This window comes from Brevibacillus sp. GCM10020057, from assembly GCF_042683565.1.
In the GTDB taxonomy this organism is placed as follows: domain Bacteria; phylum Bacillota; class Bacilli; order Brevibacillales; family Brevibacillaceae; genus Brevibacillus.
Window position 1 is genome coordinate 285077 of the sequence record NZ_JBHUJW010000023.1, and the last position, 48263, is coordinate 333339.

The window sequence follows — 48263 nt, forward strand, 5'->3', positions numbered from 1 at the left end:
GCGGCCCGCGCGGCCTGCACGATCTCGGTCTCGCTCGCCCCGGCGCGGCCGTAGGCGATGTTTTCCCGGATCGTGCCATTGAACAGCCACGTATCCTGCAGGACCATCCCGAACTGGCTGCGCAGCTCTTCGCGCGGCATGCTGCGGATGTCCCTGCCGTCGATCGTGATCCGTCCCTCGCCGATTTCGTAAAACCGCATGAGCAGGTTGACCAGCGTCGTCTTCCCGGCCCCTGTCGGCCCGACGATGGCGACCGTCATGCCCGGAGCGACGTCGATGTTCATGTTCCGGATCAGCGGCTCGCCTTCCTTGTAGCCAAAGGACACATACTCAAACGTCACATGCCCCCTCCACTCACCAGCCCTCTTCTCCGCAGCCTCTCCTGCTTCTTCCTCCTGCTCGTCGAGAATTTCAAAAATCCGCTCCGCAGACACCAGCGTAGACTGGATGATGTTGGCAATGTTGGCCATTTGCGTGATCGGGTGGGAAAACTGCTGGGCGTACTGGATAAAAGCCTGGACGTCCCCGATTGTAATGCTCCCCAGCGTGACGAGCACGCCGCCGACTACACAGATCAGCACGTAGCCGATATTGCCGACGAACATCATGAGCGGCATCATGATCCCCGAGATGAACTGGGCCTTCCAGCCAGACTCGTACAGCTTTCCGTTGATTTGCTCGAACTTTTCAATCGCCTGCTTCTCGCGCCCGAATGCCTTGACGATCTTGTGTCCCGTGTACATTTCCTCCACGTGTCCGTTCAGCGCCCCGAGCGCCTGCTGCTGTCCCTTGAAATGCGGCATCGAGCGGGAAGCGATCTGCTTGATGACCACAAAGCTAAGCGGGATCGTCAGAAGTACGATCAGCGTCATGAGCGGGCTGATCGTCAGCATCATGACGATGACGCCGATCAGCGTAATCAGGGATGTAATCATTTGCGTCAAGCTTTGCTGCAGCGTGCCGCTGATCGTATCCACATCGTTGACCACCCGGCTCATGACTTCGCCGTGGGTGCGCCCGTCGAAGTATTTGAGCGGCAGTCTCGCCAGCTTTTCATTCACTTCCCGTCGCAGCGTGCAGACGATTTTTTGCGCCACTCCCGCCATCACGTATTGCTGGATGTAGGCAAACAGCGAGGAAAACAGGTACAGCCCGAGCAAGGTCAGGACGATCTGCCAAATGGCGGAAAAATCGAACGCCGCTCCCGGAATTCCTTTCAGCTTGCCCATAAAGCCTGCAAAAATGGTCGTCGTCGCATTCCCGAGCAATTTCGGGCTGACGATGGAAAAAACGGTGCTAAGCGCCGCCGTCAAAAAGACGACGGTCAGCTTCGCCTGATACGGCTTCAAGTAGCCGAGCAGGCGCCGCAGCGTTCCTTTGAAGTTTTTCGCCTTTTGTCCAGGCATGGTCAGCATCCCGTGACCGCCGAAGCCCATCGGCCTCTGTCCGCCATGTCCTGCGCCAGAAGTTCCGGGAGGTGTGCGCCGTTGATCGTTACTCATGCGATCTCCTCCTCTGTCAGCTGGGATTTCACGATTTCCTCATAGACGCGGCACGACGCCAGCAGCTGCTGATGCGTGCCGATTCCGGCGATTTCGCCTTCCTCCAGCACGATGATCTGGTCAGCGTCCATGACGGTATTCACCCGCTGCGCGACGATGATGACGGTCGCCTCCGCTGTTTCCGCCTTCAAGGCTGCCCGCAGCCTGGCGTCCGTCTTGAAATCGAGGGCAGAAAAGCTGTCGTCGAACACGTACACATCCGGCTTCCGGACGAGGGCTCGTGCGATGGACAGACGCTGCTTTTGTCCTCCCGACAGGTTCATGCCTCCTTGGGCGAGCACGGTCTGCATCCCGTCCTGCATCCTGTCGATGAAATCGGCCGCCTGCGCGACCTCTGCCGCATGCCTAATTTCCTCGTCTGTCGCGTCTTCCTTGCCGTACCGAAGATTTTCCTCGATCGTACCCGTAAAGAGCAGCGCCTTTTGCGGCACGAACCCGATTCGGGAACGAAGCTCATCCTGCGGCAGCTCCCGCACATCCGTATCGCCGATGCGCACGCTGCCGCTCTCCACGTCGTAAAAACGCGGGATCAGGCTGACGAGCGTCGACTTCCCTGCCCCCGTACCGCCGATGATCGCCGTCACTTGCCCAGGCTTCGCCGAAAAAGAGATCGAGGACAACGCAGGCTTCTCTGCGCCCGGATAGCGGAACGTCACCTGCTCAAACGTGACCTGTCCTCCCGCCGGTGCCCGCCCGCTCACCTTTCCGCTGTCGAGAATGACCGGCTCTGTCGCAAGCACTTCGTGGATGCGTGCCGCAGAGGCAGACGCGCGCGGCACCATGCTGAACATCATGGAAGCCATCATCAGCGAGAACAGAATGGACATCGCATATTGCAAAAACGCCATCAAATCGCCGACCTGCATATGTCCGGTGCTGATGCGCAAGCCCCCGAACCAGATGATCGCAATCGAGGTGATATTCATCATCAGCATCATCACCGGCATCATTCCGGCCATGATCCGGTTTGCCTTGATCGCCGTCGCCGTCACGTCCTCATTTGCTCGGTTGAACCGCTCCTGCTCGTGCTCCGTCCGGTTGAACGCACGCACGACGCGCATCCCCGTCAAATACTCGCGCAGCACCAGATTCAGCCGGTCGATCTTGATCTGCATCACTTTGAAATACGGAATGCCTTTGGAGCCAATGCCAAAGATCGCCAAGGCGAGAATGGGAACGGCCGCGATGATGACGAGCGACAGTTGGGCATCCTTGGACACAGCCATGATGATCCCGCCGATACACATCATCGGCGCCATGACCATCATCCGCAGCATCATGTTCAGCACTTGCGTCACTTGCGTAATATCGTTGGTCGTGCGCGTAATCAGCGAGGCCGTCCCCAGTTTGTCAAACTCCTGAAGTGAAAATTTTTCTATATGACTAAACACATTACTGCGCAGCCGCATGCCGAAGCCCGAAGCAGCTTTGGAAGACATGTAGCTCGCGGTCACCGACAGCACTGCGCCGACCGCTGACACCAGCAGCATCAGGCCGCCGATCCGCCAAATGTAGCCGGTATTTTCCTTGACGATGCCTTCGTTCACGATGTCGGACATCAACGTCGGCAAGTACAGGTTCGCAAGCGATTGCAGCAGCACAAATACCATGGTCAATACGACCATAGACCGGTAAGGCCGCAAGAACGGCATCAATTTCAGCAAAAGAATTCCCCTTTCGGTACGATTTTGCAAAGGTCGCTTCACTCACGGGCGAAGCATGGCGACGCACGAGTCCATCGCCGCCTTGATTTCCGGCGAAAGCAGCTTTTCCACTTCCTCCAGGCTTTTCCCTTTCCGCAGCAAGGCTTCCTTTCGCTTTCTCAGAAAGCCCATCCCGTGCATCATCGCGCCCCAGTATTGTTCTGTCAGCAGCTCCGGCGACATGCGCCGCACTTCTCCGGCTTCCATGCCTGCCCGCAGCTTCTCCACCACTACCTGCAAGTTGTTGTCTTGCCAGAGCAATGTCCGCAGCTCTTCCTGCGAGAACAGTTCATGCAGGTCATACCGCATCCGGAAAAAGAACAGCACATGCTCTGAGCTCTCGAACAGATTGTGGTACATGTCGGAGGCAAACTTCTCGCACAGCTCGACGGCCGTCCCCTCCTGGGCAAAATGCTTGCGGGTGTAGACGTTGGACAGGTGGAACATATGCATAAACAAATCCCGGAACAGCGTCCGCTTGTCTTTGTAGTAGTAATAAACCAGTCCTCGGGCCACTCCGGCGCGCTTCGCAACCTCCCCGATGTCTGCCGCGGCAAAGCCGTTTTCCACATAGACGCCAAGAGCACCTTTCATGATCGCTTCTTTGCGCCGCAGACGGATTTTTTCGTTCTGCTCTTTCGTGCGCGGCAAGGGTCTCCCCCCTTCTGCTTATATATTGACTTTTTTGTCAGTCAAAATATAATCCTGTCTGTGCCTTGTGTCAATAGGGGAATCATGCACGGTCAGCATTTTTGGAGAAAAAGGAGATTGTGATTGCGGAAGGCGTGTGGTAAGATGGCTCTACTATCATGACTGGAGTTGAAAGGGAACATGTAATTTTTTCTTGCTCACAAAGGAAAACAAAAAACGCGATATGTTTCGCCTGGCTTGTTTTATTCTTTGGCATGCAAGAAAGTTACGGGTCCTTTCACTCAAACCATATCCTCGCCCTGTCCCATTTGTATGTATGGGCTGGATTTGACGTATGCATTTGAGCTGCAAGAAAGTAACTTTCTTGTGGCTTTTCTATTTTGCATACGGGAGGATTGCCGCATGTCATTAATCCATGTAACGAACCTGAGCTTCGCCTACGAGTGCAGCTTTGAACCTGTTTTTGAAAATGTCAGCTTCCAGATCGACACTGATTGGAAGCTCGGTTTTACGGGCAGAAACGGGAGGGGCAAGACGACCTTTCTCAACCTGCTGCTCGGCAAATACGAATACAGCGGGAAAATTACTGCCTCGGTTCAATTTGAATATTTTCCGTTCGTCGTCGGCAGTCCGGAAAACCAGACGCTGGATGTCGTCGGCGATATTCTGGGAGACTTTGCGCAATGGGAGCTGATGCGCGAACTTTCCTTGCTGAAGGTGTCCGAGGATGTCCTGTATCGGCCTTTCTGCTCCTTGTCCAACGGCGAGCAGACTAAGGTGCTCCTCGCTGCCTTGTTCCTGAAGGAGAACAGCTTCCTGCTCATCGACGAGCCGACCAACCACCTCGACATGGCAGGGCGAAAGCTCGTCAGCGACTATCTGAAGTCCAAGCGCGGATTCATTCTCGTCTCTCACGACAGAGCTTTCCTCGACAACTGCGTCGATCACATCCTCTCGATCAACAAGACGAACATCGAGATTCAAAAAGGCAACTTCACCACCTGGTGGGAAAACAAGGAACGAAGCGACCAGTTTGAACTGGCGGAAAATGAAAAGCTGAAGAAGGACATCAAGCGGCTGGCGGACGCAGCGAAACGTACGAGCCATTGGTCCGATCAGGTGGAAAAGACGAAAAACGGCACCCGCAATTCCGGCTCCAAAGTAGACAAAGGCTACGTCGGGCACAAAGCCGCCAAAATGATGAAGCGCGCGAAATCTCTCGAACACCGTCAGCATGCTGCCATCGAGGAGAAGTCACATCTACTAAAAAACATCGAAAACCAGGACAGCCTGAAAATCTCGCAGCTCGCCTATCACAAAAGCCGGCTTGTCGAGCTTGAGCACCTCTCTCTTTCCTATGGAGAAAAAGCGGTATGCACCGACGTCAGCTTCACCATTGACCAAGGGGAGCGAATCGCTCTCTCGGGAAGAAACGGCTCCGGAAAGTCGAGCATTCTCAAGCTGATTTGCGGAGAGAATCTGCAATATACAGGTGTATTTCGGGCGGGGAGCCAACTGAAAATCTCCTACGTCTCCCAGGACACCTCCCATCTCTCCGGCAATTTGACCGACTTTGCCCGACGCTGCGGAATCGATGAAAGCCGGTTCAAGTCGATTTTGCGCAAGCTCGATTTTTCCCGTGCCCAGTTCGAGAAAGAAATATCCGCATACAGCGGCGGGCAAAAGAAGAAAGTGCTGATCGCCAAAAGCCTTTGCGAAAACGTTCACCTGCACATCTGGGATGAGCCGCTCAATTATATCGACGTCATTTCCCGCATGCAGATCGAGGAGTTGCTGCTCGAGCACTCCCCGACCATTCTGTTTGTGGAGCACGACCGCGAATTCGTCGACCGGATCGCGTCAAAGATCGTTCAGCTCTAGGCTGCCTGTCCGCTCTCACAAAAATGAACCTGGCCTCCAGCAATAAAAAACCCTCCCTTCCGACCATGGGAAGAAAAGGGAGGCTGGGTGGACCGGGTTCAAATCTCTAGTTCACCAAGTCGAACGAGTTCGACTACTGCCTGAGATCGACCTTTGACACCTAATTTTTGCATGACATTGCTAATGTGATTGCGTACAGTCTTTTCGCTGATGAAGAGTTGTCCGGCAATCTCTTTGGTTGTCTTATCCTGGACCAAGAGTTCAAATACTTCTCTTTCGCGATTCGTTAACAACGGCTTGGTTTGGTCGCTCCCCTTCAATCGTGCCACCCCTCCTTGTGGGCTCTACAGGAACAAGGTTGAGGGATTACAGAGTCACCTTATCCTATGTTGGGGGGTGGGTGATGGTGCCGGAATTTCAAGGATTTTAGGCTTTTGCCTTACATCCTATTCAAAATTTGGGCAATGGGTTCCGAACACCTACTTCTCTGCTGTCTCATTTTCGAGAACCTTGTTTCGAGCCGCAAGTACGTTCGTATTCCCTTCGATTGCATGTTCGGCAGGCGCAGTGAACACGTTGCACGCGAGGACGACGATGGCCGCCAGTTTTTCCAGATCTGCCGCGAGGGATGCGCGCGAAAAGGAATCTGACGTCGGAACCCAAGGCCAACACCGCCCCCGACACTGTAGTCTATTCACTTGACACCCGTACTGCTCCATGCTCAGCCGCTACTATTCAATCTTGTTTAACCCCCGCCACAGCAAAACAGCCCCGATCCGCAGTTGGATCAGGGCACGTGACTCAAATAAACGGTGTGCGGTGGTACGTCTGCTCGAATTTTTCCCGGAGACCTTTGGCCAGCAAGCTAAAGGAGCCGATCGCCCAGACAAACGCTGCCAAGGGCGTGAGATAAATCCAGGTATAGTTGCTGTAAACAAAGCTCCGGTACGAGCCGAGCAGCCCTGCCCATTCATGGGTGATAGAGTGGTACAAGACGGGGTCTGTCGTCATTTTCGTGCCGCCGACGAACAGGTCAAACATGCCAAGGAGTCCCATCAAAGTCATGATTGCCACCATCTCCGTCACCAGGATGATGACCAGCTGCTCCTTCAGATGCGGGACGATGTGCCGGAAAATGATTTGCTCGCGCCCGGCTCCCAGCGATGTCGCGGCCAGGACGTACTGCGTTTCCTTGATTTGCTGCGTCTTCTGCCGAATAGAGGACGCAACGCTCGGCGCCCCCAGTACAGCCACCACCCCGATGAAAAGCGTCACCAGCGTCGAAGTAGGCATCAGCGGGTTGATGCTCACACCCTTGAGCAAGAAGTAGACCGGAATGAAGATCGGCATGTAGCTCCAGGCGTTCTCGATCGCCAGCCACCATTGCTGCGGCTTGTCCTGTATCCCGATGTACAGTCCGATCACCGTGCCCGCCAGCAGGCGGACGAGTGCCGCCGCCAGCGTGACGTATACCGTATACGGAGCTCCGTACATTAGCAAGGTCAACATGTCGTAGCCCCATTTGTCCGTTCCGAATATATGTTCAGCAGACGGCGGCAGCGGCGGCGAAATGATGATCTTCTTGCCGCCGACGACTTCGTTTCGCAGCTTCTCCTGAAAATCCAGCTCGTACGGAGCCGCATAAGGCCCGATCAGGCCGACGAGGAGCAGGAGCAGCACCAGTACGGAACCGCTCCACAACGACCAATTGAATCGTTTTCGCATAGACAACCTCACTCGCAAGCGATTATTTATAGACGACCGCGCGTTCAAACAGGTATAGGATCGCGCGAATCAGCAGGTAGACGAGAATGGACAGCAGAATGATGCCGAGCAGGCCCATAACTGCCGCATTGAACTGATACGGACCGCTTTTGCTGAAGATGAATCGCGTCAGTCCGACCACATTGAGCAAATACTCGACGATGAACAGGTTGGCGACGGTAATCGCTATCGTCTTTTTCAGATCCGCCAGCAAATACGGCTTGATGTTCTTGTACACATGGTGGATGAGGACATGCCAGACGCCCATGCCTTTGGCCACAGCTGTCTTGATGTAATCTTCGCCGCCGATCTGATTGTACTTCAGACTGACGACTTTCATGAGAAAAATGGTAGGCCCGATCGCCAGCAAGATCATCGGAAACCAGCTGTTCTCCGCGTCGCTCGTCGGAGACAGCGTGATGATGCGGATATTGGTTGCCTTGTAAAACGCAATCGCTGCAAAAATTGACATAAAAATCAGAACAAAATCCGGAATCGTCGCGATCAGGTTCAACAGCTTCTGGAAGTGCTGCACGATGCGGAAGCGCTGCAAAAACAACCCGAAAACGAGACTCGCAGCCACAGCGATGAGCACGCTGGAAAACAGCAGTTCAAACGTACTTAGGGCAAAAGGAAAGATGTCCTCGGCGATGCTTCTTTCGTTTTCCCCCAAATAATAGGTCCCCAGCGAACCTTGGGCGATTTGCTGAATCAGGTACACCGTGCGCACCACCACATTTTCCGGGGCGAACACGATTTCTTCCTTTACCGTATACAACATGAATGGCCCGCCACACACGGCGACGACCAAAAAAAACATGCCCAGCAGTTGCTTCACATACGACAAGCCTGCATACCCCCTTGCTAGTTCCAACAATACACCATCTATTAAAATCCATCCAGACAATCAAAAATATTTTATGTTTTTTTATATTTCGGATTATTTACCAATAAAAAAAAGACGGCCTCTGCCGTCCTATCCAACTACTACCATTTGAATTTCCATGCGGCCCATGTCGTGCAGATCAAGCGGTGCCGAGAGCGCTGTACCGGTGATGCCTTGCATTTCGTCCTGCAGCAACACTGTCGGCGGCGTAATGTCGACAGCCACGCCCTTGTTGGACAAAATCGTGGTCGCATTCCCCGAGATCATATTGCTCAGTTCCGATATCGCACTTCTCCCCATTTCATCCATCTCATGCACGGGGAAGCCTCCCATCATGGCGGATACAATCCGCAGCGCCAACTGGTCCTGCAGGCCAAAATACACGCTTCCCTGCAACTGGCCCGTCATCCCGATCTGAATCCATGTATGGTTTTCCGGGCTCAACCATTCCCTTTCAGACATTTCGCCGCGAGAAATGTCTACATTGCAAACTTGCTGAATCACGGATGTTGCAGATTCGAGAAATGGATCTAAAAAGTCAAGGTCTTTCATTTGAGCAATCTTCCTTTCCCGGGCAATTAACTGTGTCTTAGCCTTATCATAATGTCGACTTTTGTCAGAAGCAAGAGGATTAGTAAAAACTTGCAGGAAAACAGTCACGAAAACAAGGGATACCGGGAAAAAGATCCTCGACTTTCGCCTCATTCCTGCATGTGAAAATAGATACACAAGTGCGCAAGTCCAGCACTTCGACTCCTACCTCGTGGCTGCTTAGCTGCCACATCGGCAGTTCAAGACGTTCAAAGGCAAAGACCGTATCGCCAAACGCCATGCACTCCCGGATGCAGCGCTCAGGGGGGTATGTCTCATCGGCTTCCAGCAAATGGATGGGCTCCAGACCAAACTGCTGCAGCAAATGCAAACGATCCAGCAGTTGCTCCTGTCGTTTGCTTCGGACCGTACGTCGGGGAGAGAGCAATGGGTACTCTTTCCACACATATTCCCATTTGATCCCGTGATAAAACATAAATTTTCCCTCCCAAAACACAAACGCCCGGAAGCAGCAGGATCGGTCGCTGCCTCCGGGTGCCGCTTTACCGTTTTTTCCCTTGCACGACAACCTCTGCTCGCGCTTCCCGTCCCAGCGCGTCTTTCGCATTCAATACCAGCTTGTGCTTTCCGTCAAGTACCTGGTCGAGCACGATGTGGAATTCGCCGCGATCGTTGATGTCCGCTGGCAGCTTTCGCTCTCCGTACGCCGCCGTCATCGTGATCGCTCCTGTTCCCGTCACTTTTCCATCGATCGGAACCATCTCGCCGGATTTGGCCTCGATCTGCTTCTGCGCCGGGGCCACGGCTGGAGCCGGTATCGCTCGCGCCTGATACGTCAAGCGCTGCTCGCCGTGATGCAGCACGACCGAGCCGACGTTTGCGTCTACGTAGCCGTACACGACCAGTGCATTCTCGTTCCCTGCTCCGTCCTCGCCTTCGATCAGGATGCGGTTCTCTCCTTGCCCGAGCGCCAGCATTTGTGTCACATGCTTCTCAACAGGCTTCTCCAACTGGTCCTCCTCGAAGCTTGCGACGATCTGTCCGTTCACGCTTACCTTGCCCTTGTACGTCTGATCGCGGTACATCAAACGAATCGGGAGCATGACCTTCCGGGTGTTTTTGTCGTACAGGACGTCCTCAGCCCCATCGTTCTTGAACTGCAGCGAAGGGGGCGTCGTATCGACGATAATTCTCTGGGTAAACTGCCGCGTATTTCCGTACATATCCTGCGCGCTGTAGACGATGTAGTTGAGTCCTTCCGCCAGATGCAGGATCGTCTCAAACGAACCATCCGCCTCCACTTTTACAGGCACCTTGTTGATCGACAGCCGCACGCGATCCAGCATGTCCTCCCCGGTCACTTTGCCGCGGATCGCTATATCCGGCTGCTTCGATATTTTCACGTACGCGAACAAATCGTCAGGGAAGACCACGAACGGCGGCGTCGTATCGCCTTTTCCGTTGATGTCAACGACGCTGATGTTGCCGGCGAAGTCGTAAGCCACCACGCTAAAGCGCTTGTCCGGCTGGTTGACGATCGTGCTGGTGACGTTGCTGGAGAAAGGGCCACCGACTTTTTTTCCGTTCATGTAGAGCAAATAGCCCTGGATGTCTTTGTCGCGGCTGCTCCATTGTACCCGATTGCCCGACAGCGAGGCGGAGATTACCGGCGGCTTCGTATCCACCCGAATCGGCAGTGTCAGCGTCTGCCAGTTGGCGTTTCGCCCGTCGATTTTGGCCTTGATGACGAACTGGTACGCGCCGTCTGGGACTTTCTCATAAATTCCTTTTTCCGGCGAAAAGGCCTTGCCGTCCCAGCTCCATTCTTCCCGCTCCGTGTAGTAATACGGCGTTCCCAGCTTGGACTGGTCGAACTTGCTGACTCTCTCCATGCGCGTCAGCGAACGGATCAGCTTGCCGGACGCATCCGTGACATCGACCACGACTTGCCGGGCATTTCGCAAAAACGTGATGGAAGGCGCGGCGATATCGTAATGGCCGTCGCCGTTCGGGGAAAACGCGATCTTCGCCGGATCAATCCGGGGCGTTCCTTCCTCGCTCGCGCCCGTCACGCCAAGGTAGTCCCGATATTTCCACTTGTCGTTCTGCTTGTCCTGGTACCAGGTCGTTTTGATGCCTGTCCGCTTTTCCTGGCTGCCTGCCTCCCACATCGGCTCGTCCATGACGCGGGGCTCGTCCCACTTCCCGTAAAAGCCGTAATAAGGCACGCGCAGCTTCGGCAGGGAAGCATCGTCGGGCTGAAACAACAGAAAGCCTTCTGCAAACTGGTTGCGCGCCGCGTCCTGCGGAATGTTGAGCGTCACCTTTACTTCCGCTCTCGCGCCGGGCTGGACCGTGACCTGCTGCTGAGAAAATTGCACCTGCGCTCCTTCGAGGTTCGTCTCCGTCAGCATGTTCAGCCCGTTTTTGCGCAAGTCCGTCAGCACGCCGAATTCATCGCGGAGCTGATAGGTGACGGGCTTCTTCCCGAACTTGTTGTCGACGAACAAGGAAAACTGTGTCGTCGTGCCGATCTCGCCCAGCGAGACGCCCGCCTTGCCCTTTTTGTCTACGATAATGACCGGCGTTTGAATCGCTTTAGCGATTTGCATCAGGCCGGCCCCTTGGACACGGGGGCTGTACGGCATTTTTTTCTTCGGCTTTTCTGCCATCGTCGATACAGCCTGCCGGGGATCAAGGATCGGCTCTGCGGTGTTCATGGCGGCAGCCTTCAGCGTCTCGACCAGCTCTCTGCCTTGCAAGGCGCGCCCCTGCTTCTGGTACGCCTGTTTGAGCAGCGCCATCCCGCCCGCTACATGGGGAGTGGCCATCGAGGTCCCGCTTTTCACGGCGTACTCCGACTCGCGTACCGTCGAGAGGATGCCCCCGCCCGGAGCGGCGATTTCCGGTTTGAACTGCAGATCAGGCGTCGGTCCCCACGAGGAAAACGCCGAGATCGTCCCTCCGTCGGGATAGGGCATCGGGTTTTGGGCGTATTGCCCATCAAACGTGATCGTCACTTTCTTCCCTTTTTTGAGGGCGTGGGCCAGCTGCTCTCCCATCTGCTTCAAAATGGACACTCCCGGAATTTGCTTCAAATGCTCGGCGCTGATCAGGAGCGGTCCTGGCTCATTGTTGAAGATGACGGCTCCGACGGCACCCGCTTCCTTGGCGAGCCGCAGCTTCTCGTCAAACGAAATATCGCCGCGTTCCAGCAGCACGACCTTCCCTTTTACGGAAACGTTGTAGTCTTCCTTTTTTCCCTTACCCATGTACACCAGCTGATACGGCTTTAGCAGCGTAGAGACTGGCGTCAGCACCGTGCCGCTCCCGGCGTGTCCGTGCAGGTAAACGACGCGCTCCAACCCCGGCACGCCCTGCACGCCAAAGCTGTATCCCGCGAGCGTCGTCGCGTTGACAGAAGCGACCGAGAAAGCATCCGGCGCAAGGCCCGGCGAGCCGATCATCGCGACGTCCGGATTTTTATCCCGCACCTTGTCGCTTCCGAAATAGGCGTCATTGCCCGCCGCCGCGACCACGATCACGCCGTTGTCCACTGCCCGCTTGACGGCGTACTGCTCGGTATTCGTCTCGTCGACATACCCCGCTGAAGAACCCAGGCTCAAGTTGATGACATCCGCTTTTTTGGCGATCGAATCGTTGATGGCAAACAAAATCGACTCGCTAAGCCCCGGGACTTCGCCCTGGTAGTTGGAAAACACCTTTTGGCTCAAGATTTGGGTTTCGGGCGCTACCCCTTTCAGCTTTCCGTTGGCAGCGATGATGCCCGCGACGTGCACCCCGTGCTGCGATTCCCCCACGTCCTCCGTCGTCTGATTGCGGTCCGCCCAGTTGTAGCCGCGGATGACTTTTTGCGTGGAGCCTGATTTTTTCTCCGCGAGCCGTTTATCACGCGGCGGCGGCATGTCCGGGTGCTTCGGGTTCACTCCGGTATCCACCACAGAGACCAGCATCCCCTCGCCCTTCACTCCCGCCTGCTCCCATGCCTGGGGAGCCTCGATCATGTCCAGAGTGGAAATGGAGGCATTTGCTACCTGCTCGCCCTTCCATGAATGAGCAGGACGTGTCCATTCGTCAGCAAAGGCCCGCGCTTTCGGTTGAGCGGCACCCCGCAAAGTTCCTGTGTAGGCCGGCCGCTCCATGCTCTGCAAATCTTGCAGCACCTGATGGTACAGCGCGGTCGATTGGGGCACGGATTGCGCCCGTGCCGCAGCAATGTTCACATACGTGTCAGGAGAAAGCAAAAGCAACGCCAAACCTAAGCTGATCACTCGTTTTCTCATCGTTTGCCCCCTTTTGGTAAGGCTTCCATTGTCTTTAAGTTTTCACTGGGAACCGCTCAGGTATTCCTCGTTATGAAAATGGATGGTTGACAAACGATTCTTTGCTGTTTATATTTAATCGCATTAAATATTCCTGACACGAAATAAGATTGTCGAACGAGTACGACTTGCAAGGAGCTGAAGTTATGGAACACGATACAACGCATGCGATGGAACGGCTGCAGGAGGCGTTTCGCTCCACGATGCGGGCACTCGGTCCGCAGCTGTCGGAGCCTGTATTCGGACTCACGGGGACGCAATTCTACATCCTCCATCAGCTGGACCAAAAGGGGAAGTGTACGGTCGGCGAGCTGGCTGATTCCATGGGCGTCAAGCCAAGCGCGATCACGGCCATGATCGATCGATTGGACAAGCACGAGTTCGTCGTCCGGGACCGGGACGACAACGATCGCCGAGTCGTCTATATCCGGCTCACGAAATCCGGCGCGGAGACGCTGAAACAGGTGAAGAAGCACCGGCTGTGTATTCTCCAGCACTACCTGTCCCATTTGACTGCCGAGGAGTTGGAGAGCATGATTCGCGTTTTTGAGAAGCTGGCAAAAGTTGCTCCTCCTGCGAAGCAGCCGTGATCGGTCATTTTCGGAAAGGAAAAAAGCGCGCAATCCCGAATCGGATTGCACGCTTTCTTTGTACATGCGCTTACGAGAAGAAGAATTTCTTCACGGCATGTTTCGTTGTTTCTTTGTTCATGTGAGCGATGGAGGTCGTGAGCGGAATGCCTTTCGGGCAAGCCTGTACGCAGTTTTGCGAGTTACCGCAGTCGCCGATACCGCCGTCTTCCATCAAGGCATCCAGACGCTCATGTTTGTTCATTTTACCGGTTGGGTGCTCATTGAACAGACGCACCTGGGAAATCGCGAACGGACCGATGAATTCGGATTTCGCATTCACGTTCGGGCAAGCTTCGAGACATACGCCGCAAGTCATGCACTTGGACAGCTCATACGCCCATTGACGATCCACTTCCGGCATGCGAGGTCCAGGACCCAGGTCATGCGTACCGTCGATCGGAATCCATGCTTTTACCCGTTTCAGCGCATCGAACATGCGGCTGCGGTCTACGGCCAGGTCGCGCTGTACAGGGAATGTGCTCATCGGTTCGAGACGAATCGGTTGTTCGAGCTTGTCGATCAGCGCAGAGCACGCCTGGCGCGGTCTGCCGTTGATAACCATCGAGCACGCACCGCATACTTCCTCCAGGCAGTTCGATTCCCAGTTTACCGGAGCCGTTTTTTGACCTTGAGCGTTCAGCGGATTGCGCTGAATTTCCATCAGCGCGCCGATTACGTTCATGTTAGGACGGTAAGGAATTTTGAACTCTTCCTTGTACGGAGTGCTGTCAGGGCTGTCTTGACGTGTAATAATCAGGTGTACCAATTTTTCTGCCATGATCAGTTACCTCCTTCTTTTAGTGCTTTTTCGTGTAATCACGTTTACGAGGCGCGATCAAGGAAACGTCGACATCTTCGTAGTAGATTTCAGGAGCAGTCGTTTCCGGGTTGAACTTCGCCATCGTCGTTTTCAAGAAGTTCTCGTCATCGCGTTCAGGGAATTCCGGCTTGTAGTGAGCGCCGCGGCTCTCGTTACGCATGAGCGCACCGATGGTGATCGCACGGGCCAGAACCAGCATGTTCCACAGGTGTCGGGTAAACGATGCACCCGAGTTGCTGAATTTGTTCGTGTCGTTGATGTTGATCTTTTTGTAGCGCTCCATCAACTCTTGGATCTTCTCATCGGTTTTTTGCAGACGATCGTTGTAACGAACGACTGTGACGTTGTCCGTCATCCACTCGCCCAGTTCCTTGTGGATCACGTAAGCATTTTCCGTACCATCCATTTTCAGGATGTTGTCGTATTTCGCTTGCTCCTTGCTGGTGTAGCTGTCGTACAGCGTCGAGGACAGATCGTCAACCGACTTGTTCAGGCTTTCCATGTATTCGATCGCTTTCGGACCTGCTACCATACCGCCGAAAATCGCGGACAGGAGAGAGTTTGCCCCCAGACGGTTCGCACCGTGTTGCGAGTAGTCGCACTCCCCTGCAGCGAACAGGCCAGGGATGTTGGTCATTTGGTTGTAGTCAACCCACATGCCGCCCATCGAGTAGTGAACAGCCGGGAAGATTTTCATTGGAACCTTGCGCGGGTCGTCCCCTACGAACTTCTCGTAGATCTCGATGATTCCGCCCAGTTTCACATCGAGCTCTTTTGGATCTTTGTGGGACAGGTCGAGGTAAACCGTGTTTTCACCGTTTACACCCAGCTTCAGGTCTACGCACACGTGGAAAATTTCACGAGTCGCGATGTCGCGCGGTACCAGGTTTCCGTATGCCGGATATTTTTCTTCGAGGAAGTACCAAGGCTTACCGTCTTTGTACGTCCAAACGCGTCCACCCTCACCGCGGGCAGATTCGGACATCAGGCGCAGCTTGTCGTCGCCAGGGATCGCTGTCGGGTGAATCTGGATCATCTCGCCGTTCGCGTAGATAACGCCTTGTTGATAAGCGGCAGATGCTGCCGTACCCGTGTTGATGATCGAGTTGGTCGATTTCCCGAAGATGATACCAGGTCCGCCAGTCGCCAAAATGACGGCATCTGCACGGAACGATTTGATTTCGCCGGAACGCAGGTTTTGCGCCGTGATCCCTTTACAGGTCCCTGCATCGTCCAGTACGGCTCCGAGGAAATCCCAATATTCGTATTTCGTTACCAGACCTTCTGCTTCGTAGCGGCGCACTTGCTCGTCCAAAGCGTACAGGAGCTGTTGACCGGTCGTTGCACCCGCAAACGCTGTACGGTGATGCTGTGTACCCCCGAAACGGCGGAAGTCAAGCAAACCTTCTGGTGTACGGTTGAACATAACGCCCATGCGGTCCAGCATGTAAATGATTCCAGGAGCCGCGTCGCACATCGCTTTTACTGGCGGTTGGTTCGCCAGGAAGTCGCCACCGTATACCGTATCGTCGAAGTGAATCCAGGTGGAGTCGCCTTCCCCTTTGGTATTTACCGCACCGTTGATACCGCCTTGCGCACAAACGGAGTGGGAACGTTTAACCGGAACCAGGGAGAAAAGCTGGACGGGAACGCCTTTTTCTGCTGCTTTGATGGTAGCCATCAAGCCGGCCAAGCCACCACCGACAATGATAAGTTTACCTTTTGCCATAGTAAATTCCCCCTATCCCTATACAATAAAAGCTGACATCGCACGCAGACCGATGTAAGTCACAACAACGAAGACAATCAAAGTGAAGTAAGTCGCAATACGCTGGGAACGCGGACCAACTGTAATCCCCCAGTGAACCAGGAACGACCAGATTCCGTTGGAGAAGTGGAACACGGTGCAGATGAGCCCGATCGTGTAGAACACAATCATGGCCGGGCTGCTGAAGATGTTCGCCATCATGTCGAAGTCAACAGTCGCCCCCATTGCTTTTTGAATACGAGTTTCCCACACGTGCCATACAATGAAGATGAGCGTAATGATACCTGTTACCCGTTGCCACAGGAACATATGGTTCCGGAAGTAGCCGAAGTTGCCTACGTTATGCTTTGCCTGGAATGCAATGTAGATACCGTAGATCGCGTGAAACAGGATCGGGATGTAGATGAAAACGAATTCAACTACTAATAGAATAGGAACGGATTCAATCGCGCCGACCGTAGAGTTGAAGGCTTCCGCTCCGCGGGTTGCTTGGTAGTTTGCTGTCAAGTGGAACAGCAAAAACAGCCCGATTGGAAACAAACCTAGAAGTGAATGAAGCTTGTGACTGAAAAAGCTATTGCCTTTCGCCATACTATGGTCCCCCTTTCAAAGTATGTAACACTCATTTGATAGACCTTTCCCCCATATCCTAACCCATTGCCTCGCCCGTTAGACATGCATAATTCTCTCCAACATGCTGTCTGTTAACGTCGAAATGTGTCAGAACACGAAAAAAAGTTGGGCAAAACTTTGACCAAAACAATTGTACTCCTGTACTCGGAGAGCGTCAAGACAGTGAATAGACTAAATCCATTGATAGATCAAACTTCCCTATGGAGTTATTTTCCTATTATTCTGTCATATTTTTCGCTGTTTCTCATAGTCTGGTACAGACAGGAGGGAAGCATGATGAAAGAGACGGATCAACTGTCCGCCTTGCTGCCGCAAGAGTCTATCGCTTACGCTGAACGGATGAACATGCCATACCTTGGCTACCATCTGCTGCGAGAAACGCTCACGTCTGCCTTGCTCGGTGATAGCGAGAGCGCCATTCTATACTGGCTGGGAAAAGATATCGGGCAAAAGATCCCCGTCCAATCCCCCGCTGACGTCATCCTGACCTTCATGCGGCTCGGCCTCGGGCAGCTGGACATCATCGACCAGTCGGACCGGCGCATTCAGTACAAGCTCTCACACGCGATATTCCCCTACATGTCCGAGCAGCGCCTGGGCTGTGCCTTGTCCCTGGAATGCGGAATCATCGCGGGAGCCCTCGAAAGGGCGAGCGGACGCGAGACGACTGCCCAGCTTGTCCTGCAAGGTTCACGCGACATTCGCATCGTAGTTACTTCCTGAACAGGCCGCTTGCTGCCCGGGCAGGGGAACATGGGAATCCCCTCTTCCATAAACGGAAAGAGGGGAAATATTGCCAGCAGCAATATCGCAGCGTACCGATTACAATCCGTGCACGACCGCTGTCGTTTCCACATCCAGCCCATAGGCAGTATGCAGGCTGCGAACGGCCAACTCAGTCAAAGCGGCAGGAATGACGCAGGAGACCTTGATGTCCGAAGTCGATACCATTTTAATAGAAATTCCCTGCTCGGCCAGCACGCGGAACATCTCTGCGGCAACGCCCGGATTGTTCACCATGCCGGAACCGACGATCGATACTTTGGTCAAGCCTTCCTCGTGCTCGATTTTTTCAAACCCGAGCGATTCCTTATGGGCAGCAAGCGTGTCCAGCGTCTTTTTCAGATCATCCGATGCCACTGTAAACGAGATGTTCGTAACCTCCGCATCGAATGAGCTTTGGATAATGATGTCCACGTTGACCTGATGATCGGCCAATGTATTGAACAGGCGAGAGAGGGTCCCTACCTTCGCCGGCATCCCGAATACCGTAACCTTTGCGACATCCTCGTCATGCGCGACTCCACTTACCACTCTTCCAGTTTCCATGTTGGCAACCTCCTCTACGTACGTACCATCTTCAGCAGTAAAGCTGGAGCGGACGACCAGCCGTACCTTGTATTTTTTCGCAGCTTCCACCGAACGCGGATGCAGGACGCCTGCCCCGAGATTGGCCAGCTCCAGCATCTCGTCGTACGAAATACTGTCCAGCTTCCGCGCGGCCGGAACGACCCGCGGATCAGCCGTGTACACGCCGGACACGTCTGTGAAAATCTCACATTTGTCCGCATTCAGGCTCGCAGCCAAAGCCACCGCCGACGTATCGGAACCGCCGCGCCCCAGCGTCGTGATCTCGCCCGTGTCGCTGATTCCCTGGAAGCCCGCCACGATCACGACGCGGCCGCGCCCGAGCTCGGACTGGATGCGCTGTGTGTCAATTTGCTGAATGCGCGCTTTCCCATGGATGGACTCGGTCGTAATGCCTGCCTGCCAGCCGGTCAACGAAATCGCATCGTAGCCTTTCGTGTGCAGCGCCATCGACAGCAGCGCGATCGATACCTGTTCCCCCGTGGTCAGCAGCATATCCATCTCGCGCTCGGACGGGTAGGCGGTAATCTGTTTTGCCATATCCACCAGCACGTCTGTCGATTTGCCCATCGCCGAGACGACGACGACGATGTCATGTCCTTCTTCTTTATAACTGATAATTCGGTCCGCTACTCGCAAAATTCGCTCAATGGTTCCAACGGAGGTTCCCCCGTATTTTTGCACGATCAACCCCATGAGGCTTCTCTCCCTTTTCCTGTTATCCAGTTCTTCGCTGATCTTGATCCACTCGTATGGTACTCTTTTTTCTCTATGTTCATTCTGCGCTTGTATGCTTTCTTCCTATGTGAAAAAGGCACCGACGAGGAAAAGTACCTGCCGCTGCCTATTGTTTCGACATCCCGGTTCCTCCCTTCCAATACACGCGGACAGCGCACAGCACGACAACACCATACGTCATGACTCACACTGGCACACCGTGAGATAGCACTCCATCTGGCAACTGGTGATTGCACAGATGACAGTCCTGCGCTTGTTCAACGCAGACCCAGCATGGAGGAAGGCGGGTCCCTCTCCACACTTCGGCGAATTCCCCTTTCCCAATCCCTTCACAGACACCCGATCTCCGGGAGGTACTCTTGGTTTTCGCGCCTCTACCTCACTCCATCATGGAAGTGAGGCTAACTATTCTGTTTGAATCGGATTATATCACGGACAGGGGAGCGGTTCAATTCCTTTTTGCCCAATCGTCACGATTCCAGCTTGCGCAGATGGGAAATGATCTGCTTGGCGAGCTTGTCGCCGATTCCCAGCTGCCGGAAGTCTTCCAGCGTCGCCTCCCGCATCTTTTGCAGGGAGCCGAAATGGGTAAACAACAGCTTGCGCCGCTTCTCGCCGATGCCCGGAATTTCGTCGAGCCGGGAGGAGAGCATCGTCTTCGTGCGGGACTGGCGGTGAAAGGTGATGGCAAAACGGTGCACCTCGTCCTGAACGCGCTGCAGAAGGTAAAATTCGTAGCTGTCCCGCTTCAGCTCCACAGGCTCGGGCGGGTCGCCGAACAAAAGCTGTGCTGTCTTGTGCTTTTCGTCCTTGGCGAGGCCGCAGACGGGAATGTACAGCCCCAGTTCGTTCTCCAGCACGTCCATCGCCGCACTGATCTGGCCCCTGCCCCCGTCGATGACGATCAGATCCGGCAGCGCGCCGTTTTCCTTCAGCAGGCGCGTGTAGCGGCGGCGAATGACCTCCCGCATGGAGCCGTAGTCGTCCGGCCCCTCCACCGTCTTGATCTTGAACTTGCGATATTCCTTTTTATCCGGACGGCCATCGGTAAAGACGACCATCGCCGAGACCGGCTCCGTCCCCTGGATGTTCGAGTTGTCGAACGCCTCGATCCGGTGGGGAGTGCCGATGCCGAGAATGTGGCCCAGATTGTGGACGGCTTGAATGGTACGGGCGTCGTCCTTGGACATCAGTGCGAATTTTTCCTGCAGGGCGATTCTCGCGTTTTCCGCCGCCATCTGCACGAGCTCGCGCTTTTTGCCGCGTTTCGGGGCATGCACCTTGATTCCCAGCCACTCTCCCAAAAGCTCGGGGTCGCTGTTTTCGGGCAGCAGTACCTCCTTGGGCAGTGCATTTTGCTTGTCGTAATAAAACTGGGTGACGTACGACATGAAATCTTCCGCCTCCTCCCCGTAATACGGAAAGGAAGCCGTATCCCGCTCGATCATTTTGCCCTGGCGCATGTAAAAGACCTGGACGCACATCCAGCCCTTTTCCACCGCATAGCCGATGATGTCTCTGTCGACCGTATCGGCCAGCGTGATCTTTTGCTTTTCCATGACGGCTTCGATGCTCCTGATCTGATCGCGGTACTCCTTGGCGCGCTCAAATTCCATGCTCTCCGCAGCCTGCATCATCTTTTCCGTCAGCTGTCTCTTCATTTCCTCGTGGCCGCCGTCGAGAAACTTGCTGATCTCCTCGACGATCCGCTGGTTTTCCTCGTAAGGCACCTCCTGCACACAGGGAGCCAGACATTGCCCCATATGATAGTAGAGACAGACCTGCTTTGGAAGCGTGCGGCACTTGCGCAGCGGGTACAGCCGGTCGAGCAGTTTTTTCACTTCCGAAGCTGCCCCCGCGTTCGGGTACGGGCCGAAATATCGCGCTTTGTCCTTGATGACCTTGCGGGTGATCTCCAGCCGGGGCTGCGCTTCATTCGTAATCTTGATATACGGATACGTCTTGTCGTCACGCAGCATGACGTTGTAGCGGGGGTTGTGCTGCTTGATGAGGTTGCACTCCAGAATGAGAGCCTCAATAGCGGAGGAGACGACGATATATTCAAAATCGACAATCTCGCTCACCAGAAGCTGTGTCTTTCCGTCGTGGCTGCCGGTGAAATATGATCGGACGCGGTTTTTCAGCACTTTGGCCTTGCCCACGTAAATGATTTCGCCGTCCCTGTTCTTCATCAGGTAGCAGCCTGGCTTTTCTGGCAGTACAGCCAGTTTGTCTTTCAAGGAGCTGTTCAAGGCTGCTCCCTCCTTTTACGCTTCATCATCATTGCAGTCCGGGCTTCAGTAGCCGGGGGCGGTCATGGGACGATGCGCCGCCTTCCTCATGCCTGGCGAAATAGGAATGTACGTTCCACTTCCATGTTACCACGGATCAAAAGCGAAAAAAACTGCCGCACAGCTTGCATGCGACAGTTTCTTCGGCAAATATCTCCCGTTTCGTTGCTTAATGCTTGCGGCCGCCCAGGTACGCCTCTTTTACCCGCTCATCGTTGAGCAGCGATTCGGCCGTGCCGTCGAGGACGATCTGCCCTGCTTCCAGCACGTAGCCGTAATCCGCGATCTTCAGCGCCTGCCTGACGTTTTGCTCGACGATCAGGATCGTGGTGCCTTCCGCATTGATTTGCTTGATGACCTTGAAAATATCGGCTACGACAATCGGCGCCAGACCCATGGAAGGCTCGTCCAGGAGCAGCAGCTTCGGGCGGGACATGAGCGCGCGGGCAATCGCCAGCATTTGCTGCTGCCCGCCGGACATCGTGCCGCCGAGCTGGGACAGACGTTCCTTCAAGATCGGGAACCAGGTCATCATCTTTTCCATGTCTTCCTTGATGCCTTGCGCATCGCTACGCTGAAACGCCCCCATCTCCAGGTTTTCCAGCACGGTCATTTTCCCGAGGATGGCGCGGCCCTCCGGCACAAGCGCCAACCCTGCCTTCACGATCTGGTGCGGCCTTGCTCCGTCGATGCGCTGTCCGCAAAAGACGATGCTTCCGCTCTCGGGCTTGAGCTGTCCGGCGATTGTCCGCATGGTGGTCGTCTTGCCCGCGCCGTTCGCACCGATGAGGGAGACGATCTTGCCCTCCGGCACCTCCAGCGAAATGCCGCGGATGGCCTTGATCTGGCCATAGGAAGTCGTCAGGTTTTGGATACTGAGCATGCTTACTCCTCCTCCTTGCCGAGGTAGGCCTCGATCACGTCCGGATTGTTCTGGACCTCTGCGGGCGTGCCATCTGCGATCTTCACGCCAAAGTTGATGCAGACGACCTTGTCGCACAGGTTCATGACCAGTCCCATGTCGTGTTCGACCAACAGGACGGTGATGCCGTCGTCGCGAATTTTGCGCACGAGTTCCATCAGGGCCGCCGTTTCGCTCTCGATCATCCCGGCGGCAGGCTCGTCCAGCAGCAGCAGTTTCGGCTCGGTAGCCAATGCCCGCGCGATTTCCAGGCGGCGCTGCTGACCGTATGCGAGTGTGTCAGAGCGTATGTCGCGCACGTCCGACAAGCCGACGAATTCGAGCAAGGCTTCCGCTTTTTTCTCCACCTCGCGCTCTTCCCTGCGCTGGCTCGGCGTTCTAAGCAGCGATGCCCAGAAGCCCGCCTTCATCCGCGAGTGGCAGCCGATCTTCACATTGTCCAGTGCGCTCATATGCCCGAACAGGCGAATGTTTTGAAAGGTACGGGCAATTCCCATCTCCGTAATCTTGTTGGGGGCTACCCCGTTCAGCGTCTGTCCGGCAAACGAGAACGTGCCGGTCGTCGGGGCAAAAATACCCGTCGCCATGTTAAAAATCGTTGTTTTTCCCGCTCCGTTCGGCCCGATCAAGCCGACGATCTCGCCTTCCCGCACGCCGAAGGAAACGTCGCGCAAGGCAGTGATCCCGCCGAAGCTTTTGCCTACGTTCGCAAGTTCCAGCAGCACGTCACATTCCTCCCTTCGCTGCATTTCCCGCTTTGCCTTTGCGGCGGCGTAGCAGCTTTTGGAACGTATCGGTTCCGATCAAGCCGTGCGGACGGAACGCCATCACACCGACCATGATCAAGCCGTACATGAGCATTTTGTACTCGGCAAGCCCGCGCAGCACTTCTGGCAGCGCCGTCAGCACCAGTGCGCCGAACAGAGGGCCCCAGACGACTTCGCTTCCGCCGATTACCGCATAGGACAAAATCTCTACGACTTTGTGATAGTTGAAATCGTCCGGAGTAATCGTCGTGGTGATATGGGCGTACAGGCCGCCGCACAGCCCTGCGAGCACCGATCCGATGATAAACGCGAGCATTTTGTAATAAGCCACTTGCAGCCCCATGGCGCGAGCGGCCGTCTCGTCCGCCTTGATCGCCTCGAAAGCCCGTCCCAGCCGCGAGCGGTTCAGACGCAGGGTGAGGAACAGCACGACGGCGAACAGCAAGAGCATGAAGACCAGGGTCGTCAATGCCTTCATCTGAATGACGGAGATTCCCAGGCTCTGCGCCTTGAGGCCGATCGCCTTTTCAAAATCGTACAGGTAGTTACCGATCGACTTCAGACCCGTAAGTCCCAAAGCCCCGTTCGTCACCTTCATGTTCAGCAAAATGACGCGGATCACCTCGCCGAAGCCCAGCGTGGCAATGGCCAGATACAGGCCGTGCAGCTTCAGCGTCGGCGCTCCGATGAGCAATGCCACGATTCCCGCAGCCAAACCGCCGATCAGGATGGCGAGAAACAGCGGTACATCCGCCTGCTTGGACAAAATGCTGGCCGTAAAAGCACCGATGCTCATAAAACCGGCATGTCCGAGCGAAAGCTGTCCGGTCGACAGCGTGATATAGATGCTGATCGCGAGAATACTGTTGAGCAAAATAAACGTAAAAACCTGTAAATTATAAGGATTTAAAATATCCATGGCACACACCTCCCTTACGCTTTGCGTCCAAATAGTCCTTCCGGTTTCAGCAGCAAAATCACGATAATCAGGCCGAACGCAACGGCATCCCGGTAAGAAGAATCACCATAGGCGACGGTAAACACTTCGATTACCCCGAGCAGCACGCCGCATACCATGGCACCCGGAATGCTGCCGACACCGCCGAGAATCAGGACCGCCAACCCTTTGAAGCCAAGGGTCATCCCCATCGTGGGAATCAGGGCAGAGTAAGCCATTCCGATCAAAATTCCGGCTACTCCCCCGAGGGCAGACGCAAGCATGACAGTAATGATGATGACCATGTTCGTATTGATGCCCAGAATGTTGGCAGTATCCGTATTTTCCGCCGTAGCCCGGATCGCTTTGCCCATCTTTGTCTTTTGAATCCAGAAGTGCAGGACAAACATCAGAATCACGGAAATGCCGAGAATGACGAGATCGACGCCGCGAATTTGAATGACGCCCAAATCGAACGGCTTGTCCCCGAACGTCTGCGGAAAGGCCCGGCTGTCAGCGCCAAACAGCTTGTGCATGGCCTCTTCCACGAGAATGGCAAAGCCGATCGTGCTGATCAAGGACGCCAAATGGGGGACGTTCTTTTTACGGAGCGGGCGCAGCGCCGCAAACTCCAGAATCAGTCCCAGGATGGCCGAGACGACGATGGACACTATGAGTGCAACTCCGAGCGGCATCTGCATGCTCGTCATCAGGACGAGTCCGACCAGCGAGCCGAATATGAAAATTTGACCATGCGCCATATTGATGATGCCGAGGACACCGAAAATGAGCGTGTATCCCAAAGCGATCAAGGAGTACGTGCTGCCGACTGTCAAGCCATTGACTAATTGCTGCCAAAACAACTGCCTCACCTCACTGTAAAATGCTTTCCTGATTGGGAAAACGCACTCCCGAAGGCTGTGGAGACCGCTTCGCCGCGGCAAGTTATTCTCGCTGGATCAGCAAGCGAAAGCTCGGCGTTTATGCTTCCTGATCCAGTTAGAAAACTTGGCTCCGCCACATTGGACGGAGCCCTTCCTTGCTTGCGGGACGTGCGTTTCTTTCTAAAGGACAGCCCGGGAATCCCCGGGCAGCATCTTTACTCAAATGGTACGTACTTTCCGTCTTTTGCCACAACGACGACGGCATCCCCGATCGGATTGCGCTTCTCGTCAAAGGAAAGCTTGCCGGATACGCCCGAGAAGTCTTTCAGTTTGGCCAGCTGGTTTCTCAGTTCTTCGCGGTCTGCCTTGCCTGCTGCCAGCAAGGATTGGGACATGATGTAGAGAGAGTCGTACGCTTGTGCTGCAAATTGGTCAGGCTTTTTGTTGTATTTGGCTTCAAATGCTTTTACGAAGGATTGCACTTTCTCGTCTTGCTTCTCAGGGCTGAAAGGAGTGGCCACGATCAGACCATCTGCAGCCGGTCCAGCGATTTCAAACACTTTCGGGTTGTTGAAGCCGTTGCCGCCCAGAATCGTTCCCTGGAAGCCGAGTTCGCGGGCTTTTTTCACGATCATGGAGCCTTCTTTGTACAGGGCGGACACGAGCAGGGCATCCGGATTGGACTGTTTCAGCTTGGTCAACTGTGCGGAGAAGTCGACGTCGCCGTTGGAGAAAGTTGCTTCGCCCGTAACTTCCAGACCCAATTTTTCCGCTGTAGCTTTCATCACTTTGTAGCCGTTCACGGAGAAGTCGTCGTTGGCCGCGTAGATCAGCGCTACTTTTTTCAGGCCCTTCTTCTCGACTGCCGCTTTCATCGCAGTAGGAATCGCGATCGATTCAGGCAAGGAGTTGCGGAATACGTATTCGCCGATATCGTTGATGCCCTCGGATGTGTTGGAGATCCCGAAGATCGGCACTTCCGCTTCGTTGGCGACCGGACCCGCCGCAAACATTTCACCGGAGAGCGTAGGTCCGATAATCGCGACGACATTGTCCTGATTGATCAGCTTATTTACGGCGTTGATCGCTCCTTCTTTCTCACCGCCAGAATCTTCAAACTTCAATTCGATCTTGAGTTTTCCTTTGTTCGCTTCGTTCAGCTCACTCTGCGCCAGCTCCAGACCTGCTTTTTGCGCTTCGCCGTAGGCTGCGCCTGACCCGGACAAAAATCCAACCACGCCGATCAGCGCCGTAAATTCTCCACTGCCCTCTTGTGTTGCCGGTGCTGGTGTCGAACCGCCTTGGCTTGCTGGGGGTGCCGCATTGTTGCCGCTGGAACAGCCGACCATCAAGACGGCGCCCAATGAAATTGTTGCCAGTGACTTCAGTAAACGAAATCCTTTCATCGAAAAATCCTCCCTTAATTTTATGAATCTTTCTAAAATACTGGAATATATGAATTTTAATCAATCAAAAGCGAAAACGCAAACAATTTTCTCACAGTAAACTTTGTTTTTTGCTAAACGATCGCTCATCATTTATATACGATTGTCGCTTTTTGGCAATTTCCTTTGTTGATCCGGCATCTCGGGAAGGCGGGGCATTTCCCTTTCACGCACACGAAAAAGCGGCATCCCCGGGGAGATGCCGCTGCCTATACTGACCTTATGCTATTACAAATGTTTGCCAACGGTTGCCATCAGCGCTTCTTTTGGCTGGAAGCCGATGACTTTGTCCACTGGCTGACCGTCCTTGAACACGATCAGGGTCGGGATGGACATGACGCCAAAGCGTCCGGCAGAGTCTGGATTGTCATCCACGTTTACCTTCACGATTTTGAGCTTGGAGCCGACTTCTTTATCAATTTGCTCCAGAACAGGCGCGATCATTTTGCAAGGGCCGCACCAGGGAGCCCAGAAATCAACGAGAACTGTACCGCCTTGCTCGACTTCCTGGGAGAAATTTTGGTCAGTACCGTTTACAATCGCCATGAGCCGTTACCTCCTTGAATTCAATTACGGAAAAAGGTTCCACACGCATCAGTATATCATCCAAACCTGAAAATGACTACGGCGCCGAACACTTTCCACGCACTCCATCAGGCAATAGTCTGTCCAGCCAGGTGCCTCTCCCATTCACCCCGCCGAAAGCGTACTCCGTCCGGGCAGAAACCTTGGCTGTGCCACCCCTTCGCTGCAAGGCCCGATCAGTCCGCATCCTCCCGCTGCAAAAAAAGCGCCCGAAATAACGGGCGCCTGACTTGCTTTTCCTGCCGGTTCACTACACCAGCACTTTTTTGAATTCAGCCGTCAAGAGCGGCACTACTTCAAACAGATCGCCGACAATGCCGTAGTCTGCTACCTGGAAGATCGGCGCTTCCGGATCTTTGTTGATCGCTACGATGACCTTGGAGCTGGACATCCCGGCCAAGTGCTGAATCGCACCGGAAATGCCGCACGCGATGTACAGGTCAGGGGTAACTACCTTCCCGGTCTGACCGATCTGCATGGAGTAATCGCAATAGTCGGCATCGCATGCGCCGCGGGATGCGCCCACAGCCGCACCAAGCACGTCAGCCAGCTCATACAGCGTGTTGAATCCTTCCGCACTCTTTACGCCGCGGCCGCCGGAGACGATGATTTTCGCCTCGGACAGGTCCACTTTGCCGCTCGTCTTGCGCACGACTTCTTTCACGATGGAACGCAGGTCCTTGATTTCCAGCTCCACCGGAACCACAGTAGCAGTCTTGGACGCATCTGCCTGCCCCGGCGCAATATTGTTGGGGCGTATAGTAATGAAAGTTTTTCCATCAACAAATTTACGTTGTTGAAAAGCTTTTCCGGCATAGATCGGGCGAACGAATACCGGACCTGCTTCCACACTGATGACATCAGAGACGAGACCGTAGCCGAGACGGGCTGCCACCCGCGGTGCTACATCGCGGCCGATCGCCGTATGGCCGAGAACGACCGCATCCGGATTGGCCAGCTCGATCAGCTGTGTCAATGCCTGGGAATACGCATCCGGGGTGTATTGGGCAAGTGCGCTGTTATCTGAAGTATACACGGTGCCCGCGCCGTGATGTCCGAGCGTTACTGCCAGTTCAGCAGCGTTTGCGCCAAATACCGCTGCCACTACTTCTCCGCCTTCTGCCAATGTTTGCGCTGCAGCCAAAGCCTCCAGCGACACGTTGCGAAGCTGTCCGTCACGTACTTCTGCCAATACCAGTACCTTTTTCATGGATATCCTCTCCTTCTCGCTTAGATCACTTTCGCTTCGTTGCGCAGCAATTGGACCAGTTCAGACGCCTGGGCCGCCAGATCACCGGACAAGATGCGGCCCGCCTGTTTTTTCGGCGGCAGCGTTTGATCCACGATCTCGGTCTTGGCCTTAACCTCTGCGGCAGACAGATCCAGATCATCGGCAGAGAGGCGCTCCAACGGTTTTTTCTTCGCTTTCATGATCCCGGGAAGGGAAGGGTAGCGCGGTTCGTTCAGACCTTGTTGGGCGGTAATCAATACCGGCAAACTCGTTTCCACTACTTCGAGGTCACCCTCTACATCGCGCTCCACGCGTACCGACGTACCGCTTACTTCCAGTTTGACAGCAGTGGAGACGTGGTTGATGCCGAGCTCTTCGGCGAGGCGAGGCCCGCCCTGCCCTGCGCCGGAATCGACTGCCATCTGACCGCCAAGGATGATGTCAAAGCCCACTTTTTTCGCTACGGCCGCCAGCACCTTTCCGGTCGTAAATTCGTCTCCGAACAGGTCTTCGTCATCCACCAGAATCGCCTTGTCAGCGCCCATTGCCAATGCGGTGCGCAGTGCGCTTTCCGCGCGGTCCGGACCGATGCTCACGACAGTTACTTCCCCGCCGTGCTCTTCCTTCAGCTTGATCGCTTCTTCTACCGCATACTCATCGTACGGGTTGATGATGAACTCCACGCCGTCTTCGGAAATTTTTCCGTTTTGGATGACGATTTTTTCTTCTGTATCAAACGTTTGCTTCAACACAACCAGAATATTCATGACATTGCCCTCCTCCGAAATGGCATTGCAGAAATGAACTTGCTAGCGGTCAGTGAAAACCGGCTTGCGTTTTTCCAAAAAGGCACTTACGCCTTCCTTAGCATCTTCTGTCGTGAACGCATCGCCAAACAGCTTTGCTTCCAGTGCCAGTCCTTCTGACAGCGGCAGCTCTGCCGACCCTTGAATGGCAGTCAGCGCCAGCTTCAGTGTCACTGCGCTCTTGCTCGCGATCGCACTCGCCAGCTTTTTGGCTTCCTCCAGCAGCTGCTCCGCCGGATAAACCGCTTCCACGAGTCCGATGCGCAAAGCCTCCTCGCCGCCGATCATCTCGGATGTGAGGATCAACTGTGTCGCTTTGCCCCGGCCGACGAGACGCGGCAAACGCTGCGTACCGCCGTATCCCGGAATCAGCCCCAGGTTCAATTCAGGCAAGCCCAGCTTGGCTTCGTGGGCAGCGAGTCGTATGTGGCAAGCCATCGCCAGCTCCAGTCCTCCGCCCAGGCAAGCGCCGTTGATGGCGGCAATGATTGGCTTCGGAAACTTTTCGAGGCGATCAAACAGCGCTTGACCGCTTTTCGACAACGCTTCGGCATCCGCCGCTTTAAGTCCGGTAAATTCCTTGATATCCGCTCCCGCAACAAAGAAGCGCCCTTCTCCGGTCAAAACGATCACTTTGATCTGCTCGTCTCGTTCCCATTGATCCAACAGCTCATTTAGCTGCGCGAGCACAGGCTGGCCCAGCGCATTGGCAGGCGGGTTGGTGATGGTGGCTACGGCGACGCGATCTGTGATCTGCACATTCCAACGCGAATCCATTTCTCTCCCCCCAAACGGTATCTCTTTACGAAAAACTTCTCACAAACAGAAGTCCCTTTCAAAAAGGCTGGTTTCCTTTTTCAAACTGAGCGAACGCTCGGTCTCTCATCATCATTGTAACAAAGCTGGCCATGCAAAAAAAGCATTTTCTTTTATCATTTTCCCTTCAAGCCGTTCAGGAAGAGGTTATGAATGGAGTCCGCGTGAGAGACAAGATCGTACTTGCACTGTTTCATTACCCAAGATGTCGTCACTTCATCCAGCGTACCAAAAATCATTTTCCGCGCCATCCTCACATCGAGAGCGGACGAAAAAACTCCTTTGTCCATCCCTTCCCGGATGACTTCCTCGATCAGGTCGAAGTACAGCTTCATGACGTTGCCGATGCCTTCGCTGATCTGCGGATTGGACTGGCGCAGCTCGATTTGCGTCACTCTGGCCAAATCGTGGTCCTGGGACAACTGGCTTAAATGCGCATGCACGAGAACATACAATTTTTGCTCGATGGATGATGCTTCTGCGATCTGTCTGCGGTTTGTTTCAACAAAATTGCCCATCTTTTCGTTGAACAGAGAAATCAAGATATCATCCTTGTTTTCAAAATAGAGGTATATGGTGCCGTCCGCTACCTTCGCCTCTTTTGCAATTCTGGATACCTGGGCGTTGTGATAGCCCTGCCGAGCGATGACGCGAACCGCAGCATCTATAATGGCCTGATACTTTTCCCCCGTTTTCTTCGCCATACATAACCTCCATCTTTACGGACAATGACAATAAAATGAATGACTGTTCATTCATGATCAGTTTATATCAGGCTGCTGATTCGTGTCAATCATGACTGCAGCATGATGGGAGATTGATTCCTACCCTTTGTCTGACCCCGTGCGAAAAGCCCGCTCTCCTTCACGGAAACGGGCCTTTTGCTTGCTGCGCTCAGCTCGTTTTGATCTGCTCAGAATCAGCCTCGCGCCGTTGTTTGTCTTCGTCTTGCAGCTGCCGCCGAAGCACCTTGCCTACCACCGTTTTGGGCAGCTCGGAACGAACCTCGTACTGCCGGGGAATCTTGTAGGCGGCGAGATGCTTTCGGCAGTGTGCTTCCAACTCCTCTTCGCTGACCTGCTGCCCCTCCTTGAACACGATAAATGCCTTGACCGTCTCACCTCGGTACGGGTCCGGCACGCCGATGACGGCTGCCTCCCGGATGGCCGGGTGTTCAAACAGCACTTCCTCGACTTCGCGCGGATAAATGTTATAGCCGCCTGCGATGATCATGTCTTTTTTCCGGTCTACGATGTAAAAGTAGCCTTCTTCGTCCATGTATCCCATGTCGCCGGTCAGCAGCCATCCGTCACGCAGGACGGCAGCCGTCTCCTCCGGCCGGTTCCAGTAGCCTTTCATCACCTGCGGCCCCTTGACCGCCAGCTCGCCAACCTCGCCCTGCGGCAGTGCCTCGCCGGTTGCGAGATCGACGATGCGACAGTCCGTATCCGGCCACGGCAACCCGATGCTGCCGGATTTGCGCCTGCCCCAGATCGGGTTGGAATGGGTCACGGGAGATGCTTCCGTCAGACCGTAGCCCTCCACGAGTTTGCCGCCCGTCAGTTCCTCGAACTTGTTCTGCACCTCGACCGGAAGCGGAGCCGAGCCGCTCACGCACGCTTCGATAGAAGACAGGTCGTGGTTTTTCAGGTCCGGATGGTTGATGAGGGCGATGTACATCGTCGGAGCGCCCGGAAACAGCGTCGGCCTTACTTTATCAATCATCTCCAGGATTTGCTTCACGTCGTACTTCGGAACGAGTATCATCTCGGCTGCAATGGATATTCCCTTGTTCATGACAGTCGTCATCCCGTACACGTGAAAAAGCGGCAACGCACCAAGGATTCGCTCCCTGCCCTTTTTCAGTTTGTAGAGCACCGCCTGGCATTGCATGGCGTTGGCGATGAGGTTGCCGTGGGTCAGCATGACGCCTTTGGCTACGCCTGTCGTCCCTCCGGTATACTGCAGGAGGGCGATGTCGTTTTCCGGATCAATCTCGGGTTTCACCGGATTGACAGCGCTTTCTTTTAATATAGGAAGAAACGGCTCAACTTCGCTGCCGTATGGGACTTGCGGATAGTGCCCTTCTTTCTTTTGCACCAATGGGTACAGCAGTTTTTTGACAAAGGGAAGGAAATCAGCAATGCTCGTCACAATGAGTCGTTTCAGCGGCGTCGAAGCTTTTATGGCTGACACCCGCTTGTATAACCGATCAAGCGTAATGATCGTCTCTGCTCCCGAATCGTTCAGCTGGTGGATCAGCTCCCGCTCCGTGTAGAGGGGATTGGTCATGACGACGGTAGCCCCGGCAAACAAGGCTCCGTAATAGCTGATCACTGCCTGCGGCGTATTCGGCAGCATGATAGCGACTCGATCGCCCTTTTTTACGCCGCGATCAATCAAGGCGTGGGCAAATTGGTACGACATCTGCAAAAGCTCGCGATAGGTAATGCGCTTTCCCATGAAATAGATCGCATAACTGTCCGGATAGTCTGCTGCGGACTGCTCCAGAAAAAACGTCAGCGGAAAACGGGGGTATTCCAATGACGCTGCAGTTTCGGGCGGATAATTGGCAATCCAAGGTTTGGCATTTGACATGGGCACACCCTCCATCCCTAAGTGGCCTTGCCTCTCCCGTATGATCTACATTCATAAGCTCTTCCTTCTGTTTATTATATTCTTAAAATAGCTAATTTTACAACTTTTCTCGGCGGTAATTCACAATTTCTGGAATGTCCGTTTCCTTTCCTGAACAAGCGCAACAGGAAGGTCAACCGGACGGGCGCCTTCCTGTTCGTTCTTGCCGTCTATTGGGACAATGCCTGCAAGATTTGCTGATGGACCCTCTCGCGCTCCGAGCTGGGGACCAGGTGATACCAGCCAAGGATGCCGTTGTGCCAGATGCGCTCGTCCTGGCCGATGAGCGTGTCCGTGCGGAGCGCATTCGGAGTCGCATCGCCGTACGAGAGGAGCAGCGAGGCGATCTCTCCTTCTGTCAGGTCCGTCTTCACGTGATTGCCCAAAATCTCCATCAGCGAAAACGCCTTGGAATAAGCCTCGACGGTAGCCCCCTTCGCTGCCAGTGCCCTGACGATCTCCTGCTGCCGGTTGATACGCTGGTAGTCGCTGTCTTCCCTGCCCAGGTCGCTCTTGCGGAAGCGCGCGTAATCGAGCGCCTGCTCCCCTGTCAGCGTCTGCAGCCCCGGCTGCAGGTCGATGTACGTGTCGTCGCTCGGGTCGCTGTACTTCATCCGCTTTTTCACATCGACCGTGACGCCTCCCAGCTCATCGACGATTTGCCGGAAACCATCAAAATCTACCGACATATAGCGGTCGATTTTCACATCGAGAAATTTTTCCAGCGACTCCTTGACCATCCTGGGACCGCCGTACGCCATGGCGTGATTGATTTTGTCGTAGCCTTTTCCGGCGAGCTGCATGTAGCTGTCGCGCGGGATGGAGAGCAGATAGGCCGACTGCCTGGAAGGGTGAATCGCTGCCAGCATGATCGTATCCGAACGCGCGCTTTCCCCGTCACGGCTGTCCACGCCGAGCAAGAGCAGCAAAAACGGCTTCAGCGGCTCGCCGGTTGTCAGCAGATCGCGTGGCGGCAGGCTGGCAGAGGCTTGCTTGACCGCGCCTGTGCTCCCCTCGATCGGAGCGTACCATTTCGCGGTCATCTGCTTGTACTGATAGGCAGTGTACGCCACGGTTACCAGGGCCCCGATCAACAGACACGAGAGCGTATGAAACAAGATGTTTTTCCAGTGCTTCTTCCAGAATGAGAATTGCATCATGGCAAAAAGCCTCCCCCTATTGGCACCCCTGCCTTTGCCGCGCTCAGACAGGGACTTGCTTCCATTTTTAACAGGGGAGGCTTTCTTTAAACGTTTGGGAACTGCATTTTCATGCGGCTCACGCGCGTTCAGCCGCGCTCTACGACCATCGCCATGCCCATCCCGCCGCCGACGCACAGGGCGGCAAGGCCGCGCTTCAGCTGACGGCGCTTCATTTCGTGCAGGAGGGTGATGACGATGCGGCAGCCCGTGGAGCCGACCGGGTGCCCAAGGGAGATGCCGCTGCCGTTTACGTTGGTGATCTCCCTTGGCAGCTCGAGCAGCTTTTCGACCGCCAAATACTGGGCGGCGAACGCTTCGTTGATCTCGATCAGCTCGATGTCAGACAGGGAGAGCCCGGCTTTTGCCAACGCCTTTTTCACGGCCGGAACAGGACCGTAGCCCATCAAATCCGGTTCGACGCCCGCCCACGCCCAGGAGACGATTTTGCCCAGCGGCTCGATGCCCAGCTCGTTGGCTTTGCTCTCGCGCATCAGCAAGGCAGCGGACGCTCCGTCGTTCAGTCCGGAAGCGTTGCCCGGCGTCACTGTTCCATTCGGGCGGAATCCCGGCTTCAGCTTGGCGAGCCCTTCCAAGGTAACGCCTCTGCGGGGGAACTCGTCGGTGGTGACGAGCGTCTCCTCCCCCCGCTTGTTGACGGGAACGCCGATGATTTCCTCGGCGAACAGGCCGTTGTCGATGGCGCGGATCGCGTTCTGCTGGCTGCGCAGGGCGATTTCGTCCTGCTCCTCGCGCGTGATGCCGTAGCGGTCGACCAGCCGCTCCGCCGTCTCACCCATCAAAATCTGGTGGTGCGGATCGGTCAAAAGCTCCCACATGGCGTCTGTCATCTGCCCGTGGGTCAGCCGTTTGCCCCAGCGCGCGTCTTTGAGCACATAAGGTGCATTGCTCATGCTCTCCACGCCGCCGGCAATCACGATCTCGCTGTCCCCGAGCAAAATTTCCGAGGCGCCGCTGGCCAGCGCCTGCATCCCGGAGGCGCACTGACGCTGCACGGTAAAGCCGGTCACTTCTTTGCCAAGCCCGGCGTCGATGGCCACGACGCGGGCGATGTTTGGTTCATCGCTGCGCTGGATGCAGTTTCCGAGAATCACTTCGTCGATCAGGCTTTTGTCTACTCCAGCCCTGTCGATCACGCCCCGGACGACGATCTCTGCCAGCTTGCGAGCGCTTACATCTTTCAGCGCGCCGCCAAACGAGCCGATCGGCGTGCGCCCGGCAGCAGCAATCACTACTTGTTCCATTTGCATCCCCTCCATACTTTTGACTTTTCTTTATTGTCTCATATGTCAGTTACAAATGGGCATGCCGAAAAAGTTAACGGCGTTTTCTCAGCATAAACGTGACCCACTCGTCGGACTGGCGCTCTTTCTCCAACTGGTAGCCGGCCTTTTCGTAGGTGGTGAGCACGTGCACCCGATTCCATTCCACAATCCCCGAGAGGATGACCAGCCCGTCCGGCGCGATGTGCCTTTCGACGACGGGCAGCATGGCGATGTCCTCGTCTCCGCCGATATTCAGCAGGATCAGGTCAAACGGCTTCGGAAGCAATTTTTCCACTTCCGGCTCCAGCGCATCCCCGATCACGACGTTCACGGATGACTCCGGCAAATGGTTGTTGCTGGCATTCACCAGCACCTGGTATTCACTCTGCGGATTGATGTCTACGGCCCATACCGGGCGTCTCGCTCCGTTCAAGGCGCAGTACAGCGACAAAATGCCCGAGCCTGTTCCGATGTCGAGAACGCGTTTGCCGGTCAGCGGCAGCTCCTGGAGAAACAGCAGAATATCCTGGGTCGTCCCGTGGTAGCCGGTCCCGAAGGCTGCGCCCGGATCAATCCACAAAATGTGTTTCGCCGCTTCGAGAGCCTGCGGATCGGTCCACGTCGGGGCGATCCACCAGTCGCCTACCTGCACCTCGCGAAACTCATCCTTCCAGGAGTCATTCTCTTCCGGGACGAGCTCCACCTCTTTCACCGTCACCTGGCCCTCCCACCGGGCGAGGTATCCCGAGAGCCGCTCGACATGCTCTTCCTCGCTGCCCTGCATCGGCTCGAACAAATACCCGACGACAGGACCGTCAGTATTTTCCGCGTAATCGTATCCGTTTTCCGTGGTCAGCACCTCGATCTGCGGCTCGATCCAGCCCAGCGTGTACGGGCTGGTCAGCACTTCGGCCACGAACCTGTCTTCCGCCTCTCTTTCTACCAGCAAGGTGTATTTCAGCCACATCTTTTCCATGATCGCCTGCTCCTTTCCGCATGCCGTCCATTCATTTATCTGTATCGTATGTACTTCATCATTTCATAAGGAACTGCCTGGTCAACGCAGTGCGTCAACATCCAACTGTCAATGGCGAGGATGCCAGTCTGCATGGTATGATAGTAGAATGGACGATTTTTCCGTTGGGAGGTTTACCATGTTTGACGAATTTTTTTACCGCCGCCGCAAAAACAAGGGGCTGTACGTGATGATGATCGCCCTGATCGTTCTCGGTATCGGCATGTTCGCACTGGGCTTCCTCTATCTGTTTTCATGACGCAAGCCTATTCATTATACCTTATCTGGCCGAGCGCGATGCAGGGGAAGCAAGTTTTTACTAGGGTTGCTTTACTTCCCCTCGTTTACTCGATTATACTTGAGAATGTATTTTTCCTGTACGTTTGATATAGAAAGAAGGTTCACTCCATGTCGCGAATTCTCATCTCCGGGTATTACGGCTTCAACAATGCCGGAGACGATGTGGTCTTATACGGGATTATCAGCTCCCTCAAGAGGGAACAACCAAATATTTCCCTGGCCGTCTTGTCCAATCAACCAGACCGTACAGCGGAATTGTTTGGGATTGAAGCGTATGACCGCTGGAGCTTCGGTACCATCGTCCGCGAGCTGATGCGTAGCGACATGCTGGTGATGGGCGGTGGCACGCTGATGCAGGACGTCACGAGTCCGCGCAGTGTCCTCTACTATTTGGGCATCGTCACGATTGCCAAGCTGCTTGGCAAGCCTGTCGTCTTTTACGCGCAAGGGTTTGGCCCGATCCAAAGACCACTCAGCCGCTCCATGATCAAGCGGGTGGTCAACAGGGTAGACGTCATCACCGTGCGCGATTACGAGTCTGGAGAAGACTTCAAATCCTGCGGGGTAACAAAAGCGCCCATTCATATAACGGCCGACCCTGCCCTGACCATTTCTCCGGAAGACGTCTCGGACCAGCGCGGCCAGGACCTGCTACACGGACTGTTCGCAGATCCGCAGAAGCCGCTGGCCGCCATTTCCGTGCGCGACTGGAAGCAAGAGCAGGCTTTTAAGCAGGTCATCGCCAAAGCCGCCGACTGGTTTGTCCGGCGGGGGTGGAACGTGCTGTTTTTGCCGATGCACGTGCCGAGCGACCTCGCCCCCTCCCGCGAAATCATGGACCAGATGCAGGAGCCGGGGGCGCGGTTGCTCGATGCGCCGGTCAATTTCCACGATATTATGTCGGTGCTGAAGCAATGCGACTACGTCGTGGGCATGCGCCTGCATTCGCTGATTCTCGCCTGCATGCTGCGGATTCCCTTTATCGGAATCTCCTACGACCCGAAAATCGACCGTTTCGTTGAGCGGGCCGGGATGCCGAACGCAGGACATATCACCCAGCTGGACGAAGCCTCCTTCCTCGCCTTGCTGTCCGAGCGGCTGGACCGGCTGGCGCAGGAAGTCGCCGTCGTGACGGAGCGATCCCGCGTTCTCGAAATCGAAGCAGCCAAAAGCAGCGAGCTGGTCCTGCAAGCACTGCGCCAAAAAGGCTGACCTGGAAGAAAGGAGGACAAGCAGATGTCCGTTTCCTCTCGACTGTTGATGGGAATGAACCGATGGTTTCCTCTCCCTGTCCACCCTTTCAATCTGGCGAACAACGGAGAGATGAGCTATACCGAATGGCAATTTCAAAAAGGGGACCAGACCATCCAGTTCTTCCTCCCCTTTCACTCCCAGGAGCAGATGTTCCGGGACAAGACCGTGCTCGATATCGGCTGCGGCGGCGGCGGCAAGACGTGCTACTACGCCACGTACGGGCCGAAAAAAATGATCGGCATCGACATCGTCCCGCACTACTCCGAGGAAGGCAACGCGTTCGCCAAGGAAAAGGGACTCGGTGACGTCGTCTCCTTTATGACCGCTGATGCGGCGCGCATGGACTTTGCGGACAACACCTTCGACACGATCATCATGAACGACGCCATGGAGCACGTCAGCGAGCCGGAAAAGACGCTGGAGGAATGCTTCCGGGTGCTGAAGCCGGGCGGGCACCTGTACATCAACTTCCCGCCATACTACCACCCGTACGGAGCCCATCTGTCGGATGCGATCGGCATTCCGTGGGTGCACGCCCTCTTTCCCGAGCAGGCATTGATCGACGCCTACAAGCAGCTCGTGCGCGATTTGCCAGACGGTTCTGACCGCATTTCGTTCCGCTTTTCCACGCGCCCTGACGGCAGCGAGACGATCTCCTACATCAACCGGATGACGATCAAGCGCTTCCGCCGCATTCAGCAAGGCGTGACCCAGCCGGTCGTCTACCAGAAGGAAATTCCGCTGCGGGGGCAGCTGGCTGGCCTGGCGAAGCTCCCGGGGCTGCGCGAGTTTTTCGTCAAAATGGTCGTTTGCGTGTATCAGAAGCGCTAGCGGCGATCCGCACCTTGGCTCACAACCTGGCTCCGCCCATTTTTAGGCGGAGTCTTTCTTTGCCAAAAAAGGGTGTCCCCTGTCCCGAACAGACAGTGCGGACACCCTTTTTGCATCGTCTTTTGCTTCGCTACTGCACTTTTGACTGCGCCGCTTTTTTGCGAACGGCATGGATCAACGAGCGCAGCCTGTTGCCTCCCGGGAGCCAGTCCAGCTCCTTTTCCTCGATCAACGGAATCACCAGCAAAAAGCCAAGGTAGACGATCAGGCCTACTCCGACCCCCGACACCGTCTCCAGCGCTCCCAGCAATCGAACCTTTTCCTTCCCTGCCAATAGCAAGCCGACAGCCTCCGTCGTTCCCCACGCCATGATCAGCATCAGATTCGCCACCAGCAGCGGGTACAACGTATCAAAACGCCAGTTGATCGGTACGACGACCAGTCGATTGATCGTGCGCATGTTCAGAATGCAGACGAACGCCGTCGCACACAGCCACGACAGGGAGAGGCCGTCCATCCCCCAGAGAGAGGTAAAGACGAGCGTAGCCGCAGCTTTGACCAGAACGCCGTAGAACAGGTGGCGCGCCGGGATCTTTTCTTTTCCCAGCCCCTGTAAGATGCCGTTGGTCGCAAGCAGCAGCGACAACGGGATCGCGCTGACCCCAAGGATCGCCATCGCCCGCGTGCCTTCCATGTCGCCATAGAGCGACAGATTCGCTCCCTCCGCCACAGCGGTCAGCCCCAGTCCTGCAGGCAGGCCGATCAGCCAGGCAAAGCGCAGCGACAGCTTGGTCAACGTCGTGACGCGCTCGCTGTCCTTTTGCCGCATCGCCTCGGCGATGGCCGGGACGATGGAGAGGGCGATGGACGAGCCGAACAGGCTGGCCATTTGCAAAAGCGGGCCTCCCCGGCTGTAGATGCCGAACCACGTATCGGCGGTCAGCCCGTCGACGTTCCAGATGTAGCGGAAAATATTGATCGCCAGAAAGGAATCCGTCAGGCTGAAAATCGGAATGACCAGGGCGCTGATGCAGATCGGCCAGGCAATCCGCCACATGGAAGCAAAGAATGCGCGGTCGTACCACCAGTCGAGGCGATTCCAGCCGGCATCCGTAAACACAGTGTTCTTGCGGTTGTGCAGCCACATGAGCAAGGCGAGAAAGCCAAGGCTGAGCAGCGTACTGATCATCGTGCCGAAGTTCACCCCGGTGATGACGTTGTCCGTGTCTTCCCCAAGCGACACCAGATAGAGCGAGGCCACGAGGATAAATACCACGCGCAGCGTCTGCTCGACGATCTGGGACAGCCCGACGTACAGCATCTTCTGATAGCCGTAAAAGAAACCGCGAATGACGGCGATCAGGGGCACGAACAGCAGCGACAAAGAGATCGCCCGAATCGGCTCGATCAGGTGCGGATTCCCCATCAGCCTGGCAATCAGTGGAGAAGTGACGTACAAAATGGCAAACAGGGCGATGCCAATGGCCCCCATCATCACCATGCTGCGGGCGAGAATTTGGCCGACCAACCCTTGCTTGCCCTCCGCCAGCGCTTCTGCAATCACTCTGGACAAGGCCACAGGGACACCTGCTGTAGCGAGAATCAGGAAAGTCAGGTAGAGCGGATAGACTTCCTGATAGAGACCAAGGCCGTTGTCCCCAACGATTTCCTGCAGCGGAATGCGGTAGAACATCCCGATCACTTTGGACAAAATTCCCGCGACAGCGAGAATCAACGCGCCTGCGAGAAAATGGCTTTTTTTCAACATGGGAAACTCCTTTTTTCAACGTGTGTAAACTTACCAACAGACTTGAACACACAAATCCATTCTCTATCCTACTATCAAATCCCCCATCCGGCAAACAGGTATAACGATGGAATTTGGCAGCAATACTGATGAAACACAGATTGCAACGACTTCTTAGAATCGTCTGCCACGAACAGGAGGGGTAAACATGTCGGTAAAAGGCTTTTTGATCCGTCACGTACAATGGCCCTTGATGGAGCGGCTGAAGGAAAATCGCACCCGTCACTACCTGCGGGAGCTGCAGGACGCGCAAGACACCTCGCCGCCGCAGCTGATCGAGCGGCAAAGGGAAAAGCTGAAACGTTTGCTGCGCCATGCCGTGCACAACGTGCCTGCCTACGCCTCCTTCGCCGCAGAATGGGAGGTCAGCCGCGTCCCGCCCGAGCACTTTCTGCAGCGAATTCCCGTCTTGAGCAAGGCTCATTTTCGCCGGCATGCAAACGAATATTTGACGAAAGGAATCGACCCGACCAAGCTGATCGGCAATCGCACGGGGGGCTCCACGGGGGAGCCGACGCGCTTTTACCTGGATCGTCGGGCGGTAGAACGCTATGAGGCAGCGCGCTGGCTCGGGCTGTCCTGGCACGGGATTCAGATCGGCGATCCATGTGTGATGATCTGGGGCTCTCCGCTGGAATTGAACCAGCATCAGGCGCGTCAGTACAGATGGAAGGAGAGGTGGCTGAAGAACAGGCTCCTGCTCTCCGCCTACGAGCTTGACGAGCGCAGGCTGGACACGCAGCTGGCGTTGATCCGCCGCTTCCGGCCTGCCTATTTGTACGGCTACGCTTCGGCCTTGTACATGCTGGCCGAAATGATGCTCGCCCGCGGCTGGACCGTCGGCATCCCGCTCAAAGGGGTCGTCTCCACGGCGGAGAGCCTGCATGAGCATCAGCGCAAAAAAATAACGGAAGCGTTCGAGGCTCCCGTCATCAACGAATACGGCGCACGCGACGGCGGGATTATCGCTTACCAGTGCCCGCGCGGAAGGATGCACGCCTTCAGCGAGAACTGTTATCTGGAGGTCGTCGATCCGATCACCAACCTACCGCTCTATCCGGGCGAATCGGGGGCGCTGCTCGTCACGGACCTGCACAATACCGTCATGCCGCGCCTGCGCTATCAGCTGGGAGACGTGGTCGCCCTCTCTTCCCAGACGTGCTCGTGCGGCATCAGCTATCCGCTCCTCGAGACGATCGACGGCAGAGAAGACGACATGTTCATCTCCCAGAGCGGAAAGTACGTGCACGGCCATTATTTCAACCATATCGTGCGGAATATGGAAAGCTTTCGCACCTTCCAGATCATCCAGCACGAACCGCAGTACATCAGCCTCAAGCTGGTCAAGGAACCGGACCGCTTTCAGCCGGCCGATGTGAACCGCCTTTTGGCTGCCATTCGCTCCGCCTTGGGCGAGGTCAGCGTCCAGGTGACGTATGTCGATCAGATCGCACCTACCGGGTCCGGCAAATTCCGCTACGCCATCCGGGAATGCCCGCTTACGAGCGGCCAGGCGCTGGAGTAGAACGCCTGCGAACTTTTTGCAACAGCTCGGACACGAGCGGCTCGCGCAGGACGGCCAGCACAGCAAGGTAGATCAGCGCTGCGCCTGCGATGCCGATGGGCAAGTACAGCCACAGCGGCAAAAGCGACAGCCACGAATCTGTCAGTGTGACAGCCGCGCCCATGACCAGGCAGGCGAGCAGCGTCTTGAGCAGCGTTTTGAGGAAGCCTGCCTGTACGGGTCTGCCGACGGCTTTCCAGAGCAACGCGAAGAGCAGGACGGCTTGGGCAAAGGCGGACAAAGCGTTGGCGAGAGCAATCCCGCCGTGCCCCATCCAGGGAATCAACAGCCAGTTGGCGACCGCGTATACCCCGATCCCGATCGCGCCGATCACGACAGGGGTACGCGTGTTTTCCAGCGCATAGAAGGCCCGGGTGAGCAAGTCGCGGGCGGCCAGAAAGTACAGTCCCAGCCCGTAAAACGGCAAAGCCCAGGCAGTCAGCGCAACGGAGTGCTCGTCGAACGCCCCGCGCTGGAACAGAAGCCGCACAATCGGCTCGGCGTACAGGGCGAGCCCGACGGTCACCGGGATGAGCAGGACGAGCAAATACGCCAGCCCCTTTTGCAAAATCAGCTTCATTTCCTGCATCTCGCCGCGCTTCACGTGACTGGCGAGCAGCGGAAACAGCGGCAAGGTGAAGGCTCCGACGAAAATCGCCATCGGCATTTGCACGACCTGGTTGGCGTTGGCCAGAGCGGAGATGACGCCAGTCCCGACCCCTTCGGCGAAGCCACGCTCCAGAAATGTCGTCGCCTGGGCCACGACGGCTCCGATGAGAATCGGGATGACCCGCTCGCCCATCCCTTTCAGCGCATCGTCATCGCGCCAGGCAAACGACAGGCAGTGGTGGTAGCCGAAACGGCGCAAGGTCGGGAGCATGGTCAGCATCGCTGCCAAATACCCGAGCGTCGTCGCGATTGCAAGGCCGTTCGGGCCGTAGATCGGCACCAGTACGTACATGCTGGCGATCACGACCGCGCCGTTCGCCACCGTGCCCAGCGTCGGCGTGAAAAAGTGCTGATGTGAATTGCACATGCTCGACCACAGCCCGGCAAGCCCGATAAAGATCGCGGACGGCCACATCCGTTGCAGCATCTCTGCCGTCAGCTCCAGCTTGTCCCCTGTCAGTCCGAACATCGCGGCCATCTCCCGGGACAGCCCGATGCCGAGTCCCGCCACGGCGGTGAAAATAACGAGAATGATCGTCAGCATTTTGTGGTACAGCTCAGTCGTGCGCTGCTGTTTTTCCATCAATCCGCGCATCGTCGGAATCAGAATGGCGTTCACGGCTCCGGGCACGACCAAAAACAGCGTGAGCGGAATCGTGGCCGCGATGTTAAAGGCATCGGACTCCATCCCTGTACCATACAGGCTGGACAAGTAGATGCTGCGGAAAAAGCCCAGCAGCCTTCCCACCAGCGTCAGCACAACGATCATGGAAGCAACTTTCAACAACCCCATCTGTCTTGTCTCCTATCTCCAGTAAACGACGATTGCTTGCAAATACGTAGTTATCATATCTTATTTCTGCCGTTCCTACCAACCACTTTCCTGCCCGGCTTGCGGGGGGCCAGACGGATTCATTATAATAGACGGGTTAATCCCTGCGTGTAGGAGGACTACAATCAAAATGAGAGAAACCGTGTTGAAGTGGGGAAGCCAATCAACCACCTGGCTGTATTTGCTTTTGGCCTATCCTGTGATTGACTATGTATTGCGAAAAATTCTACCAATTCCTGTCGTTTCATCTTTTTGGGACGAGGCCTTGCTTTTGGTTTTGCTCGGCTTCACGTTCATCGCCTTTTTTCAGGGCAAGCGGACGATGCCGAAGATCAAGCATTGGCTCGTCGCCTTTCTGGTCCTTGGGATCGCCCTGATGGTGACCGACATGGCCAACTGGGACGCCAGCGTCGAAGGCTTCCGCGCCGTCTACCAGTACATCCTCGCCTTCCTGATGGGATTCTACCTCTTGCAGTCGCCCGAGCAGCTGGACAAGCTGCTGAAAGGGCTCGCGCTGGTCGGATTCCTCGCAGGGCTGGTCGGTGTCGCACAGGTCGTCATCGGCGTGCAGACACCGGAATCGTGGGTGCAGGAAGGAGAAGCGATCACGACGCGCGCCTTTTCCTTTGTAACCAGTCCCAACGTGCTCGGCAGCTACATGGCCCTGATCGTTCCCGTGTCAGCCGGGCTGCTTCTGAAAGCGACGAGCCGCAAGGAAAAGCTCGTCTGGGCCATCGTCGCCTTGACGACCTTGCTCGCGCTCTTGCTGACCGGCTCGCGCGGCGCGTGGTTCGCGCTCGCTTTCTCCCTGGTCATCTGCTGCTACATATGGAACAAGAAAATTGCCGGCTACCTCGTGCTCGTCGGCATCATCGGGGTAGTGGCGCTGTTCTTCGTTCCGGAGTCCGTCCCGCTGGTGGGAACGATCAAAAACCGCATCTTCACTCTGTTTACCGCTGACTACATGTCCTCCAGTCTGGAGGGCGGACGTCTCGGCCGCTGGGGTGAAGCGTATGACAAAATGCGCGTGGAGCCGCTGTTTGGCGTCGGCCTCGGCCACCACGGCGGTGCCGTCGCATCCCGCCATTTCGGCACGATCTATTCGGACAGCTACTTCTTCAAAAGTTTGGCGGAGTTCGGCCTGATCGGCATTATCATGCTCATCGGCCTCGTCGTGCAAATGCTGCGCTACGGCGTCAAGACAATCCGGAGCATGACCCGGTCTCCGCATTTCTTCTCGCTGCTCGGCCTGTTTGGCGGCCTGTTCGCCGTCGCCCTGCACAACCTGGTGGAAAACATTTTCGAGGTGCCGTTCATGGCGCTCTATTTCTGGCTGTTTGGCGGCTGCTTCTGCGCACTCTTCGTCGACCAGACACAAAATAAAAGGTGGTGAATCCCATGCGACGCAATCCTGTTCTCACAACGCTCGGCTGGGCATTGTACGCCATTGCTCTGCTGCTCATTTACCATCTGCTCGTCAAACCGGCCTTTCTCGACCTGACGTGGATCGCTCTCCTGGTGTTTCTCCCCTTGCTCGCGTTCTGCTACTACGTGGTGCATCCGGATGAGCGCCGGACCGTACTGGCCTTTACCGTTGGCGTCCTCTTGCTCGACCGCGCCTTGACCCGCGTCGATGTCAAGACGACTGCCGCCCTCTTGATCGGCGGTGCCGTCGCGGTCATCGTCGTGGCCTTGCTCGCCAAATGGTACGGGCGTCTGAACTGGAAGGCAGTCGGCTCCCTCGTGGTCGTCGCCCTGCTGGCCAACGTCACCTTCAATCGCGACAACCTGGCGGCGCTCTCTCACTTTACCGTGCAGTACGAGTCTGACCGCCTGTACAACGGCCAGTGGGTGGACTACTTCCCGATGACCCTGTACGACGTGGACAACGACGGCAAACAGGAGATCATCACGTACGGGAATGCTGACGAGCTTCCCTTGCCGGAAGCGACGAAAAAGCCGGAGACCGAGGAGGAGAAAAAAGCGCTGGCTGACAAGCTCCTGCATTTGCAGTCCGAGCCTGTCTCCTTGTACGTCTTGACCTGGAAGGACGGCAAATTGGTCCGCATGCCAAACAACCAGATCACCCCCGAGACCATGGCTCTGCTCAAGGAGCAGCTGCCGACCGACTACCCCGGCTTTCCTTATTACACCATGAAAGACGGCAAGCTGGTGCCAAACGTGCAGCGCCAGCCATACGCCGAGGGCATGCTGCAGGTCGGGACCGCTCCTTACCGCGCCTTTATGCTTGACATGGAAAACATCGCGAACCAGCTGGCGGAAAACGGCGGAAGCATGGACGTGCGCCATCAGTTGGGGAGCAAGTACAAAGATTTGCACATCAAGGACGGCATGCTGACGGGAACGTATGACGGCAAGCCGTTCAGCGGCGCGACCAAAGCGACCAAGCTGCTGACGACCATGGTGCTGCCTGATGGAAAAGAAGGCTTGCTGATCATGGGCGAGCACCTCAGCGTCATCGAGGTGCAGGACGATGGAACAATCCGCGAAGCCTACACGCTGACTCGCAAGGAAGCGGAGCTGGCTACCGCCGAATTCATCCCGGCCGACATCGATCACGACAAGTCCGACGAGCTGTTGATCGCGGGCAAGCCGTCCTACATTTTGAAGCCAAAGCCTGACGGCACCTGGGACATTTTGTGGGCGAGCGCGGAAGGCGACAACAGCTTCCGCTTCTCCAACTTCGCCGCTGTCGGCAACGGCCAGCCGGAGATCATCGCCAAGGCGAAGAGCTGGGTGAGCACGACCGACAGCCGCTATTTGAGCGGGTACGAATACACGCCAGACGGGCTGAAGGAAAACTGGCGCATCTACTTGCCGCTGATCAACGTCCAGGTCGGCGACGTCGACGGCGACAAGCAAAACGAGATTGTCGCGACGATTTACAACACGCACCGGGTGCTCGTGTTCAAAAAGCACGACATTCCCGTTCTCCCGCTCACGATTGCACTGTTCGTGGGGCTCCTGGGATATGGCGTAGTAAGGAGGGTTCGCCATGCGTAAGCTCACCAAAGCAACAGCATTGCTCGCAGGCATCTGCGCGGCTGCCCTGCTCGGCGGCTGCACGTACGAGTCCGGACCGAAGACGTTTGCGTCCACCAATTTCGGCGCGACTCCGGAGCAGACCACTACGGCACAGACGGAATCCGCTGCCGAATGGCTGAAAACCGCCCTGGAAAAAGCAAAGACCGATCCCGAAGCTCAGTCGTACTGGTACAAAGGCTACGTGAAAAACATGATCCTGTCCCGCTCGACGACGAGCATGTTCAACGGTGCCGTCGTCAACGGCAAAGGCTACAATGTGGACGCCCGCATCGCCGCGCAGCCGTACCAGTACTACCGCATCAACGACAAGCGCTACATCCGCGCGAATGACTACTGGGTGACGGCCACAGAAGACCCGCTGGCCTTCGATGTGCTGTCCGGCTTCGACGACTGGCTGCCGTTCATGGACACGGCCGTACAGCTTCCGGACGACAAGGTGTACGGCACCGTTTGCGTCCCCTTTCAACTGAAAATGACAGGTGCAGACTGGCTGAAGACGAGCAAGAGCGCACTCCTGGAGCCGCTGAAAAAACAGCTGGGCGACCGTCCTGACCTCGACTACATCCTGAAGGAGTCCACGATCAAGACGACGTTCTGGATCGGCAAGGAAGACCGCTTGATCCACCAGTACGAGACATGGATCATCCTGCCGCTGCCGGAAGCAGGCACGATGGACCAGCAGGTGCTGTTCCAGCTGTATAAATACGGCGATCCGGGTATTCACATCAAAGAGCCTGAGGAAGTCGAAAAGTATCTGCTTTACTAATCACCAGCAAAAGGCCGCTCTTGGCAAAAGATAAACTGCACCCCTTAGAATAGACATTGGAAAACCCTTTAGGGAAATCCGATGAATTCTAGGGGGTGCAGTTTTATGCCAAAGAACAGCCAGACGTTTCAACATAATCCTGGCTAGCCCAACTATTCCTTTACAGGACCAAGAACATGCCTCGATGGAGAACTTCGTCTCGTTACTAAAAACAGCTCTTCTTTTATTTCCATTCTTGTAGAGTGCAGTCCCATTGCTTGAAGAACTCTGCTTCCTCTATCACCGCTTGGTAAATTGGCTGTAAAAAAATTATTATTTTTGACATGACTTCTTGAAAGTGAAGCGTCTCAGCAATACCTATTCGGCGTAAAAAGGCATTCCATTGCCTCACTCTGGCTTCATCTTTTGCAAAGGCTTCGGAGAAAACTGGATGTTCTCTTTCAACCTGTGTTCCTCGACGTTGAAAAGTTTCAAGCTCAGCCTCCATCAATACACGCCCATCAAATTCCCTAGTGGTTAAAAGCGAATATATATCATAGAAGTCTTTCATTCTGCTATTGACAACAGATAGAGTAATCATTGCTTCAAACTTTTCTGAAATCACGGATTCTGTTGAATATGCCTGAATATTTGGGGACTCCATATTTAACAAAACGGGATAATCGATAACTTGTGGCCTCGGAACAATTACATCTCCAAACCCAATATCAAGTTGAAGCATCTTTCTCATTTTCCCTGACATTGATGGGATTTTAATACGGACTCCTTCGTAATCGGCATCCTCTTTTATTCTCTCTGCCGTTATGCCTGAAGCGTCAAATTGCACTCCGTCGGAAAGCTGACTTGATATACTCGATGTCACTAGCGATTTGACGGGCTAAGAAATCAATATCTTTCGTTGGTCTTGCCTTATACTGTGTCAAGGCAAATAAATAGGGCTTGCTGAACGATTCGTTACAGTGCGAATTGTCTGTACGTGGTACGATTCAGCAGCATGTTGAAAATGTAGACGAAAAGAAGCCGCAAGCGGCGTTCCAGGTTCATCACGAGAA

The 48263-nt window shown here is 55.4% G+C and carries 40 protein-coding genes and 1 riboswitch (1 of these 41 cut by a window edge); of the genes, 9 read left to right on the forward strand and 31 right to left on the reverse strand.

The window, feature by feature from the left end; all coding sequences use genetic code 11:
- The 3 genes in view from ACFSO0_RS08290 to ACFSO0_RS08300 are tightly spaced (at most 42 nt apart) and all read right to left on the reverse strand, a layout consistent with a single transcriptional unit that may run on beyond the window.
- Positions 1-1502 carry the 5' portion of an ABC transporter ATP-binding protein gene (locus ACFSO0_RS08290; protein ID WP_376878808.1) on the reverse strand. It extends 403 nt beyond the left edge of the window, so 1502 of the gene's 1905 nt are visible here — the first part of the coding sequence; its start codon is at positions 1500-1502; its stop codon lies beyond the left edge, outside the window.
- The gene (locus ACFSO0_RS08295) at positions 1499-3226 is read right to left on the reverse strand and encodes an ABC transporter ATP-binding protein (RefSeq protein WP_376878810.1); all 1728 of its coding nucleotides are present in this window, start codon (positions 3224-3226) and stop codon (positions 1499-1501) included. Before ACFSO0_RS08295 ends, ACFSO0_RS08290 begins: the two co-directional genes overlap by 4 nt.
- A 42-nt stretch (positions 3227-3268) precedes the next feature.
- Positions 3269-3916, reverse strand: coding sequence for a TetR/AcrR family transcriptional regulator (locus ACFSO0_RS08300; RefSeq protein ID WP_376878812.1), 648 nt, complete (start codon positions 3914-3916; stop codon positions 3269-3271).
- A gap of 402 nt (positions 3917-4318) precedes the next feature.
- Between ACFSO0_RS08300 and ACFSO0_RS08305 the strand changes: the two genes are divergently transcribed.
- A complete protein-coding gene (locus tag ACFSO0_RS08305) occupies positions 4319-5797 on the forward strand; it encodes an Lsa family ABC-F type ribosomal protection protein (protein ID WP_376878814.1) in 1479 nt (492 codons plus the stop codon).
- 98 nt (positions 5798-5895) lie between these two features.
- Here the strand turns inward: ACFSO0_RS08305 and ACFSO0_RS08310 are convergent, their stop codons facing one another.
- The 6 genes from ACFSO0_RS08310 to ACFSO0_RS08335 all read right to left on the reverse strand — a co-directional run bounded on the left by ACFSO0_RS08310 (position 5896) and on the right by ACFSO0_RS08335 (position 13303).
- Positions 5896-6117, reverse strand: coding sequence for a helix-turn-helix domain-containing protein (locus ACFSO0_RS08310; RefSeq protein ID WP_003387736.1), 222 nt, complete (start codon positions 6115-6117; stop codon positions 5896-5898).
- Positions 6118-6598: 481 nt separating this feature from the next.
- Positions 6599-7522, reverse strand: coding sequence for an ABC transporter permease subunit (locus tag ACFSO0_RS08315; protein ID WP_376878818.1), 924 nt, complete (start codon positions 7520-7522; stop codon positions 6599-6601).
- A gap of 22 nt (positions 7523-7544) precedes the next feature.
- Positions 7545-8408: an ABC transporter permease subunit gene (locus ACFSO0_RS08320; protein ID WP_376878820.1), complete on the reverse strand. Its 864-nt coding sequence runs from the start codon at positions 8406-8408 to the stop codon at positions 7545-7547.
- A 129-nt stretch (positions 8409-8537) separates the two neighbouring features.
- A complete protein-coding gene (locus tag ACFSO0_RS08325) occupies positions 8538-8999 on the reverse strand; it encodes a chemotaxis protein CheX (protein ID WP_376878822.1) in 462 nt (153 codons plus the stop codon).
- A 79-nt stretch (positions 9000-9078) separates the two neighbouring features.
- Positions 9079-9474 (reverse strand): hypothetical protein, encoded by a 396-nt coding sequence (locus ACFSO0_RS08330; protein WP_376878824.1) that lies wholly within the window; start codon positions 9472-9474, stop codon positions 9079-9081.
- 67 nt (positions 9475-9541) lie between these two features.
- The gene (locus tag ACFSO0_RS08335; RefSeq protein ID WP_376878826.1) at positions 9542-13303 is read right to left on the reverse strand and encodes a S8 family serine peptidase; all 3762 of its coding nucleotides are present in this window, start codon (positions 13301-13303) and stop codon (positions 9542-9544) included.
- 185 nt (positions 13304-13488) lie between these two features.
- On the opposite strand from ACFSO0_RS08335, the gene ACFSO0_RS08340 reads away from it, so the two are divergent.
- Positions 13489-13932, forward strand: a complete 444-nt coding sequence (locus ACFSO0_RS08340; RefSeq protein ID WP_376878828.1) for a MarR family winged helix-turn-helix transcriptional regulator — start codon at positions 13489-13491, stop codon at positions 13930-13932.
- A 70-nt stretch (positions 13933-14002) separates the two neighbouring features.
- Here ACFSO0_RS08340 and sdhB read toward each other — a convergent pair whose 3' ends face one another.
- Genes sdhB through ACFSO0_RS08355 form a run of 3 tightly spaced genes read right to left on the reverse strand, consistent with a single transcriptional unit; the run spans position 14003 to position 17153 of the window.
- Positions 14003-14752 carry a succinate dehydrogenase iron-sulfur subunit gene (sdhB, locus tag ACFSO0_RS08345; protein WP_376878830.1) on the reverse strand — a complete coding sequence of 250 codons (750 nt, stop codon included), beginning with the start codon at positions 14750-14752 and terminating at the stop codon, positions 14003-14005.
- 19 nt (positions 14753-14771) lie between these two features.
- Positions 14772-16523 (reverse strand): succinate dehydrogenase flavoprotein subunit, encoded by a 1752-nt coding sequence (gene sdhA, locus ACFSO0_RS08350; RefSeq protein ID WP_376878832.1) that lies wholly within the window; start codon positions 16521-16523, stop codon positions 14772-14774.
- 18 nt (positions 16524-16541) lie between these two features.
- Positions 16542-17153: a succinate dehydrogenase cytochrome b558 subunit gene (locus ACFSO0_RS08355; protein WP_376878834.1), complete on the reverse strand. Its 612-nt coding sequence runs from the start codon at positions 17151-17153 to the stop codon at positions 16542-16544.
- 318 nt (positions 17154-17471) lie between these two features.
- Here ACFSO0_RS08355 and ACFSO0_RS08360 point away from each other — a divergent pair, with 318 nt between their 5' ends.
- Positions 17472-17918 (forward strand): DUF2507 domain-containing protein, encoded by a 447-nt coding sequence (locus ACFSO0_RS08360; protein ID WP_376878836.1) that lies wholly within the window; start codon positions 17472-17474, stop codon positions 17916-17918.
- A gap of 99 nt (positions 17919-18017) precedes the next feature.
- Here the strand turns inward: ACFSO0_RS08360 and ACFSO0_RS08365 are convergent, their stop codons facing one another.
- The 16 genes from ACFSO0_RS08365 to ACFSO0_RS08440 form a co-directional block, all read right to left on the reverse strand.
- Positions 18018-19259 carry an aspartate kinase gene (locus ACFSO0_RS08365; protein WP_376878838.1) on the reverse strand — a complete coding sequence of 414 codons (1242 nt, stop codon included), beginning with the start codon at positions 19257-19259 and terminating at the stop codon, positions 18018-18020.
- 239 nt (positions 19260-19498) lie between these two features.
- A riboswitch (Lysine riboswitch) is annotated at positions 19499-19686 on the reverse strand.
- Between the two features lie 85 nt (positions 19687-19771).
- A complete protein-coding gene (gene uvrC, locus ACFSO0_RS08370) occupies positions 19772-21553 on the reverse strand; it encodes an excinuclease ABC subunit UvrC (RefSeq protein WP_376878840.1) in 1782 nt (593 codons plus the stop codon).
- A 208-nt stretch (positions 21554-21761) separates the two neighbouring features.
- Positions 21762-22475: an ABC transporter ATP-binding protein gene (locus ACFSO0_RS08375; protein WP_376878842.1), complete on the reverse strand. Its 714-nt coding sequence runs from the start codon at positions 22473-22475 to the stop codon at positions 21762-21764.
- Between the two features lie 2 nt (positions 22476-22477).
- Entirely contained in the window at positions 22478-23239 is a 762-nt protein-coding gene (locus ACFSO0_RS08380) for an ABC transporter ATP-binding protein (protein ID WP_376878844.1), read from the reverse strand.
- 1 nt (position 23240) lies between these two features.
- Entirely contained in the window at positions 23241-24200 is a 960-nt protein-coding gene (locus tag ACFSO0_RS08385; RefSeq protein ID WP_376878846.1) for a branched-chain amino acid ABC transporter permease, read from the reverse strand.
- 14 nt (positions 24201-24214) lie between these two features.
- Positions 24215-25081, reverse strand: coding sequence for a branched-chain amino acid ABC transporter permease (locus ACFSO0_RS08390; protein ID WP_376878848.1), 867 nt, complete (start codon positions 25079-25081; stop codon positions 24215-24217).
- A 236-nt stretch (positions 25082-25317) separates the two neighbouring features.
- Entirely contained in the window at positions 25318-26508 is a 1191-nt protein-coding gene (locus ACFSO0_RS08395) for an ABC transporter substrate-binding protein (RefSeq protein WP_376878850.1), read from the reverse strand.
- A gap of 267 nt (positions 26509-26775) precedes the next feature.
- Positions 26776-27093: a thioredoxin gene (gene trxA / locus ACFSO0_RS08400; protein ID WP_376878852.1), complete on the reverse strand. Its 318-nt coding sequence runs from the start codon at positions 27091-27093 to the stop codon at positions 26776-26778.
- A 289-nt stretch (positions 27094-27382) separates the two neighbouring features.
- Positions 27383-28342, reverse strand: a complete 960-nt coding sequence (locus ACFSO0_RS08405; protein ID WP_376878854.1) for an electron transfer flavoprotein subunit alpha/FixB family protein — start codon at positions 28340-28342, stop codon at positions 27383-27385.
- Positions 28343-28362: 20 nt separating this feature from the next.
- On the reverse strand, positions 28363-29130 hold the full coding sequence (locus ACFSO0_RS08410; protein WP_376878856.1) for an electron transfer flavoprotein subunit beta/FixA family protein: 768 nt from the start codon (positions 29128-29130) through the stop codon (positions 28363-28365).
- Positions 29131-29172: 42 nt separating this feature from the next.
- A complete protein-coding gene (locus ACFSO0_RS08415) occupies positions 29173-29946 on the reverse strand; it encodes an enoyl-CoA hydratase (protein WP_376878858.1) in 774 nt (257 codons plus the stop codon).
- Between the two features lie 155 nt (positions 29947-30101).
- Complete coding sequence (locus ACFSO0_RS08420; RefSeq protein WP_376878860.1) at positions 30102-30689, reverse strand: fatty acid metabolism transcriptional regulator FadR; 588 nt, start codon at positions 30687-30689, stop codon at positions 30102-30104.
- 190 nt (positions 30690-30879) lie between these two features.
- The gene (locus tag ACFSO0_RS08425) at positions 30880-32583 is read right to left on the reverse strand and encodes a long-chain-fatty-acid--CoA ligase (RefSeq protein ID WP_376878862.1); all 1704 of its coding nucleotides are present in this window, start codon (positions 32581-32583) and stop codon (positions 30880-30882) included.
- Between the two features lie 209 nt (positions 32584-32792).
- Positions 32793-33782 (reverse strand): LCP family protein, encoded by a 990-nt coding sequence (locus ACFSO0_RS08430; protein ID WP_376878864.1) that lies wholly within the window; start codon positions 33780-33782, stop codon positions 32793-32795.
- 128 nt (positions 33783-33910) lie between these two features.
- Positions 33911-35086: a thiolase family protein gene (locus ACFSO0_RS08435; protein ID WP_376878866.1), complete on the reverse strand. Its 1176-nt coding sequence runs from the start codon at positions 35084-35086 to the stop codon at positions 33911-33913.
- Positions 35087-35159: 73 nt separating this feature from the next.
- A complete protein-coding gene (locus ACFSO0_RS08440) occupies positions 35160-36083 on the reverse strand; it encodes a 50S ribosomal protein L11 methyltransferase (RefSeq protein ID WP_376878868.1) in 924 nt (307 codons plus the stop codon).
- 447 nt (positions 36084-36530) lie between these two features.
- Between ACFSO0_RS08440 and csaB the strand changes: the two genes are divergently transcribed.
- Both csaB and ACFSO0_RS08450 read left to right on the forward strand, forming a co-directional pair.
- Positions 36531-37634, forward strand: a complete 1104-nt coding sequence (csaB, locus tag ACFSO0_RS08445; RefSeq protein WP_376878870.1) for a polysaccharide pyruvyl transferase CsaB — start codon at positions 36531-36533, stop codon at positions 37632-37634.
- Between the two features lie 24 nt (positions 37635-37658).
- The gene (locus ACFSO0_RS08450; protein WP_376878871.1) at positions 37659-38507 is read left to right on the forward strand and encodes a class I SAM-dependent methyltransferase; all 849 of its coding nucleotides are present in this window, start codon (positions 37659-37661) and stop codon (positions 38505-38507) included.
- 130 nt (positions 38508-38637) lie between these two features.
- Here the strand turns inward: ACFSO0_RS08450 and ACFSO0_RS08455 are convergent, their stop codons facing one another.
- Entirely contained in the window at positions 38638-40275 is a 1638-nt protein-coding gene (locus tag ACFSO0_RS08455) for a putative polysaccharide biosynthesis protein (protein ID WP_376878873.1), read from the reverse strand.
- Between the two features lie 187 nt (positions 40276-40462).
- Here ACFSO0_RS08455 and ACFSO0_RS08460 point away from each other — a divergent pair, with 187 nt between their 5' ends.
- Positions 40463-41839 carry a phenylacetate--CoA ligase family protein gene (locus ACFSO0_RS08460; protein ID WP_376878875.1) on the forward strand — a complete coding sequence of 459 codons (1377 nt, stop codon included), beginning with the start codon at positions 40463-40465 and terminating at the stop codon, positions 41837-41839.
- Here ACFSO0_RS08460 and murJ read toward each other — a convergent pair.
- A complete protein-coding gene (murJ, locus tag ACFSO0_RS08465; RefSeq protein ID WP_376878877.1) occupies positions 41814-43340 on the reverse strand; it encodes a murein biosynthesis integral membrane protein MurJ in 1527 nt (508 codons plus the stop codon). The two genes, ACFSO0_RS08460 and murJ, sit on opposite strands and share 26 nt — an antisense overlap.
- 169 nt (positions 43341-43509) lie before the next feature.
- On the opposite strand from murJ, the gene ACFSO0_RS08470 reads away from it, so the two are divergent.
- Genes ACFSO0_RS08470 through ACFSO0_RS08480 form a run of 3 tightly spaced genes read left to right on the forward strand, consistent with a single transcriptional unit; the run spans position 43510 to position 47211 of the window.
- Positions 43510-44772, forward strand: coding sequence for an O-antigen ligase family protein (locus tag ACFSO0_RS08470; RefSeq protein ID WP_376878879.1), 1263 nt, complete (start codon positions 43510-43512; stop codon positions 44770-44772).
- Positions 44773-44777: 5 nt separating this feature from the next.
- Positions 44778-46403: a hypothetical protein gene (locus tag ACFSO0_RS08475; protein ID WP_376878881.1), complete on the forward strand. Its 1626-nt coding sequence runs from the start codon at positions 44778-44780 to the stop codon at positions 46401-46403.
- Positions 46396-47211, forward strand: a complete 816-nt coding sequence (locus ACFSO0_RS08480; RefSeq protein ID WP_376878883.1) for a hypothetical protein — start codon at positions 46396-46398, stop codon at positions 47209-47211. The genes ACFSO0_RS08475 and ACFSO0_RS08480 overlap by 8 nt, the downstream gene beginning before the upstream one ends.
- Positions 47212-47434: 223 nt before the next feature.
- On the opposite strand, the gene ACFSO0_RS08485 is transcribed toward ACFSO0_RS08480, so the two are convergent.
- On the reverse strand, positions 47435-48073 hold the full coding sequence (locus tag ACFSO0_RS08485) for a nucleotidyl transferase AbiEii/AbiGii toxin family protein (RefSeq protein WP_376878885.1): 639 nt from the start codon (positions 48071-48073) through the stop codon (positions 47435-47437).
- Positions 48074-48263 lie beyond the last annotated feature (190 nt).

Coding starts and splice junctions, on each gene's coding strand:
- trxA (WP_376878852.1), bottom strand. CDS start 27,093: ATGGCGATTGTAAACGGTACTGACCAAAATTTCTCCCAGGAAGTCGAG.
- ACFSO0_RS08430 (WP_376878864.1), bottom strand. CDS start 33,782: ATGATGCAATTCTCATTCTGGAAGAAGCACTGGAAAAACATCTTGTTT.
- ACFSO0_RS08475 (WP_376878881.1), top strand. CDS start 44,778: ATGCGACGCAATCCTGTTCTCACAACGCTCGGCTGGGCATTGTACGCC.
- ACFSO0_RS08315 (WP_376878818.1), bottom strand. CDS start 7,522: ATGCGAAAACGATTCAATTGGTCGTTGTGGAGCGGTTCCGTACTGGTG.
- ACFSO0_RS08405 (WP_376878854.1), bottom strand. CDS start 28,342: ATGAAAAAGGTACTGGTATTGGCAGAAGTACGTGACGGACAGCTTCGC.
- ACFSO0_RS08410 (WP_376878856.1), bottom strand. CDS start 29,130: ATGAATATTCTGGTTGTGTTGAAGCAAACGTTTGATACAGAAGAAAAA.
- csaB (WP_376878870.1), top strand. CDS start 36,531: ATGTCGCGAATTCTCATCTCCGGGTATTACGGCTTCAACAATGCCGGA.
- ACFSO0_RS08415 (WP_376878858.1), bottom strand. CDS start 29,946: ATGGATTCGCGTTGGAATGTGCAGATCACAGATCGCGTCGCCGTAGCC.
- ACFSO0_RS08335 (WP_376878826.1), bottom strand. CDS start 13,303: ATGAGAAAACGAGTGATCAGCTTAGGTTTGGCGTTGCTTTTGCTTTCT.
- ACFSO0_RS08470 (WP_376878879.1), top strand. CDS start 43,510: ATGAGAGAAACCGTGTTGAAGTGGGGAAGCCAATCAACCACCTGGCTG.
- ACFSO0_RS08425 (WP_376878862.1), bottom strand. CDS start 32,583: ATGTCAAATGCCAAACCTTGGATTGCCAATTATCCGCCCGAAACTGCA.
- murJ (WP_376878877.1), bottom strand. CDS start 43,340: ATGGGGTTGTTGAAAGTTGCTTCCATGATCGTTGTGCTGACGCTGGTG.
- ACFSO0_RS08355 (WP_376878834.1), bottom strand. CDS start 17,153: ATGGCGAAAGGCAATAGCTTTTTCAGTCACAAGCTTCATTCACTTCTA.
- ACFSO0_RS08375 (WP_376878842.1), bottom strand. CDS start 22,475: ATGCTCAGTATCCAAAACCTGACGACTTCCTATGGCCAGATCAAGGCC.
- ACFSO0_RS08440 (WP_376878868.1), bottom strand. CDS start 36,083: ATGGAAAAGATGTGGCTGAAATACACCTTGCTGGTAGAAAGAGAGGCG.
- ACFSO0_RS08435 (WP_376878866.1), bottom strand. CDS start 35,086: ATGGAACAAGTAGTGATTGCTGCTGCCGGGCGCACGCCGATCGGCTCG.
- ACFSO0_RS08325 (WP_376878822.1), bottom strand. CDS start 8,999: ATGAAAGACCTTGACTTTTTAGATCCATTTCTCGAATCTGCAACATCC.
- ACFSO0_RS08360 (WP_376878836.1), top strand. CDS start 17,472: ATGAAAGAGACGGATCAACTGTCCGCCTTGCTGCCGCAAGAGTCTATC.
- ACFSO0_RS08365 (WP_376878838.1), bottom strand. CDS start 19,259: ATGGGGTTGATCGTGCAAAAATACGGGGGAACCTCCGTTGGAACCATT.
- sdhB (WP_376878830.1), bottom strand. CDS start 14,752: ATGGCAGAAAAATTGGTACACCTGATTATTACACGTCAAGACAGCCCT.
- ACFSO0_RS08460 (WP_376878875.1), top strand. CDS start 40,463: ATGTCGGTAAAAGGCTTTTTGATCCGTCACGTACAATGGCCCTTGATG.
- ACFSO0_RS08395 (WP_376878850.1), bottom strand. CDS start 26,508: ATGAAAGGATTTCGTTTACTGAAGTCACTGGCAACAATTTCATTGGGC.
- sdhA (WP_376878832.1), bottom strand. CDS start 16,523: ATGGCAAAAGGTAAACTTATCATTGTCGGTGGTGGCTTGGCCGGCTTG.
- ACFSO0_RS08340 (WP_376878828.1), top strand. CDS start 13,489: ATGGAACACGATACAACGCATGCGATGGAACGGCTGCAGGAGGCGTTT.
- ACFSO0_RS08420 (WP_376878860.1), bottom strand. CDS start 30,689: ATGGCGAAGAAAACGGGGGAAAAGTATCAGGCCATTATAGATGCTGCG.
- ACFSO0_RS08330 (WP_376878824.1), bottom strand. CDS start 9,474: ATGTTTTATCACGGGATCAAATGGGAATATGTGTGGAAAGAGTACCCA.
- ACFSO0_RS08455 (WP_376878873.1), bottom strand. CDS start 40,275: ATGTTGAAAAAAAGCCATTTTCTCGCAGGCGCGTTGATTCTCGCTGTC.
- ACFSO0_RS08385 (WP_376878846.1), bottom strand. CDS start 24,200: ATGGATATTTTAAATCCTTATAATTTACAGGTTTTTACGTTTATTTTG.
- ACFSO0_RS08480 (WP_376878883.1), top strand. CDS start 46,396: ATGCGTAAGCTCACCAAAGCAACAGCATTGCTCGCAGGCATCTGCGCG.
- ACFSO0_RS08450 (WP_376878871.1), top strand. CDS start 37,659: ATGTCCGTTTCCTCTCGACTGTTGATGGGAATGAACCGATGGTTTCCT.
- ACFSO0_RS08305 (WP_376878814.1), top strand. CDS start 4,319: ATGTCATTAATCCATGTAACGAACCTGAGCTTCGCCTACGAGTGCAGC.